At 42.0% G+C, this 57,671-nt stretch carries 52 protein-coding genes (2 of these 52 running past the window's edge); 7 read left to right on the forward strand and 45 right to left on the reverse strand.

Annotated features, from left to right (window positions below; genetic code table 11):
• The 4 genes from SMIDD28_RS01715 to recJ form a co-directional block, all read right to left on the reverse strand.
• Window positions 1-407 carry the 5' portion of an alpha/beta hydrolase gene (locus SMIDD28_RS01715; protein WP_061424244.1) on the reverse strand. 373 nt of this gene lie to the left of the window's left edge, so only the first 407 of its 780 coding nucleotides appear in the window; it begins with the start codon at window positions 405-407; the stop codon falls past the left edge of the window.
• Window positions 408-474: 67 nt separating this feature from the next.
• The gene (locus tag SMIDD28_RS01720; RefSeq protein WP_000065626.1) at window positions 475-2,136 is read right to left on the reverse strand and encodes a ribonuclease J; all 1,662 of its coding nucleotides are present in this window, start codon (window positions 2,134-2,136) and stop codon (window positions 475-477) included.
• Between the two features lie 94 nt (window positions 2,137-2,230).
• Window positions 2,231-2,356 carry a hypothetical protein gene (locus tag SMIDD28_RS12380; protein WP_269139737.1) on the reverse strand — a complete coding sequence of 42 codons (126 nt, stop codon included), beginning with the start codon at window positions 2,354-2,356 and terminating at the stop codon, window positions 2,231-2,233.
• A 107-nt stretch (window positions 2,357-2,463) separates the two neighbouring features.
• On the reverse strand, window positions 2,464-4,686 hold the full coding sequence (recJ, locus tag SMIDD28_RS01725) for a single-stranded-DNA-specific exonuclease RecJ (RefSeq protein WP_061424246.1): 2,223 nt from the start codon (window positions 4,684-4,686) through the stop codon (window positions 2,464-2,466).
• A 176-nt stretch (window positions 4,687-4,862) separates the two neighbouring features.
• On the opposite strand from recJ, the gene SMIDD28_RS01730 reads away from it, so the two are divergent.
• From SMIDD28_RS01730 to SMIDD28_RS01745, 4 genes are read left to right on the forward strand one after another with little or no spacing between them, the layout of a single operon-like run.
• Window positions 4,863-5,621 (forward strand): amino acid ABC transporter ATP-binding protein, encoded by a 759-nt coding sequence (locus SMIDD28_RS01730; protein WP_061424247.1) that lies wholly within the window; start codon window positions 4,863-4,865, stop codon window positions 5,619-5,621.
• A 10-nt stretch (window positions 5,622-5,631) separates the two neighbouring features.
• Window positions 5,632-6,426, forward strand: a complete 795-nt coding sequence (locus tag SMIDD28_RS01735) for a transporter substrate-binding domain-containing protein (RefSeq protein WP_081103177.1) — start codon at window positions 5,632-5,634, stop codon at window positions 6,424-6,426.
• Between the two features lie 12 nt (window positions 6,427-6,438).
• Window positions 6,439-7,116, forward strand: a complete 678-nt coding sequence (locus SMIDD28_RS01740) for an amino acid ABC transporter permease (protein WP_061424249.1) — start codon at window positions 6,439-6,441, stop codon at window positions 7,114-7,116.
• 9 nt (window positions 7,117-7,125) lie between these two features.
• Window positions 7,126-7,785, forward strand: coding sequence for an amino acid ABC transporter permease (locus SMIDD28_RS01745; protein WP_000443889.1), 660 nt, complete (start codon window positions 7,126-7,128; stop codon window positions 7,783-7,785).
• 199 nt (window positions 7,786-7,984) lie between these two features.
• Here the strand turns inward: SMIDD28_RS01745 and SMIDD28_RS01750 are convergent, their stop codons facing one another.
• The 19 genes from SMIDD28_RS01750 to SMIDD28_RS01840 all read right to left on the reverse strand — a co-directional run bounded on the left by SMIDD28_RS01750 (window position 7,985) and on the right by SMIDD28_RS01840 (window position 31,196).
• Entirely contained in the window at window positions 7,985-9,115 is a 1,131-nt protein-coding gene (locus SMIDD28_RS01750; protein ID WP_061424251.1) for an ABC transporter ATP-binding protein, read from the reverse strand.
• A gap of 112 nt (window positions 9,116-9,227) precedes the next feature.
• Window positions 9,228-10,097 carry a helix-turn-helix domain-containing protein gene (locus SMIDD28_RS01755; protein WP_061424253.1) on the reverse strand — a complete coding sequence of 290 codons (870 nt, stop codon included), beginning with the start codon at window positions 10,095-10,097 and terminating at the stop codon, window positions 9,228-9,230.
• A gap of 3 nt (window positions 10,098-10,100) precedes the next feature.
• Window positions 10,101-10,487, reverse strand: a complete 387-nt coding sequence (locus SMIDD28_RS01760; RefSeq protein ID WP_000567929.1) for a Mini-ribonuclease 3 — start codon at window positions 10,485-10,487, stop codon at window positions 10,101-10,103.
• A complete protein-coding gene (cysS, locus tag SMIDD28_RS01765) occupies window positions 10,480-11,823 on the reverse strand; it encodes a cysteine--tRNA ligase (protein ID WP_061424255.1) in 1,344 nt (447 codons plus the stop codon). Before cysS ends, SMIDD28_RS01760 begins: the two co-directional genes overlap by 8 nt.
• A 234-nt stretch (window positions 11,824-12,057) precedes the next feature.
• The gene (gene cysE / locus SMIDD28_RS01770) at window positions 12,058-12,675 is read right to left on the reverse strand and encodes a serine O-acetyltransferase (protein ID WP_061424257.1); all 618 of its coding nucleotides are present in this window, start codon (window positions 12,673-12,675) and stop codon (window positions 12,058-12,060) included.
• A 15-nt stretch (window positions 12,676-12,690) separates the two neighbouring features.
• Entirely contained in the window at window positions 12,691-14,904 is a 2,214-nt protein-coding gene (gene pnp / locus SMIDD28_RS01775) for a polyribonucleotide nucleotidyltransferase (protein ID WP_061424259.1), read from the reverse strand.
• Window positions 14,905-15,630: 726 nt separating this feature from the next.
• Window positions 15,631-16,497, reverse strand: coding sequence for a methylenetetrahydrofolate reductase [NAD(P)H] (gene metF / locus SMIDD28_RS01780; protein WP_061424261.1), 867 nt, complete (start codon window positions 16,495-16,497; stop codon window positions 15,631-15,633).
• 103 nt (window positions 16,498-16,600) lie between these two features.
• Entirely contained in the window at window positions 16,601-18,850 is a 2,250-nt protein-coding gene (metE, locus tag SMIDD28_RS01785) for a 5-methyltetrahydropteroyltriglutamate--homocysteine S-methyltransferase (RefSeq protein WP_061424263.1), read from the reverse strand.
• A gap of 351 nt (window positions 18,851-19,201) precedes the next feature.
• Window positions 19,202-19,495, reverse strand: coding sequence for a helix-turn-helix domain-containing protein (locus SMIDD28_RS01790; protein WP_061424265.1), 294 nt, complete (start codon window positions 19,493-19,495; stop codon window positions 19,202-19,204).
• A gap of 189 nt (window positions 19,496-19,684) precedes the next feature.
• Window positions 19,685-20,050 (reverse strand): TIGR02328 family protein, encoded by a 366-nt coding sequence (locus tag SMIDD28_RS01795; protein WP_061424267.1) that lies wholly within the window; start codon window positions 20,048-20,050, stop codon window positions 19,685-19,687.
• Window positions 20,034-20,438, reverse strand: a complete 405-nt coding sequence (locus tag SMIDD28_RS01800) for a YbgA family protein (RefSeq protein ID WP_061424269.1) — start codon at window positions 20,436-20,438, stop codon at window positions 20,034-20,036. Before SMIDD28_RS01800 ends, SMIDD28_RS01795 begins: the two co-directional genes overlap by 17 nt.
• A gap of 134 nt (window positions 20,439-20,572) precedes the next feature.
• Window positions 20,573-23,617, reverse strand: coding sequence for a type I restriction endonuclease subunit R (locus SMIDD28_RS01805; RefSeq protein WP_061424271.1), 3,045 nt, complete (start codon window positions 23,615-23,617; stop codon window positions 20,573-20,575).
• Between the two features lie 56 nt (window positions 23,618-23,673).
• A complete protein-coding gene (locus SMIDD28_RS01810) occupies window positions 23,674-24,216 on the reverse strand; it encodes a restriction endonuclease subunit S (protein WP_080351997.1) in 543 nt (180 codons plus the stop codon).
• A 74-nt stretch (window positions 24,217-24,290) separates the two neighbouring features.
• Entirely contained in the window at window positions 24,291-25,535 is a 1,245-nt protein-coding gene (locus tag SMIDD28_RS01815) for a restriction endonuclease subunit S (RefSeq protein WP_061424273.1), read from the reverse strand.
• Window positions 25,535-26,530 carry a virulence RhuM family protein gene (locus SMIDD28_RS01820; protein WP_061424275.1) on the reverse strand — a complete coding sequence of 332 codons (996 nt, stop codon included), beginning with the start codon at window positions 26,528-26,530 and terminating at the stop codon, window positions 25,535-25,537. Before SMIDD28_RS01820 ends, SMIDD28_RS01815 begins: the two co-directional genes overlap by 1 nt.
• On the reverse strand, window positions 26,520-28,091 hold the full coding sequence (locus SMIDD28_RS01825; protein WP_061424277.1) for a type I restriction-modification system subunit M: 1,572 nt from the start codon (window positions 28,089-28,091) through the stop codon (window positions 26,520-26,522). Before SMIDD28_RS01825 ends, SMIDD28_RS01820 begins: the two co-directional genes overlap by 11 nt.
• Before the next feature lie 126 nt (window positions 28,092-28,217).
• A complete protein-coding gene (locus tag SMIDD28_RS01830) occupies window positions 28,218-30,086 on the reverse strand; it encodes a P-loop NTPase fold protein (protein ID WP_061424279.1) in 1,869 nt (622 codons plus the stop codon).
• 107 nt (window positions 30,087-30,193) lie between these two features.
• Complete coding sequence (locus SMIDD28_RS11800; protein ID WP_061424281.1) at window positions 30,194-30,955, reverse strand: DUF6261 family protein; 762 nt, start codon at window positions 30,953-30,955, stop codon at window positions 30,194-30,196.
• 25 nt (window positions 30,956-30,980) lie between these two features.
• Window positions 30,981-31,196 (reverse strand): hypothetical protein, encoded by a 216-nt coding sequence (locus SMIDD28_RS01840; RefSeq protein ID WP_061424283.1) that lies wholly within the window; start codon window positions 31,194-31,196, stop codon window positions 30,981-30,983.
• 480 nt (window positions 31,197-31,676) lie between these two features.
• Here SMIDD28_RS01840 and SMIDD28_RS01845 point away from each other — a divergent pair, with 480 nt between their 5' ends.
• Complete coding sequence (locus SMIDD28_RS01845) at window positions 31,677-32,294, forward strand: TVP38/TMEM64 family protein (protein WP_000076168.1); 618 nt, start codon at window positions 31,677-31,679, stop codon at window positions 32,292-32,294.
• 42 nt (window positions 32,295-32,336) lie between these two features.
• Here SMIDD28_RS01845 and scrK read toward each other — a convergent pair whose 3' ends face one another.
• Window positions 32,337-33,224: a fructokinase ScrK gene (gene scrK / locus SMIDD28_RS01850; RefSeq protein ID WP_061424284.1), complete on the reverse strand. Its 888-nt coding sequence runs from the start codon at window positions 33,222-33,224 to the stop codon at window positions 32,337-32,339.
• A gap of 149 nt (window positions 33,225-33,373) precedes the next feature.
• The gene (locus SMIDD28_RS01855; RefSeq protein ID WP_061424285.1) at window positions 33,374-35,257 is read right to left on the reverse strand and encodes a sucrose-specific PTS transporter subunit IIBC; all 1,884 of its coding nucleotides are present in this window, start codon (window positions 35,255-35,257) and stop codon (window positions 33,374-33,376) included.
• Between the two features lie 380 nt (window positions 35,258-35,637).
• Between SMIDD28_RS01855 and SMIDD28_RS01860 the strand changes: the two genes are divergently transcribed.
• Together SMIDD28_RS01860 and SMIDD28_RS01865 are read left to right on the forward strand one after the other, a co-directional pair.
• Complete coding sequence (locus SMIDD28_RS01860) at window positions 35,638-37,092, forward strand: sucrose-6-phosphate hydrolase (RefSeq protein WP_061424286.1); 1,455 nt, start codon at window positions 35,638-35,640, stop codon at window positions 37,090-37,092.
• Complete coding sequence (locus SMIDD28_RS01865; RefSeq protein ID WP_061424287.1) at window positions 37,073-38,038, forward strand: LacI family DNA-binding transcriptional regulator; 966 nt, start codon at window positions 37,073-37,075, stop codon at window positions 38,036-38,038. The genes SMIDD28_RS01860 and SMIDD28_RS01865 overlap by 20 nt, the downstream gene beginning before the upstream one ends.
• 35 nt (window positions 38,039-38,073) lie before the next feature.
• Here SMIDD28_RS01865 and SMIDD28_RS01870 read toward each other — a convergent pair whose 3' ends face one another.
• From SMIDD28_RS01870 to yqeH, 20 genes are all read right to left on the reverse strand, one after another.
• Entirely contained in the window at window positions 38,074-39,348 is a 1,275-nt protein-coding gene (locus SMIDD28_RS01870) for a hydroxymethylglutaryl-CoA reductase, degradative (protein ID WP_061424289.1), read from the reverse strand.
• Window positions 39,348-40,520, reverse strand: a complete 1,173-nt coding sequence (locus SMIDD28_RS01875) for a hydroxymethylglutaryl-CoA synthase (RefSeq protein ID WP_061424291.1) — start codon at window positions 40,518-40,520, stop codon at window positions 39,348-39,350. Before SMIDD28_RS01875 ends, SMIDD28_RS01870 begins: the two co-directional genes overlap by 1 nt.
• 112 nt (window positions 40,521-40,632) lie before the next feature.
• Window positions 40,633-41,082, reverse strand: coding sequence for a threonine/serine exporter family protein (locus SMIDD28_RS01880; RefSeq protein WP_000176928.1), 450 nt, complete (start codon window positions 41,080-41,082; stop codon window positions 40,633-40,635).
• 1 nt (window position 41,083) lies between these two features.
• Window positions 41,084-41,842, reverse strand: coding sequence for a threonine/serine exporter family protein (locus SMIDD28_RS01885; protein WP_033680612.1), 759 nt, complete (start codon window positions 41,840-41,842; stop codon window positions 41,084-41,086).
• Between the two features lie 88 nt (window positions 41,843-41,930).
• On the reverse strand, window positions 41,931-43,832 hold the full coding sequence (gene pknB, locus SMIDD28_RS01890) for a Stk1 family PASTA domain-containing Ser/Thr kinase (protein ID WP_061424294.1): 1,902 nt from the start codon (window positions 43,830-43,832) through the stop codon (window positions 41,931-41,933).
• A complete protein-coding gene (locus SMIDD28_RS01895; protein WP_000406237.1) occupies window positions 43,829-44,569 on the reverse strand; it encodes a Stp1/IreP family PP2C-type Ser/Thr phosphatase in 741 nt (246 codons plus the stop codon). The genes pknB and SMIDD28_RS01895 overlap by 4 nt, the downstream gene beginning before the upstream one ends.
• A gap of 14 nt (window positions 44,570-44,583) precedes the next feature.
• Window positions 44,584-45,897 (reverse strand): 16S rRNA (cytosine(967)-C(5))-methyltransferase RsmB, encoded by a 1,314-nt coding sequence (gene rsmB, locus SMIDD28_RS01900; protein ID WP_061424582.1) that lies wholly within the window; start codon window positions 45,895-45,897, stop codon window positions 44,584-44,586.
• Entirely contained in the window at window positions 45,890-46,825 is a 936-nt protein-coding gene (fmt, locus tag SMIDD28_RS01905) for a methionyl-tRNA formyltransferase (protein WP_061424296.1), read from the reverse strand. The genes rsmB and fmt overlap by 8 nt, the downstream gene beginning before the upstream one ends.
• A 12-nt stretch (window positions 46,826-46,837) precedes the next feature.
• Window positions 46,838-49,234, reverse strand: a complete 2,397-nt coding sequence (locus SMIDD28_RS01910; RefSeq protein ID WP_061424298.1) for a primosomal protein N' — start codon at window positions 49,232-49,234, stop codon at window positions 46,838-46,840.
• Between the two features lie 65 nt (window positions 49,235-49,299).
• Window positions 49,300-49,614 (reverse strand): DNA-directed RNA polymerase subunit omega, encoded by a 315-nt coding sequence (gene rpoZ / locus SMIDD28_RS01915; protein ID WP_000979235.1) that lies wholly within the window; start codon window positions 49,612-49,614, stop codon window positions 49,300-49,302.
• Between the two features lie 24 nt (window positions 49,615-49,638).
• Window positions 49,639-50,265 carry a guanylate kinase gene (gmk, locus tag SMIDD28_RS01920; protein ID WP_000775041.1) on the reverse strand — a complete coding sequence of 209 codons (627 nt, stop codon included), beginning with the start codon at window positions 50,263-50,265 and terminating at the stop codon, window positions 49,639-49,641.
• 138 nt (window positions 50,266-50,403) lie between these two features.
• Complete coding sequence (locus SMIDD28_RS01925) at window positions 50,404-52,017, reverse strand: ribonuclease Y (protein ID WP_000404936.1); 1,614 nt, start codon at window positions 52,015-52,017, stop codon at window positions 50,404-50,406.
• A gap of 190 nt (window positions 52,018-52,207) precedes the next feature.
• Window positions 52,208-53,305, reverse strand: coding sequence for a nucleotidyltransferase (locus SMIDD28_RS01930; protein ID WP_061424300.1), 1,098 nt, complete (start codon window positions 53,303-53,305; stop codon window positions 52,208-52,210).
• A 9-nt stretch (window positions 53,306-53,314) separates the two neighbouring features.
• Window positions 53,315-54,055, reverse strand: coding sequence for a class I SAM-dependent DNA methyltransferase (locus SMIDD28_RS01935; RefSeq protein ID WP_061424302.1), 741 nt, complete (start codon window positions 54,053-54,055; stop codon window positions 53,315-53,317).
• Window positions 54,056-54,376: 321 nt separating this feature from the next.
• The gene (gene rsfS, locus SMIDD28_RS01940) at window positions 54,377-54,730 is read right to left on the reverse strand and encodes a ribosome silencing factor (protein ID WP_001003002.1); all 354 of its coding nucleotides are present in this window, start codon (window positions 54,728-54,730) and stop codon (window positions 54,377-54,379) included.
• Window positions 54,731-54,741: 11 nt separating this feature from the next.
• Entirely contained in the window at window positions 54,742-55,242 is a 501-nt protein-coding gene (locus SMIDD28_RS01945) for a cysteine hydrolase family protein (RefSeq protein ID WP_061424304.1), read from the reverse strand.
• Window positions 55,243-55,836, reverse strand: coding sequence for a bis(5'-nucleosyl)-tetraphosphatase (symmetrical) YqeK (gene yqeK / locus SMIDD28_RS01950; protein ID WP_061424305.1), 594 nt, complete (start codon window positions 55,834-55,836; stop codon window positions 55,243-55,245).
• Complete coding sequence (locus SMIDD28_RS01955) at window positions 55,836-56,465, reverse strand: nicotinate-nucleotide adenylyltransferase (protein WP_061424306.1); 630 nt, start codon at window positions 56,463-56,465, stop codon at window positions 55,836-55,838. The genes yqeK and SMIDD28_RS01955 overlap by 1 nt, the downstream gene beginning before the upstream one ends.
• A 51-nt stretch (window positions 56,466-56,516) precedes the next feature.
• The gene (yhbY, locus tag SMIDD28_RS01960; protein WP_061424307.1) at window positions 56,517-56,828 is read right to left on the reverse strand and encodes a ribosome assembly RNA-binding protein YhbY; all 312 of its coding nucleotides are present in this window, start codon (window positions 56,826-56,828) and stop codon (window positions 56,517-56,519) included.
• 214 nt (window positions 56,829-57,042) lie between these two features.
• A protein-coding gene (yqeH, locus tag SMIDD28_RS01965; protein ID WP_061424309.1) for a ribosome biogenesis GTPase YqeH crosses the window boundary here: on the reverse strand, window positions 57,043-57,671 show its 3' portion. 478 nt of this gene lie beyond the right edge of the window; only the last 629 of its 1,107 coding nucleotides appear in the window; its start codon lies beyond the right edge, outside the window — the gene reads right to left on this strand; it ends in the stop codon at window positions 57,043-57,045.

The raw sequence follows: 57,671 nt of genomic DNA on the forward strand, positions 1-57,671 counted from the left end.
CGATTTGTAGCAAGAGCCAGTTTAAAGCAGCCGTAGCCTCCCATAGAGAGGCCAGCGATAAAGGTCTTTTCACGCTTACTAGTCATATTAGGGAAGAATCGTTTCAGAACCTGTGGCAATTCCTCTGCTAGAGCTGTGTAATAGTCAAAACCATACTGGGTATCGGTATACCAACCATTGCTGGTATTGGGCATGACAACGATGAGATTAGTCCCCCGAAGCAAGCGTTCTACATTGGTCCGCTTGAGCCAACTATTATGATTGCCAGACATCCCGTGCAAGAGGTACAAGACGGGAATGTCTTTACACTCTGGTTCTTCCACTCGAGTGGCATCTGGGTAAAGAACATTCACTCCCCACTCCATATCCAAGACTTGTGAGTAATACTCGATTTTCATTACTGCCATAATTTTTTCCTCTATTTTTCTATAAGAAAAAGCCGAAATTTGACTTTCTCTCTATTTATTTCAACAATTATTTTGCTTCCATGACTACTGGTAAAATAGCTGGACGACGCTTAGTTTGATCAAAGAGATACTTGGTCAGATTATCACGAACCTTCCCTTTGAGATCTGCCCAGTCAAAGTCATCTCCTTGAAGATAGTCTTCTACCGTTTGGTTAATCAATTCTGAACTTTCACGGAGAATATCGCGACTCTTCTTGAGATAAACAAATCCACGCGTGTGCACACGAGCCTTGGCCACAATTTTCTTCTCACGACGGTTAACGGTGATTGCAACGATGAAAATGCCATCCTCTGACAAGACCTTACGGTCACGAAGGACTACATTACCAACATCACCGATGGCATTTCCGTCAATCAAGACATCCCCTGCCGAAACCGCTCCAGCTGGAACAAAGTCCCCATTCTCATAAGCCATGCTGGTTCCCTTTTTAGGGATGAAAATGCGTTCTGGCAACATCCCAACTGCCATAGCAGCCTTAGCATGGGCATCCAACTCACGGTATTCACCTTGAATCGGGAAGAGATACTTAGGTTGCAAGAGATTGATCATCAACTGCAAATCACGCGCATTTCCGTGCCCTGATACATGTAAACTTTGGGTAATCAATTTGACAACCCCTCCTGCCTGATAAATCATATTTTCCACACGCGCAACGAAGGCTTCTTTAGCAATAGACGGAGCCGTAGCAATATAGACCAGGTCCCCATCCTTGATTTCTACATAACGATGGCGACCAATCGACATCTTACGAAGTCCATTGATAGGTTCACCCATACGACCTGTCTCAAGAATAATCAACTCATGGTCTTCAAAGCGAGACATATCTTTCGGCTTAATCAAGAGAATTTCGTTGGCTAAAGACAACTTCTTGAGACGAATCGCTGTGCGGACGATATTTTCAATATCAAATCCTGTCAAGACGATACGTCGACCTGTTTTATCCGCAGCGTCAAAAATCTGCTGGATACGAGAAAGGTTACTGGAAACAGCTGCAACGATGATACGACCTTCCCAGTCAGCAATGGTTTGGGTAATTTCATCTCTAACTTCACTTTCACTAGCCACCTGAATATTGCTGTCCGCATTGGCCGAATCACTGAGGAGAGCCAGGACGCCGTCACGACCGATTTCTGCCAAACGAGCGAAGTCTGTCGCATAGGATTCACTAGCTGTCTGGTCAAATTTGAAGTCACCTGTATAAACGATGCTCCCTTCAGCTGTCTTCAAGACAATTCCCAGGCTCTCTGGAACGGAGTAAGTCGTAGGGAAGAAGGAAACCACTGTCCCACCAAAATCAATCTCCGTATCTTCATCAATAACATGAAAATCATTAAATTTCTTGACTGCGTCATTTCCTTTGACAAAGAGTTTTGCCAACTCAATGGTCAACTCAGAGCCAAATACAGGTACCTTGGCTTCAGCCAAGAGATAAGGCAGAGCACCAATAGCATCTGCATGTCCGTGAGTTAAAAATACCCCAGCAATTCGATCTTTATTTTCAAAAAGGTAGTCCATCTTTGGAATCACCACATCGACCCCTAATTGTTCATTTTCGGGATATTTTAACCCTGCATTCAAAACAAAAATGGACTCTCCAATTTCAGCAATGTACATATTTTTCCCATTTTCACGTACACCACCAAGTGTTGTTAAACTAATATTACTCATTTTTCCTCCAAAATCTTAGTTTATCTTGATTATAGGGTTGCTTACCCTCTTATTCTAAAAGCACTATTACTTTTATACTCTTCGAAAATCAGATTCAAACCACGTCAGCTTCGACTTGGATTATATATATGTGACTGACTTCGTCAGTCTTATCTACAACCTCAAAGCAGTGCTTTGAGCAACCTGCGGCTAGCTTCCTAGTTTGCTCTCTGATTTTCATTGAGTATTAGCCGAATCTTTTCCTACCATTATACCATTTTTTTGATGATTTTCAAAATGAAGATTTGTTTTCAAAAAAGAGCTGGTTGCCCAACTCTTTTCTATCTGCTATTCTTTTTTCATTAAAAAGTCATAAATTTCTTGCACAGTACCCAGCGCCATCATTTCTTGGTCTTTGACAGTCTGCTTGAGATTTTGGTAAATTTGACTTTCTCCTATCTCCCGCTTTGGCGCCTCTTTATTGACTGTCATGACCCCATCTTTGATCGTCACAAAGCCTAGTTCTTCAAATACTTGAATCATCTTGACCAGCAAGATTCGTTGGATATTGAGATAAGCCGCCAAATCCTTCAGCTTGTAGCGAATATCAAACTCTGGAAACTGGTAGATGGTTTTGTACAATTTTGCAAACTGCTCTCTAGTCCCATAACCTGTCAGATAGTAGGCCTTGTCAATATCATTTTTGAAATAAACAGCAGAAAAATTCTGTTCCTGAAAAATGGTCTTCAGCAGAGTAATATCCTCAGGAATGGTTTTTACGACAACAGCTTCACTAGTCGCTAAATCTGGCACTTCTCCAGCAAAATCCAAGACTGGAACCCCTTCTGGCAAGACTGCATTCTTCCCACGGATGTTAAAGAGTTGAACACCCTCCACACGCGCATCCACCATCATCAACTGGAGGGCAGTTTGACCATTCCATTGGTTGACAGACAATTTGACTGCCAGCTCTAGATTCTTGGTTTGAGCAAATTCTGTTGCCCATCTACCTTGTCCAAAGGCTACCACTTCAAAACTCGCCTCACCTTTGGAAATTTTCAACTTGAGATGAGCATTGCCTGCCCCCATAGTACGGGCACTTTCGACCTGAAAATTCTTGATATAAAAGACAGGTTTCTGATTGTCCATTCCAAAAGGTGCCAAGCGCTCAAAGTTCTTGACTGTTTCAAGACTCAAAGTCTCCAAATCCAACTCTTCATCTAGGTTTAACTTATTCTTGCCACCAGCATCTGCGCCTTTTTCACGGACATAATCTTCCAAAACCTGAGATAAATCTGAAAGTTTCTCAACTTCCAGCGTCATTCCTGCAGCGCCAGCATGACCTCCAAAGGCGATGAAGAGGTCTCGATGAGGATCCAGAGCCTCAAAAATATCGACCGCTTCCACACTACGAGCACTGCCCTTAGCACGACCGTCTTCTATATTAAGAACAATAACTGTCTGTCCCAATTCTTCCAACAAACGACCAGCCACGATTCCTAGAACCCCAGGATTCCAGCCTTCCTTGGCCAAGACTTGGACCTTCTTCTCAGGGTCCACCATGGTCTTAGCTTCTTCATAGATAGACTGGACGATTTCCTTGCGCTCTTCGTTTTTCTGATGAATCATAAGGGCAATCTCGTGAGCTTCCTCGTCGTCAAATCCAGTCAACAAATCAATAGCGGGATTAGGATCATCTAGACGTCCCAAGGCATTCAAACGAGGGGCAATCTGGAAACCAACTGTCTCTTCTGTCACTTCGTTGGCGGCAATCCCAGCCATATCCATCATTTCTTGTAGACCAATGCGCTGAGTGTGCCCCAACATTTCTAGACCATACTGAACTAAAATACGGTTTTCATCCGTCAGACTCACCATATCCGCAATAGTTCCGATAGCGACCAAATCAAGCAGTTCCACTTGTACTTCTTCTAAAAGGGCACAAGCCAGCTTGAAAGCAACTCCACAACCAGCCAAATATTTGAAAGGATAGTTCGCATCCGGATGTTCAGGATGGACAATGGCATAGGCATCTGGCAGGGTTTCAGGCATAGAATGGTGGTCAGTCACAATGACATCCACTCCCATAGACTGAGCCAATTCAATAGCCTCGTGACCTGCAACCCCATTATCCACCGTCACAATCAAGGAAATTCCTTCTTGCTCGATAAAATATTTGTAAACACTGGCATTAGGTCCATAACCATCAGTAAAACGATTGGGCAAGTAAACACGGCACTCAGCACCAAGCTGTTCCAAACTTTCCTTCACAATCGAAGCCGAAGTCATACCATCCGCATCGTAGTCTCCATAAACGAGAATATTTTCCCCCTCTTCAATGGCCTGACGAATCCGTTCCACTGCCTTGTCCATATCATGGAGCAGATAAGGGTCATGCAAGTCCTCCAAAGAAGGTTCTAAAAATTTCTTCAGACTTTCTTGGTCCTGAATCCCTCTCTCAAACAATAACCGAGCCACTTCGGGACCCAACCCAGCCTTCTTGGCTATCTTTGTAAAATCCGCATCTTCAACCTGCGGGGCAAACTGCCATTCATAAGTAGGTGTTATCAAAAAGACATCCACTCTTTCTAAGAATTCTATCGCTTCATTATAACATGATTTAGGCTTTTTCTCTATCCAGATTGCTTTTTTATAAAATTTTAGTGAATTTTTTCAGATATGATTTGACAAGACAAATTTTTTGGTGTAGAATCGTGTTATAAAATCTAACACAAAGGAGATTCCTTATGGCTTTAGTAGAATTTGAACACGTCGAAAAATATTACGGGGACTACCACGCGCTCCGCGACATCAATCTCCGTTTTGAAAAAGGGCAAGTCGTTGTCCTACTCGGACCATCTGGTTCTGGAAAATCCACTCTTATCCGCACCATCAATGGTTTGGAAGCTGTCGACAAGGGAAGCCTTCTAGTAAATGGTCGCCAAGTTGCTGGTGCCAGCCAGAAAGATTTGGTACCTCTTCGCAAGGAAGTCGGCATGGTTTTCCAACATTTTAACCTCTATCCGCACAAAACAGTGTTAGAAAACGTAACACTTGCACCTATAAAAGTTCTAGGAATTGAAAAAAAAGAAGCTGAAAAAACAGCCCAAAAATATCTGGAATTTGTAAATATGTGGGACAAGAAAGATTCATATCCAGCCATGCTGTCTGGTGGACAAAAGCAACGGGTTGCCATTGCACGTGGACTCGCTATGCATCCGGAACTCCTCCTCTTCGATGAACCAACATCTGCCCTTGACCCTGAAACCATCGGTGATGTTCTGGCAGTTATGCAAAAATTGGCCCACGATGGTATGAATATGATTGTCGTTACCCATGAAATGGGCTTTGCCCGTGAAGTTGCTGACCGCATCATCTTTATGGCTGACGGAGAAGTTTTGGTGGATACGACAGATGTTGATGACTTTTTCGACAATCCAAGCGAACCTCGTGCTCAACAATTCCTCAGCAAAATCATCAACCACGAAAGTGACAAAGTAAAATAAGGAGGCGTCTATGAAAAAGAAATTCTTTTTATCAGCATTATTGATTAGCCTTTTGGGCCTTACTGCTACAAAACCAGTTCAGGCTGACACCAGTGTCGCAGACATTCAAAAGAGAGGCGAGCTAGTTGTCGGTGTGAAACAAGACGTTCCCAATTTTGGTTATAAGAATCCCAAGACAGGGACCTTTTCTGGTATCGAAACGGACTTGGCCAAAATGGTAGCAGATGAGCTCAAGGTCAAAGTTCGCTATGTGCCTGTTACCGCGCAAACTCGTGGACCTCTCCTAGACAATGAACAGGTCGATATGGATATCGCGACCTTTACCATCACAGACGAACGCAAAAAACTCTACAACTTTACCAGCCCTTACTACACAGATGCTTCTGGCTTTTTGGTCAATAAATCTGCCAAAATCAAAAAGATTGAGGACCTAAACGGCAAAACCATCGGAGTCGCCCAAGGTTCCATCACCCAACGCCTGATTACTGAACTGGGTAAAAAGAAAGGTCTGAAGTTTAAATTCGTCGAACTTGGTTCCTACCCAGAATTGATTACGTCCCTACACGCTCATCGTATCGATGCCTTTTCCGTTGACCGCTCGATTCTATCTGGCTATATCAGTAAACGAACAGAACTACTAGATGATAGTTTCAAGCCATCTGACTACGGTATTGTTACCAAGAAATCAAATACCGAGCTTAACGACTATCTTGATAACTTGGTCACTAAATGGAGCAAGGATGGTAGTTTGCAGAAACTTTATGACCGTTACAAGCTCAAACCATCTAGCCATTCCGCAGAATAAGGAGGACACCCCATGACAGATTTATCATCTTGGACTGCCTATTTTCAGGATTTTGGACAATTTTTCAATGGTTTCCTCTTCACCCTTGCCCTAGCAATCGGATCCTTTATCCTAGCCATGGTTTTGGGCATCTTCTTCGGAGCCATGTCAACCAGCAAACGTCCGATTTTGCGCATTTTATCTCGCATCTTTGTTGAATTTTACCAAAACACTCCCCTCTTGGTGCAGTTTGTCATCGTTTTTTATGGCCTACCTCTTATCAGTGACCATATCATCATGATTCCAATTTATTGGACAGCTGTACTCTGCGTGGGACTCTATCACGGCGCCTATATCGCTGAGGTTATTCGCTCAGGGATTCAGTCTATTCCTAGCGGTCAAATGGAGGCAGCCTTGTCACAAGGGTTTACCTATATCAGTGCCATGCGCTTGATTATCTTGCCTCAGGCCTTTCGTATCATTCTCCCTCCTTTGACCAACCAAATCGTCAACCTCATCAAGAACACCTCAACAGTCGCTATCATCTCTGGAGTAGATTTGATGTTTGTGACCAAGTCTTGGTCAGCCCTCAACGGAAACTACATTCCAGCATTTTTAGGCGCTGCTCTACTATACTTTTCTCTTTGCTTTCCTGTTGCCCAGTTTGGTCGCAAGATGGAGCAAGCCAACAAAAAAGCCTATTCACTTTAGGAGGTTACTATGGAATCCATTTTAGAAGTTTTGACCCCAGATAACCTAGTCTTTATCTTTAAAGGATTTGGCTTGACCCTCTACATTTCTCTGATTGCCATCGTCCTCTCTACCCTTATCGGTACGGTACTAGCTGTCATGAGAAATGGGAAAAATCCTGTCTTACGCATTATCTCCAGCATTTATATCGAGTTTGTGCGTAACGTTCCCAATCTCCTCTGGATTTTCACTATCTTTTTAGTTTTTAAGATGAAGTCCACTCCAGCAGGAATCACTGCCTTCACTCTCTTTACCTCAGCAGCTCTAGCTGAGATTATTCGAGGCGGTCTCAATGCCGTAGACAAGGGACAGTACGAAGCAGGAATGTCACAAGGATTTACTTCAGCCCAAATCCTCTACCACATCATTCTCCCACAAGCCATTCGCAAAATGTTGCCAGCCATCATTTCTCAGTTTGTAACCGTGATTAAGGATACCAGCCTCCTCTACTCTGTTATCGCCCTACAAGAACTCTTTGGAGCTAGCCAAATTCTCATGGGCCGTTATTTCGAACCAGAGCAGGTCTTCAGTCTTTATATCCTGATTGCCCTCATCTACTTCAGCTTTAACCTAGCAATTTCTAGCCTGTCACATATGCTAGCCAAACGTTGGCAACAAGCTGCAGAATAATACTCTTCGAAAATCAAATTCAAACCACGTCAGCTTCACCTTGCCGTACTCAAGTACAGCCTGCGGCTAGCTTCCTAGTTTGCTCTTTGATTTTCATTGAGTATAAACAGCCACTCTCCAGTTAAATTGGAGAGTCTTTCTACGCAATCTCAAAAAAACACTGCCAGATTCCTCTAGCAGTGTTTTGAGTTTCATTTGCTTAGTAAATTGTTCTTTCAGTTTCTACATCGAAGAAGTGTGCTTTGTTCAAGTCAAATCCAAGTTCAACTGTTGCACCTGTTTGCAAGTAGTCACGAGCATCAACTTTAGCAACAAATTCATCTTTACCAACTTGGCAGTAAAGGTGAGATTCTGAACCAAGCAATTCTGATACAGAGATAGTCGCTTTTACAACACAGTCTGGGAATGTTTCAAGGAAAGCAGGTTCTGCATTCACGTCTTCTGGACGGATACCGAAGATCAATTCTTTACCTTCGTAGCCTTTTTCACGAAGAACTTTCAATGCTCCTTCTGGCACTTTCAAACGGAAACCGTCAGAAACAATTTCGCTACCAACCAATTTCACATTGATGAAGTTCATAGCTGGGCTTCCGATGAATCCTGCAACAAATTTATTAACTGGGTTTTTGTAAACTTCTTGAGGAGTACCGATTTGTTCAACACGTCCGATAGTACCTGTACCAGCAGGGTTCTTAGTTGCTGACATAATAACGATACGGTCCGCAAGTGTCATCGCTTCTGTTTGGTCGTGAGTTACGTAGATAGTTGTAGCTCCGATACGACGGTGGATTTTTGCGATTTCAGCACGCATTGATACACGAAGTTTGGCATCCAAGTTTGACAAAGGTTCGTCCATCAAGAATACTTTTGCATCACGGACGATGGCACGACCCATGGCAACACGTTGACGTTGACCACCTGAAAGGTCAGCTGGTTTACGATCCAAGAATTCTTTCAAACCAAGGATTGCAGCTGCTTCTTGCACACGTTTGTCGATGTCTTCCTTGCTGTATTTACGCAATTTCAAACCGAAAGCCATGTTGTCATAAACAGTCATGTGTGGGTAAAGAGCGTAGTTTTGGAATACCATGGCGATGTCACGGTCTTTTGGAGCTACGTCGTTGACAACCACGCCATCGATAGATGCAGTACCTTCTGTGATGTCTTCAAGACCAGCAATCATACGAAGAGTTGTTGATTTACCACATCCTGAAGGACCTACGAAAACGATAAATTCTTTGTCTTTGATGTCCAAGTTGAAGTCTTCAACTGAGTAGTGTTCGCTGTTTGGATATTTTTTGTAAATATTTTTAAGATTCAATTCTACCATGAGGTAAACTCCTTTTGTCTTTTGATAGTTTTATTATAGATGAAAACGCTTTACATTTCTATGGCAAGATGACCAAAAAAACAAAAAAGTTCTGTGCAACTTGCACAAAACTTTAGAGAATATCTGGTAAAATCAACTGATAACACAAGGTCAGGTCAGTCAATTCCTTCAACTGAAGCCCTGTCAATTCTTCCCATTTATCAATCTTGTATTGGAGAGAATTGCGGTGCAGATAGAGTTGCTGGGCTGTTTTAGTGAGAACAGCACTATTTTCCCAAAGGGAGAGAATGATTTCCTGAATCTGATCCTGGTCCAAAATCATCTGGTGCAGGCATTCCTTGATTGCCTTCAAGTCCACGAGTCTTTCTCCCATACTCCAAAGATAGAGTTGTGAAAAGGTATGAACACCTTGGTGACCCTGACGCCACCAAGTCTTAAACAAATCGCGCTCCGATTTGATCAAATCGGATAGGGCTTGGTGCCCCGTCTGAGACCAAACCTGTCCTAACATGATAGATAGACGCAATCCAAAGTCATACTCAACCGCTTCAATCGTATCACTTAAAATAGCTCTTACAGAAGTGTATTTGTCTTGTTGAAGCACGAAGACATAATCCTGTACTCCGACTTGAAGCACTGTCTGACAGTTAGGAAATAGGGTCCGCATCATATCTAGCCAAGAAGCTAGATTTTCCTGCTGAAAATAGGAAAGATGGCAATAAACCAACTGAATCTTTTTAAAAGTTTTCGGTGCCTGTCCCTTGCCCTCAACCAGATAGGAATACCAAGGATTGAGCGAACGAGCCTGCTCCCGCTGGGTTAAAAGGGCAACCAACTGCTGTTCACGCTCGCTGAGCCCAGCTTCCTCCAGCAAAATCCACTGCTGAGAAGCTAAAGGGAGGGTGAGATAGCCCTCTTTCTCTACTGGTTGGTCTGAAATCCGAGCTTCAGGAAACCAGTCTTGTAGTTCTTTTGCCCTCATGTTCTAGCCCTCCACTTTTTGGATGCACCAAGAAATTAAGGTTTCGAGGCGCTCCATATTTTCAGTCATATGGAGATAGCCCATGACTGCTTCAAAACCTGTGGACATACGGTAAGTTACCACATCAGCATTTTTAGCCTTAGTGTGACTATTGGTATTACGACCACGTTTATAGATTTCTTCTTCTTTTTCCGTTAGGACTTGCTCCTCTAACATAAGGGAAATCAGGCGAGCCTGAGCCTTGGCTGAGACATACTTGGTCGCTTCTTGGTGGAGTTTATTGGGCTTAGTCATGCCTTTGAGGATGAGGTGACGGCGAATATACATGGAATATACCGCATCCCCTTCAAAGGCTAGAGCAATCCCGTTAATGAGATTGACATCAATCACGTGTCCACCTCACTCCATCCTTGGTGTCAAGGAGCTTAATTCCCTGAGCAGCCAATTGGTCACGAATTTGGTCTGCTGTGGCAAAATCACGATTGGCACGCGCTTCTTGGCGTTTTTGGATCAAGTCTTCAATCTCTGCATCCAAAACTTCCTCAATAAAAACAATTCCAAAGACATCTAACATAGCCGCAAGAGCTTCCTTAACACTTGAATCATAGTTACCTGAGTTAATCCATTTGGCCATTTCAAAGACGACTGTAATACCGTTGGCAGCGTTAAAATCTTCATCCATAGCTGCTACAAACTTATCTTTAAAGGTTTGTAACTCTTGAGCATCTACAGTTCCAGTAAATGGTTGCTCATAAGTGTTTTTCAGATACTTGAGATTGGTCTCAGCGTCTCGCACTGCCTTTTCCGTAAAGTTGATAGGCTTGCGGTAATGCTGAGTCGCAAAGAAGAAACGAAGCACTTGTCCATCGAGGGTTTTAAGGGCATCATGTACAGTAATAAAGTTGCCCAAGGACTTGGACATCTTGACATTGTCGATATTGACAAAGCCATTATGCATCCAATAGTTGGCAAAGATCTTGCCTGTTTTTGCTTCTGACTGGGCAATTTCATTGGTGTGATGCGGAAACTCAAGGTCGGCTCCACCACCGTGAATATCAATGGTATCACCCAAAATCTCTGTTGACATGACCGAACACTCAATATGCCAGCCCGGACGACCAGGTCCCCAAGGACTATCCCAAGAAATCTCGCCTGGTTTGGCAGATTTCCAGAGGGCAAAGTCTACAGGATTTTCCTTACGAGCCGTTTCTTCATCGGTACGACCTGAAGCACCTAGCTCCAAGTCTTCCAAGGTTTTATTAGCCAGCTTAGCATAGTTGTGAGATTTTTCCACACGGAAATAGACATCTCCTTGGCTCTCATAAGCAAAACCTTTTCCAATCAAGTCTTCCACAAAGCGGATGATGTCAGCCATAAATTCCACCACACGCGGATGGCGGGTCGCAGATTTGACGCCCAAGGCCGTCACATCCTCACGAAAGGCAGCGATGTACTTGTCCGCCACCTCCTGAGGCGTGATACCTTCTTCCTTGGCACGGTTGATAATCTTATCATCCACATCCGTAAAATTGGAAATATAGGCAACCTCATAACCACGGTACTCAAAATAGCGACGAATGGTATCAAAAGCCACTGTTGAGCGGGCATTCCCCACGTGGATATAGTTGTACACGGTTGGCCCACAAACATACATCTTGACCTTACCGTCCTCAATCGGGACAAATTCTCGCAAATCACGAGACATGGTGTCATAGATTTTAATCATAAATCATAGTCAGGAAATCCAAAATCCCAGAACTGTTAGTTTCATCACTAAGAGTTCAATTAAATTTCAGTCCGAATATCTCTACACTTCGGAATCCCTTGCTCCTTTCTAAAAAGTAAAAGAAGAATCAAATAAATGCAAGAAAAGGGCTGACAGTCGCCCTTTTGCTTTACGACCTACTCAGTCGAATATCGTCTTTTAAAAAATGTTAATAGATAAAAGAATCATCATAAATTATAACCCAGACGATCTGTGACTGGCATCTTTAGCCTGCTCGAGTTTATTGACGTAGTACTCTCGTTTTTCTTCGACTTCGTGAATGACCGGCTCATCCTTTTTACCATGTACACGGACAATCTTAGCTGGAATACCGACAACCGTCACATCACTTGGTACGTCTGCCACAACAACTGCTGCTGCACCGACCTTAGCATTTTCGCCGATTTCCACTGGTCCGATAACTTGGGCATGGGCTGATATGAGAGCTCCCTTTCGCACGGTCGGATGGCGTTTACCAACATCCTTCCCTGTTCCACCAAGAGTCACTCCATGATAAAGGAGAACACCTTTTTCAACGATTGCTGTTTCCCCAATCACCAAGCCAGAACCGTGGTCGATAAAGACACCTGAATCAATCTGGGCACCTGGATGAATCTCAATCTGAGTCCAAAAGCGCCAAAACTGACTGTGCATACGAGCCAGGAGTTTGAAGCCATGCTTCCAGAGAAAATGCGAAAGACGGTGGGCCGCCAAGGCCTTGACACCTGGATAAGTCAGCAAAACCTCCAAAGTGGTGCGGGCCGCTGGATCATTTTCTTTTACGATATCAATGGTTTCGCGCCACCATCCCATACATTTCTCCTTTTCTTATTCTGAATCTTTTGGTGTTTCTGTAAATTCTTTCTTAGGTTTGTGGTCCTTGTGATGACGTGGGCGGTGAGGACGCTCTGATTTTTCACCTTTTTCATCACGTTCAGGTTTTGGAGGACGAGGAAGAAGAGCCTTCATAGAAGCATCCACACGTCCTTTTTCATCAATCTTGATAACCTTAACATCAACTTCATCCCCGATTGCTACCAAGTCTTCGACATTATTGGTACGCGTCCAAGCCATCTCAGAGATATGAACAAGGGCATCTGTCTTATCAAAGAGGTTAACAAAGGCACCAAATTTCTCGATACGAACGACTTTAGCACGGTAAACTTCATCCACTTTGGCTTCACGAACCAAACCTGCAATGATTTCTTTGGCACGGTTAATAGCATCTTGGTCGCTAGAGTAGATAGACACATTTCCTTCTTCGTCGATATCAATCTTAACGCCTGTTTCAGCGATAATCTTGTCGATGGTTTCTCCACCCTTACCGATGACAATCTTAATCTTGTCCACATCAATCTTAATCGTATCAATTTTCGGAGCAGTTGGAGCCAATTCTGGACGAACTTCTGGAATCGTTGCTTCAATCACATCAAGAATTTCAAAACGGGCTTTCTTGGCTTGGACAAGGGCTTCTGTCAAGATTTCTGCAGTGATTCCTTGAATCTTGATATCCATTTGAAGGGCTGTAATCCCGTCACGAGTACCAGCAACCTTAAAGTCCATATCTCCAAAGTGATCTTCCAAACCTTGGATATCTGTCAAGACTGTGTAGTTATTTCCATCTGAGATGAGACCCATGGCAATCCCTGCTACTGGCGCCTTGATTGGCACACCACCAGCCATAAGGGCAAGCGTTCCCGCACAGATAGAAGCTTGAGATGAAGAACCATTTGATTCTAAAACTTCTGCTACTAGACGGATAGCGTATGGGAATTCTTCCAAGCTTGGCAAGACTTGAGCAAGAGCACGCTCACCAAGGGCACCGTGACCGATTTCACGACGACCTGGCGCACCGTAACGACCTGTTTCCCCTACAGAATATTGAGGGAAGTTATAGTGGTGCATAAAGCGTTTCTTGTACTCTGGATCCAAACCATCAATGATTTGAGTTTCGCCCATCGGAGCCAAGGTCAAGACTGAAAGGGCTTGAGTTTGCCCACGAGTAAAGAGACCTGAACCGTGCACACGAGGAAGGAAGTCAACAACCGCATCCAAAGGACGGATTTCATCAACCTTACGACCGTCAGGACGCACCTTGTCTTCTGTGATCAGACGGCGCACTTCAGCGTGTTCCATTTGTTCCAAGATTTCAGCCACATCACGCATGATGCGGTCAAATTCTTCGTGATCCGCATATTTTTCTTCGTAAACAGCAGTCACTTGGTCTTTGACTGCTTGAGTTGCAGCTTCACGAGCCAATTTTTCTTCTACTTGAACCGCTTTTTGGAGGTCGCTGTTGTAGGCTGCGATGATTTCAGCCTGCAATTCAGCGTCTACGTGAAGTAATTCTACTTCAGCCTTTTCCTTACCGACAGCCGCAACGATTTCTTCTTGGAAGGCAATCAATTCTTTGACAGCTTCGTGCCCTTTCAGAAGGGCTTCCAACATGATTTCTTCTGATAATTCTTTTGCACCAGACTCTACCATGTTGATGGCGTGCTTGGTACCAGCTACTGTCAATTCAAGGAGCGATTGCTCTGCTTGCTCTTGACTTGGATTGATGATGATTTGACCATCTACATAGCCCACTTGCACCCCAGCGATTGGTCCGTCGAATGGAATATCCGAGATAGAAAGTGCCAAGGATGAACCAAACATAGCTGCCATCGGTGCAGAAGCATTTTCATCATAAGAAAGCACGGTGTTAATCACCTGTACTTCATTACGGAAACCTTCCGCAAACATTGGACGGATTGGACGGTCAATCAAACGCGCTGTCAAAGTCGCATCCGTTGAAGGACGTCCTTCACGTTTCATAAAGCCACCCGGAAACTTCCCAGCTGCATACATTTTTTCTTCGTAGTTGACTTGAAGAGGGAAGAAATCCCCAGTTGCCATTTTCTTAGACATAACGGCCGCAGTCAAGACAGTTGACTCACCGTAACGCACGACAACAGAGCCATTTGCTTGCTTAGCAACCTGACCAGTCTCTACAATTAACTCACGACCCGCAAAAGTCGTTTGAAACACTTGTTTTGTCATTTTAATCCCCTTTGGATTGATGAAATTATACGCCTTGCCTACAAAGATCAAGATACTAAGCCGTCAAGCAACTCAAAGGAAAATAGGAAATCTAACGACAGAGCGACTGCTCCTAGGCAGATTTATCTTTTTCCACAGAGTTGTAGGCATGTTCAATTAATCAAGATATTTTGGACGGTTCGGCTTGCCGAACATTTCTGTAGAAAAATAGGAAGGTGACGCCACACTCGATGAGTGCTAGGAAGCTTATCTTTTTTCCTAAAAAATGAGGCCAAAATTCAATTAAGTATCTTTTTGATATTTCCCTGAAATAGTGCGGTCGGGAGGTAAAATTATCCAGTGGATGATTTTAGAAATCCAATGGAATTTCAATGGTAATTTTTAATTACTTCGCCTTTTCATTTCTATGCTCAGGCTAAAATAGTTTCCCGAACTATTTTACTCTCAAAAATCCCGTCTTAGATAATAATATTGTTATCATCTAGGATACCACGATAGCGTGAAATATCTTTTAAATACTCACTCCGTTCGTGTTTTTTGAGACACACATTATCAGATTTTGTTTAAAAAATAATCAACTTTAACCAAACTTCTACAACTTAAATACCCTCATCTTTGTATCAAGTACGTACAGAGTCTATTTTATCATATTTTTCTTAAAAAGTACGGTCTTTACCATTAAAAAGGAACCATTCCCCTCACCTGAGAAGAATGGTTTGCTTTTTATTACCCTAAGGACTGATGATTAAACAAGGCATGTGTTGCTTGGTGGATGTATTTTGCTGTTTCAGCATTGTTCATGGTGTAGAGATGCACACCGGCAACATCCTGAGTTACCAAGTCCACAATTTGGTCCACTGCATAGGCAAGTCCTGCTGCTCTGAGCGACTCAGGGTCATGCTCATACTTGTCTAAGATGGCTTTAAATTTGCGTGGAAGGTGAATATTCTCACAAGTCTTCAAGAGGCGAAGAGCCTGATTTCGATTCAGAATTGGCATAATCCCTGCATGAATGGGAACATCAATCCCAGCCAAGATGCACTTGTCTTGGAAATCATAGAAGCGCTCATTGTCAAAGAAAAGCTGAGTTACAAGGCTCGAACAGCCTGCATCCACTTTCTTCTTAAGATTTTGAATATCTGAAATCTGATTTGATGAATCTGGATGGCCTTCTGGATAACAAGCACCAACAATATCAAAGTGAGGGGCTTGTTCCTTGATGAACTCGATCAAGTCAGTTGCGTAGCGGAAATCCTTTTGTGGTTCCACATCAGGAATAATATCCCCACGAAGAGCCAAGATTTTCTGCACCCCAACCTTGTCCAAGTCTGCAATAGTTTCAGCAACTTTATCCTTGGTCAAATAGATGGCTGGCAAGTGAGCAATAGTAGGAATCGCCAAGTCATTTTGAATAAAGTCAGCCAAACGAACCGTCGTTTCCTTGATATTAAATTTATTATTGCTGGCAGTTACACTGATAAAGTGGGGAGCCAACTCCTGCATATCTTGAAGAGCAGAAATAATTTTATCATTACCCACGGCTGGGTTGGGAGGGAACACTTCAAATGAGAGTGACGGTGTTTGGCGTGACATAGTCATTATCCTTTTCTAGTTGATTTTTTTCGTTAGCTGGACTCTTAGAACCCAAGTGAAACAGGCAGAATGACCAAACAGCGCTTCTTGAGAAATCCTTATCTTACAATTTCTCACGCGCAGCTTTAGCTGCTTCCACAAGGCGGATCAAGCTTTCTTTTGTTTCTGGAATACCGCGTGTTTTCAAACCACAGTCAGGGTTGATCCAAACTTTCTTGCTTGGCACTTTAGCAAGGATGGCTTCTATTGTATTGTCGATTTCGCCTTCATTTGGCACACGAGGTGAGTGGATATCGTAAACCCCAGGTCCCACTTCTGTTTGGAAGTTTTTCGCTTTGAGTTCGTCCAAGATTTCAAGGTTTGAACGGCTAGCTTCAAAGGAAATAACATCTGCATCCATGTTGTCGATAGCTGGGATGATATCTGTAAATTCTGAGTAACACATGTGAGTGTGGATTTGTGTGTCTGGCGCTACTGTTGAGTGTACCAAGCGGAAGGCAGGAATTGCCCAGTCAAGGTAGTCTTCGTACCAGTCGCTACGACGGAGCGGCAATTTCTCACGAAGAGCTGCCTCGTCGATTTGGATGATTTTCACACCAGCAGCTTCAAGGTCAAGCACTTCATCCTTGATAGCAAGGGCGATTTGAAGAGTAGAATCCTTGATAGAGATGTCTTCACGTGGGAATGACCAGTTGAGGATGGTAACAGGTCCAGTCAACATACCTTTAACAGGTTTGTTTGTACGACTTTGTGCATAGCTAGACCATTTAACAGTGATTGGGTTAAGACGAGTGACATCACCCCAGATGATTGGTGGTTTAACTCCACGCATACCGTATGATTGTACCCAACCATTTTTAGAGAAGAGGTAACCTGACAAGTTTTGACCGAAGTACTCAACCATGTCATTACGCTCAAATTCACCGTGAACAAGGACATCAAAGTCGATATCTTCTTGCCATTTAATCCATTCATCGATCGTTTCAGCAAGGAAAGCGTCGTACTCTTCTTGAGACAATTCACCTTTACGGTAAGCCAAACGCTTCGCACGAACTTCTTTTGTTTGAGGGAATGAACCGATAGTTGTTGTTGGAAGAGCTGGAAGTTTGAAAGCTTCTTCTTGGATGGCTTCACGTTCTGCAAAGGCTGGCAAACGAGTGTAGTCAGCATCTGTCAATCCAGCGATACGCGCACGAAGTTCCGCATTTTCACCAACACGCTCAGTCGCAAAAAGTTCTTTGTTAGCTGCAAGAGCTTCTTCACCTTGACCATTGCGGATAGCATCCAAATCACGAATCTCATCTAATTTTTCAACTGCAAAGGCAAAGTGGTTCAAGATAGCTGGTTCAAATTCTTCATTAGCTGTTGTAAATGGCACATGAAGAAGTGAGCATGAGCTTGTCAATACAATATTTTCGGCTGGGATTTGTTCAAGAATAGCCAAGCTCTTTTCGTAGTTGTTACGCCAGATGTTTTTACCATTGACAATACCTGCGTAGAGAGTCTTGTCAGCTGGGAAACCACCTTTAACAAGTTCAAGAGTTTTCTTACCTTCAACGAAATCCAAACCGATGGCATCAACAGGCAAGTTTACAAGGTCAGAGTATACATCACGAACGTCTCCGAAGTAAGTTTGAAGCAAGACTTCAAGACCTTTTTTGTCAGCCAAAAGTTTGTTGTAGAGGTTCAAGAAGAGAGCTTTTTCTTCAGCTGTCAAGTCTTTAACAAGAGCAGCTTCGTCGAGTTGAATACGAGTCGCACCAAGTTCTGCCAATTTTGCAAAAACTTCTTGGTAAGCAGCTACTAAGCTGTCTACGAAGTCTTCTGCTTTCACGCCTTCTTCAAAATCTGACAATTGAAGGAAAGTGAATGGACCTACAAGAACTGGACGAGTGTTCAATCCAAGCTCTTTGGCTTCTTGGAACTCATCGAAAATTTTGTGACCTGCAAGTTTAACTTGAGTATCTTTTTCAAATTTAGGAACGATGTAATGGTAATTAGTGTTGAACCATTTCTTCATTGGAAGGGCGCGAACATCCCCTTTTTCTCCTTGGTAACCACGACCCAAAGCGAAGTAGCGCTCAAGGTCAGACAAGTCCAAGTTTTGAACTGAAGCAGGTACCACGTTGAAAAGGAAAGCCGCATCTAGGAAGTTGTCATAGTGAGAAAAGTCATTTGATGGAATTTCAGTAATGCCTTTTTCTTTGACAATGTTCCAGTGTTTAGCACGCAAGTCTTTTGCGGCTGCAAGGAGTTCTTCTTCTGAGATTTCTTTTCTAAAGTATTTTTCAGTTGTAAATTTTAATTCGCGGAATTCGCCCAAACGAGGGAAACCGATGATTGTAGTTGACATGATGTGTCCTCCAAAATTTGTTGTTGAAACTATCTTAACAGAAAAGAAAGCGTCTGTATAATTGTAAAAAATTAGGCTTTGATATAGTTTGAAACTATATCTCTGTTTTAAACAAAAGAAAAAGACCTGAGAAAAATGCCTCAAATCCTTTGTATAGCTTGTTTTATAGCTTTATTTCAGTTAGACGGTTCAAACGCGTTATTAGTAATTCTTATAAGTGACTATGGCTTGTTATTAGAAAAGACTATAGGTTAGTTTTCTTTTGTAATTCTGATATTTCCCTGAAAAGTGCGGACGGGAGGTAAAATTATCCAGTGGATGATTTTAGCCAACCAAGTAATTTCATCCCTATCAACTCTTTCTCTGTTCAAGTGGGACGACTGCTAGTGTCTTTCCTAAACTGGCTAGGACTTTTAAGACTGTGTCCAACCGAGGACTTGTCTTTCCTGTTTCCATCCTAGCTATGACAGGCTGGCTTACTCCACTGAGTTCTTCTAGCTTTTTCTGACTGATTCCTTGTTCATGCCTAGCTTCAATCAGCTCACTCATAATAGCCACTCGCATATCACTTTCAAGGATTTCCTCCTTGCTAAAGATCTCAGACCGGACATCCTTCCAGTTACTTCCAATAGCACTATTCTTCATCACTTAACCCTCTTTCTTTTAAGTCCTTCAGTTCACGCTTGGCTTTTTCAATGATTATAACTCAAAAGTTATTAGAAGTAAATCCTAACATTTATAAAAAAGAAGACCTTAGAAAAATTGCAAAGGTCTCATCTTTATTATTCGAAAAAAATTACGGGAAGAGTTATAACTTGAAGACAATCCTTACTATTATTCCAGCTCTATCCCCTTATCTCGGAGATTATCCAGACACTCCTTATAATAGGCATCGTCATGTTCGCTATAGATAGGACTAGTCAACTTTTCCTCTGCTAAATATTGATAAGGAGGGCAAGTCTTACCTCGGTAGTTCTTGTCCAGCCACTCTGAACTAACATTGTAGCCACGTTCAGCCATCTCCTCCATTATCAAGCGATGATAGGCATAGAGACGATAGGGCGAGTGGGTAAAGACATAGTCAACCGTCGCATGCTTTCTGCCCCAGCCATTGCCACGCAGGGCGCAACACTCTCGATGTTGCCCCAAGAGTTGAGGACGGGGAAGTTGTGAAATCAAAGCCTCATGCCAAAGTCTCACGGGAGTCTCCTTTCAGTAATGTCGAATGTTGCAAGTAGGTATTTGGATAGCGTTCAAGCAAATCTCGAGTCTTGGCGACCAAGTCTTCCTTGGAAGCATGACCATAGCGGTAGCAATCCAGCAAGAGCATATAGTCCTTGCGCTCGGCATCTGTCGCTTTCTTTTTAAAATAGCCCCAAATATGCTGAAAGGCATTGCAAACCTGACCTCTGTGTTCTGGAATCTGGCAGGCACGATCAATCATCTCTTGAACCTGACTCACTTCCACCTGTTCATTCTTCAAGTGTTGGCGAATCTCATTGTAAATATTGCTGGAATGGCTCAAAACAAGGTATTTATTTTCCGCCCAGAGTCGCTGACAAAGGGCACGTTGGTTGTTATTTTCCATATTTCTCCTTACTTTCTACTAGTTCCCCGGAAATATGGAATCAAAGTTATATCTTAAAAATGAGCGAATTATGAGCGAATAAATAGTATTTTTTGTAGAGCCTGATTTTTCTAATAAATATTAGTCAACAATCCTTAAATACCTGAATAAGTCTCTACTAACAACTGAATCTTACGTAAAACTTCTTGCTTTTTCCGTTCACGCGCTCCCTGTCTACGAGAAGTGGGTGGAATAATAGAATCTAAATCAGTCCCACTGTTTTCAGCATAACCTCGTTGAATTGATTTGTCTATGAATAATTGGTAATCAGCTACAAGTTTCTCAGAATCAGCTAGGTCATGGATTGCGATTTTCTTGCGCTCCTTGCCATATTCATAGAAAGCATTGATAATCCCATCATGGTCTTTCAATTTTTGCAAATCAGTGTCATTGATAAACCCGATAACCAACTCTTCTTTGGCACGAATATCGATACTAGAACGAATTACACGACTAACTTCTGCTTTCATTACTTCTTTAGACTCAGAATTCTTCGATTTTTCAACAATCAATGCAAGAATGTAGTCCAGGTTAATCTCATCTGTTTTTAGGAGTTCAATCTCAAATTCGACATCTGAAAGATCAATATCCAAGTCCTTGGCCTTTTCATAGTTCTTAAGATTCAAAAATTCATCTCGAATTTCCACATAAGTGCTTCTTAAATCCTGAAGATAACCTTCTGAAATAGGTTTGTCGATTTCTTGAAATTCGTCATAATTTCGAAGAACATTATCAAGCTTCAACAACTCACCAAATAACTTAACAAACTCCTTCTTATCATGCTCTGTTTCAATTTCTTGCGGATTCGGGAATCTTTCCAGAATTTCCTGACAAACCGCAGTATATCCTTTGACCTCGATACCCGTTACTTGATCCACGAAACCATCCATATATTCGCTAAAGCTTTTTTCTAAGATGATTTCAAGCTTATTGGTGTCTCCAAAAGTCTTAATAGCTTCTTGCGTAGCCTTTTCTAAATCACGGAAACAAACAATATTCCCAAAAGGTTTAACCTTGTTAAAAATCCGATTGGTTCTCGAGAAGGCCTGAATCAAACCATGATAACGTAGATTTTTATCGACAAAGAGTGTATTCATAGTCGGGGCATCAAATCCCGTTAAGAACATACCGACCACAATCAGCAAATCCACTTCCTTGGATTTAACGCGTTTGGAAAGGTCACGATAGTAATTTTGAAACTCCTTCCCATCAGCTGAGAAGTTGGTCTTAAACATGTGATTATAATCATCAATCGCTCTAGAAAGAAACTCTTTAGAAGATAGAGGCATGGCTGTATCTTGAGGTTCTATCTCTTCATCTTGAATTTCTCCATAAGCTGACTGTTCTTCGTTAGGTGCAAAGCTAAAGATAGTCGCAACTTTTAAACGCTTAGCCTCTGGTAAAGCTGCTTGCTGTCGCTGGAGTTCTTCATAGTATAATTTTGCTGCTTCAATACTTTGTACAGCTAGCATAGCATTAAATCCAGACAATTGTTTTTGTTTATGAGTATAGTGTTGATTTCGGTGTGTTTTTGTATTATACACACGAAGTAAGTATTCTGTGATGGTTGCTATCCGTTCTGGATGTAAAAGTAGCTCCTTCTCCATCTTTTTGAGTTTCTTCTCATCAATCTCTCGGCCAACTGCTTTTTCAGCTTCTCTATACTTATTGATTTCAGGCTTGATATAGTTGTAATCAACCTTGAACTTCAAGACTTTTTTATCTCGAATAGCATCCGTGATAACGTAGTTATGAAGTTGCTCTCCAAAAACTTCTTGCGTTGTTTCACCCGTCAAGCTATTTTCTGGGAAAATCGGTGTCCCTGTAAAACCAAATAGAGCGTACTGTTTAAATGCCTTCTTAATGCGCTTTTGAGCCTTCCCAAACTGAGAACGATGACACTCGTCAAAAATCAAGACACATTTCTTAGCATAGACTTCATGATTAGGATTCGCAGTGATAAACTTATTTAACTTTTGAATAGTTGTGACAACGATTCGATCATCATTTTCTTCGATACTGCGTTGTAGTTCTTTTGTATTGTTACTACCATTGACTGAATTTGGTTGGAATTTTTGATATTCCTTCATAGTTTGATAGTCTAAGTCTTTTCTATCTACAACGAATATCACTTTGTCAATGTAGTCCAACTCTGTCGCTAGGCGCGCAGTCTTAAAACTGGTCAAGGTTTTCCCTGACCCTGTCGTATGCCAGATATAACCACAAGCATTGATGGTTCCAAAATTCTTCATTTCATTGGAAGAATGAATCTTGCGCAATATACTTTCAGTTGCTGCTATCTGATAAGGACGCATGATGAGCAAGGTATTATCCACATCAAAAACACAATACTTGGTCAAAACTTCCAAGAGGACACGCTTGCTTAAGAAAGTAACAGTAAAATCTTCCAATTCGTGAATAGTCTTGTTCTTACGGTCTGCCCACTCACAGGTAAACTCATAGTGATTTTTATTCTGAGCTGTTGTATTTGCAAAGTAGCGTGTATAAGTGCCATTCGAAATCACAAAAATCTGAACATACTTATACAAAGAATTTTCGCTGTTAAAGCTTTCCTTACTATAACGGTGAACCTGATTAAAGGCTTCTTGTAGACTAACTCCACGCTTCTTCAATTCAATCTGAACTAGCGGAAGTCCATTGACTAAAATGGTCACATCATAACGGTTTGTATGACTCCCCACTTGCGTCACTTGGTTGATGACCTGCATACTGTTGTTGTGAATGTTTTTCTTGTCAAGGATGAAAATATTTTTAATCCGTCCATCATCAAAAACAAAGTCATAGATATGATTTTCTTGGATTTTTCGTGTTTTTTCAATCAAACCTTCATTGGGACAATCTAAATACTCGACTACAAAACGTTGCCATTCAGCATCCGTAAACGTAACCTTATTAAGCTTTTCAATTTGGACCTTTGCGTTCGCTAAAAGCTTCGCAGGTGTATGGATATCCAATCGTTCATAATTGAGACCATTGACTAAATCCATAAGCAATTGTCTTTCCAAATCTGCCTCAGACTGAAATTCTCTATCTGTGCGATACTCTGGTTGATACTCAGCCAAGAGAATCCCTTCATTTGTTTCCGCAATTACTTCATGTACTTTTGAATAATCAACCATAGTATGCTTCCTTTTATTGTATTAATTGAGATTCTTTCTCAAAATGATTCAAGAATTTATCTAGTAAAGTTTAATAATTGTTCTCTCCAGTATTCATACTGTTTCTGTCTTAGTTCGATTTCTTTTGGAAGACCTTCAGAAAGAGAGTTGGTTAGGGTGTTAAAATTGTCAAGAATGGAGACGATTCTCTCTTGCTCGGAAAGGGATGGGAGAATAAAGCTATACTGCATAATCGCTGCTTTATCTCCACGAGGCATCTTTGAACCTTTTGCATACTGCATATCATAGGAAAAGAAACGATCGTCTGATAAAACATAATAAAGATACTGACTTTCCAAACAAGAAGGAAATAAATTTTGAATAACCAGCACATCTCCATTGGTTCCACCAGATTGATTAGCATACCATATTTTCTTAAGGTAAGGTCTAATATTCCCAATCAAAATATCATCTTGGTCATAACCTGTAAAACTTCCTTGCTCAGGTAAATAAGTGGCGACTGTTTTCCCATTTCTATCTTGCAACAAATTATCCACCCCAACATAATTCTCCGAAGTCAATTTCGTAGCCTCTATCCTAGCTTTGCTATAACGTGCCATAGCACCCAACTTCACTCGAATTGAACCAAATACCCACTGTAAAAGCTTGATAATAGCGGAGTTGTCCCACTCCTCTACTCTACTCTACTCTCAGTGTACTCGCCTTCGGCGACGAATGTCAAGAGTTTTTCTCGAAAATATTCGTACTGTTTTTGGCGTAGTTCAATCTCCTTGGGAAGTCCGATGTTGAGGTCATTACAAACCTTGTCAAAGTTGTCCAAAACTTGAACAATACGTGACTGGATTTCAAGGGAAGGGACGGGAATTTTATACTTCTTTACCAAAGCATCAGAAATTGCTGGATAACTTGCTCCACTCTGATTTTCTTCCAAGTATTTATAAAAATCACTTGATGAAAATATATGATATACGTAGTTAGGTAAAACCTCACCATTTGTTCTAAAAACATAAAATCCTGTACTACAAATCTGGTCATTGTAGTCATCTGTAATTTTAGTAAAACGTTTCAAAGTTGGCCTTGTCGTACCTAAGATAATATCATTTGATTTGACAATCTTTTGAGCTCTACTTGGAGCAGTTGATTTAGTTATTGATGTAGTCTCAGTAATCTTATTAGAAACTCTATCTACTGACGATAAATCTATATATTTAAATTTTTCATCATCTCCAATTTTATTCCAAGAAATATTACTTGTTCTTTCAGAAACTGCATCAAGTGTCTTCCACTCAACCTGATAAACCTCATCCTCAAATGATAACAGTTTATCTCTATAAAAAGAATATTGCTTTTTACGTGAGGTCAATTCTGTAACATAATCCGTGAATTTGTCAAGTGTTTGCACTATTTTTTCTTGAATTTCCAGAGGAGGGATGGGGATTTTGATTTTTTTCATTTCAGCCATTGAAACACTTTTAACTGTTCCTCCTGCTTTTCGTCCTTCTATATCCTTTCTAATCTTTTCGGACTCAAACAAATACATCAAAAATTTAGAACATATCTGCTCTTTTTTAGGTTTAATAGCATAGACTCCTTCTTTTATATTCCAATTAGTTGGAGTTTTTTCAATTATGGCAACATTTCCTATTGTCCCAGTACCCGTAAAAAGAACATCTCCAATTTCAAGATTAGATCGATTCTGACATAACATCAATCCATCATTATTTATTAAATCTGTTTTTTCAGATGGAACAATTTTATGTCCTCTTATTTCTCGTACAGTAATATAATAATTCGAAGCGTCAGAAGTATTTAATTGAAAAAATTTACGAGGATTTAAACCTGTTTTTATGGAATGTGCCACTTTCCCCAACTCTTTCCACTCAACGGGACAGTTCTGGATTTCTTCTAGGATATTCATCAGTTACCTCCTTCCTTGGCTAGATTTTCAATGTTTTTAATTTCCTTGAGGTAATCTTTTTCAACTTGACTGAGGGTCTTGGTTTGATAGCTCTTATATTCCTTATCTACCTTCTGCTTCATATGTTCACGAGAGATAGAACCACTATTGTCCAGCAAGTCTTCTCCAGTAGCCTGAAGGATACGATCTACGTGTGTTACCCAGTCAGCCATAGTCATGACTTCTTCTCGCTCTGCCTGTCTTTCAGCAAAGTCTAGGTATCCTGATACAAGCTGATTAAGTCCACGGAGTTCCTTTTCTGTCAGATAGTTCTTGGCAACTTTTGCTTCGGATAAAGTAGGAAGGTCTCCCTTAAAAGTAGTCAAGCCCATAAACTCCTTTTCACTATCAACACGATTGTAGATGAGTTCGCTCGCAGTATTGTGGTGAATGGCATAATGCATCTTGTTTTGAACCGTCGCAAAGAATTTCTTTGCCTCTGTTGAATTTGCATTGTAGTCACTAGATGTTGCGAAAAGATCTAAAACCTGACGGTAAAAGACTTTTTCACTTGAGCGGATATCTCGGATTCTTTCAAGAAGTTCTTTAAAGTAAGAGCCTCCACCCAAGTTTTTCAGACGCTCATCATCCATGGCAAAGCCCTTAATCAGATACTCTTTCAAGACTGTCGAAGCGTAGAGTCTGAACTGAATGCCACGAGGAGATCGAACTCGATAACCAATCGCCAAAATCATATCGAGATTATAGTAGGCGACATTTCGCTGAACACTTCTATTCCCCTCATTTTGAACTGTCAACTTATAGTTGACAGTTGCCTCTTCCGATAATTCTCCATCTTCAAAAATAGCCTTGATATGTTTACTAATATTTTGCTTGGAAGTTTGAAAGAGCTCAGCTAGTTCTTGTTGGGTCAGCCAAACCGTTCCATTATCCAAGTGGAGTTCAATAGCAGACTCCCCGTCATCAGTTCTATAGAGAATTACATCATTTGCCATGGCTCAATTCCTCTACAATCTTGTCTATTTCTACACGCAAATGGTCAATCTTAGCTACAGTTTCTGCAATTTCTTGATTGAGCACATCTATATCAATCTTCTCACGTGTATCTTCTTGTTCGACATAGGTTGAAACAGATAGGTTATAATCCTGCTCTGAACCAATCACATCATTATCAACAAGAGCAGATTTATAGTCAACATTTTGATAATTAGAGAATAATTCAACTATATGTTCGATATTGCTATCCGTCAAAACATTGTTGTTAGTCTCTTTTTTGAATTCTTTACTTGCATCAATAAAGAGTGTTTTATTTTCAAGTTTATTCTTCGCCAGAACTAAAATTGTAGTTGCGATAGAAGTTCCAAAGAAGAGATTGTCTGGAAGGGAAATAACCGCTTCAACAAAGTTGTTATCTACTAGATACTGACGAATGGTCTTTTCAGCTCCTCCACGATAGAAAATACCTGGAAAACATACAATAGCTGCTCGACCTTTATTGGACAAGTGATTGAGACTATGCATGATAAAGGCAAAGTCAGCTTTTGACTTAGGAGCTAGCTTACCAGCTGGCGCAAAACGGTCATCATTTATCAGAGTTGGGTCTCCATCTCCCACCCATTTGACAGAATACGGAGGGTTAGAAACGATAGCATCAAATGGCTTTTCTTCTAAATGCTGAGGATTTAAAAGGGTATCTCCTCGCTTAATATCAAAGTTATTGTAGTTGATATTGTGCAAGAACATATTCATACGAGCCAAGTTATAGTTGGTCATGTTAATTTCTTGACCAAAGAATCCATCCTCTAGAATATGGTCTTCATATTGTTTTTTCATTTGAAGAAGGAGTGACCCTGAGCCACATGTCGGGTCATAAACCTTGTTAATCTTGTCCTTGCCGACCATCACTAGGCGAGCTAGTAGTTTAGAGACTGTCTGAGGTGTGAAAAATTCACCCCCACTTTTTCCTGCATTACTTGCATAGTTGGAAATCAAAAACTCATAAGCATCGCCAAAGGCATCGATGTCATTTTCCTCAAAGTTACCAAAGTTAATGCTATTGATACCATTTAGAATGTCAGAAAGTCGTTTATTTTTTTCTGGAACAGTTCCACCAAGGATATTACTTCGTGTATCCAAGTTATCAAACAAACCTTTGATATCATCCTCTGATTTGAACCCAATCGCTGACTTCTCAATAGCTTGAAAAATGTTGGCCAAGTCTTCGTTTAAGTTTTCATTTTGCGAGGCATTCTCAATAACGTTTTCAAATAGTTGACTCGGAAGGATAAAAAATCCCTTATCCTCAACTGTCCCTGGTTTGAAATCTTGCTCAGCTTCTTGGTCGCTCAATTCAGCATAACGAAATTCTAAGTCGCCAGCTTCATGCTCAGCGCGGTCAAAATAATCGGCCATATGCTCTGAAATAAAGCGATAGAAAAGGATACCTAGGATATATTGCTTAAAATCCCAACCATCTACAGCACCACGAACATCGTCCGCAATCGCCCAAATTTTACGATGCAGCTCCTTGCGTTCTGTATTTTCTTTGCTTGCCATTTTTACTTTCCTTATTAAATAAATGTATTATCTCTTTATTTTATCATATTTTCACTACTAAAAATTAACTTTAGTATAACAGTTAAAATAAGCAATGAATTAGAAAAATTCCCAAATTTTAAAATCCTAATCTCTACGTCTATGTTCCCCATCTATTTTTTCTACAAACGTAAAGCCTTTTGATTTCAGCTGTTCAAGTTTTGGACGAATCTTTTCAATAACATCCTCCATATAATTTTCCAATTTATGTGGGGGTTCAAATTCATATCTAGCAATCCAAAGAATATAGGTCTTATTTGATGAAACAATATCAAAATCAAAATAATTATCATCACTAGAAAGAATGCTTTGAAATTTCCAAAATGACAAAAATTCTTTATCTCCAAAACAATCTATTGCATGCCATATACTACTATCCCAAGTCTTAAATTTCCCAAATTTATTAACCGCACTTAGATACGTCAATAGGAAGAAATCTTTTCTATTTAGCTTAGCAAAATTTTCATTATGAATCTCTAGTTTTGTATAGTGAAGTCCCAAATCATAGAAGCTAAGTACTCTATGCTTTTCCATAAAATAAATAATTTCAGATTTATCTAGACCCTCATTTTTAAGAATACTTTCCCAAAAATCTACAATTCTAACTATCGTTTCCTTACTTAACGGAGAATTTCTCTCATAACTAGGAATCTCTTCACTCAATTTTTCTTCGACAATATAGTTCATCGCTGGGCTATTAAACGATTTCATAGACTCTTGTATGGTAAGACGTAACAATCGTTCTTTTAGAGAATCTGAAAGAGACTTATATTCACTTGAGAGATATTGATAAAAATCTGTGTTGTAATTTGCCTCTCTTAACTCTCTTGATAACTCATCACCATTTATTTCAAGTAATGTATCAAATTCCTCTTTTGTACGATTTAGAGATTCTTCATAGAGGAAATAGGCTAATCTATTCTTCTTATAGCTTGGTGGATATTGGTTAAAATCTGACTGCTGAATATCGCACAATATTTCTTGTATGCTTCGCCCAAACTTGAACATCCATATAAAACTAGTTTTTTCATCATCCTTAACTTTTATTTCTTCATTCTTTAATAGTTGTTGGTATAATTCAGGATAAAAAAGATACGCATAGATAATCCAAAGTTGCTGTTCCTCTTGGACATGTCCCAACTTACCCCTTGAAAAAAATTCTTGATTAACATAATCATTAAAATGATTGCGATCTCGCAAGTTTCTGTTTTCAAAGCTAAACCTTCTCCAAAAATCATCTGACAAGCTCATATTGAGTTTCTTACTTAACAACTCAAAATAATCTTGCCAAATATTTGATGGATGAAGAACAAATGGTAGTTCTATCCGTCTATCAATAATTTTTGAAAGGAAATTATTGTCGTTAAGATGCATTTTCTCAATATCTCCAACAAAAATAATTGGAAGTTTGCCATTAAGCAAACTAAAAACTTTATAACTCTCCTCTTGTTGGTTGTTAGACATTCGATCAAAATCATCAATAACTAGAACGTTTCGAGTTATTGAAAAATACTTAAATGTTAGCAAATAACTGTAAAATCCATCAGATTTGATTTTGAAAAATTGATATATTGCTACTAGTAAGATAATACTACCAACTATTAATTTAACACCAAAAAATTCAAAAAAAGAACTTAAACCCAAATCAACTACATTTGTCATTAGGATTGATAATGCAACACATAAAACTATGAAAAACCTTAAAAACTTGTATTTCCACGGATGTAATTTTGAAAAAATAATTTCAATTGTTGAGCGGTTATCACTTAATCTCCAAAAGTCTATCGTAACTAATTTTTTATTAGTATTCTTACCAACTTCAACTAGAAATTCTGTTTTTCCAGAACCCCAGTTCCCATTTAGGAAATAAGTTTTATTTTCCTCAAGCAATTTAGCGACATTTTTAGCTGCTACAGAGGTATCAATGTGCTTTAATGTAATAAATCTATCATCCATAGTATCTCTTTCTAAAAATAAATTATTTTATAACCTTAAACGTTTACCAAAATTATACCACGAAACCACAAAAATCCCCTTAGAAATCCGCTTCTAAGGGGTTGTCTTTATCCTGCTGCTTGGGCTGGTTCTGCTGGTTTGGTCTTTTTATCTTTCTTGCTACTAGTAATAAGACGTCGCTTGCTATCTCGGATGCTATTGAGTTCCTTGAGAAGTTGAGTCAGGTGTTCCTTTTCAGGGTAAGCTTCTGCACTGGCTGCGGTATAGCGCATAAAGAGGTCGTAGCTGGTTGAAAGTTCGGTACGGAGTTGTCTAGTCTTGCCAACTTCCTTGGCAGACTTAGAAGCACGCGCCTTACTTTCCACTTGGTCATATTCCTCTTGAGCATTGATCACCGCCGTCAGCATAGGTGTCAGTCCTAGGCTGGTCACTGCCTCATGATAGGGAGTTTCACTAAGCGTTTTGAGCAAGCTCTTGATTTCTGCCGTCTGTACATCATTGCTGTGCTTGGTGATGTCCTTGTACTTGGCAAAGACTGGTTTCAGAGTTTCATGAGCTTCTTTGAGTTTGGCATCCTTAATCTTAGCAAATCCTCTATGAAGGGTAAAGAGACCGACCAAGGCACTATCACGATTGCGATCAACTTCTGTCAGATTACTAGATTCTTTCGTTTCCACCGCCGCAAGTTGAGCTTGAAAATCATCTAGCTTGGTCTTGAAGAGTTCCAAATGTTTGGCATACATAGCTTCATCCTTGTTTGCCTTAGAAAAAGTTGCCAAACTTTGATGAGTATCCATCATCAGGCTTTCAAATTCACGGTTGGTAAAGTTGCTGTAACTAAGTGGGCGAATAGCGTATATTTTTGTCATGATGATATCCTTTCTATTTAACGAATCATTTATTATCTTCTTGATCAAACAAAGACTGGATTAGTTCTGGAAGATAGACCTGTTTTTGATCTGTTTTTACAATGCTTCCTTGTCTACCATGTTGAATCAAAGGTCTATCCTTAAATACAAAGACTTGAAACAATGCACAGACCAAAAATAGAAGCCCCCATAAAGGAAGTGTCGATAGCATACTCTCCTCATCATCTCTAACTTTCTTCATCAATTTTTTCCTTTAAGTTGATACATCCATTCTAACAGTTCTCCAAACCATTTCGACTCCCATCCGCTCAACTGTCATTATTTCCATCTAAAATGTACTTTTCAGGACAAATCAGACATTTCCAAATTAAAAAATCTCTATCTGACTAGACATACATACCGTCCATCAGATAGAGACTCTTACTATTTTTAGATTTTAACTTTTCTAACTTTAGAATACATATAAACTTTAGGGAAGACGACTATTCGAAAGCTAGAAGATCTTAAAACTCTCTCAGATAAGCTATTCGAAACGTAGATTGCTTTTAAATTTATGGAATGACGATTGTTCTAAAGTTAGAATACATGTAAACTTTAGGAAAGAGACCTGTTCTAAGTCTCGAAGGCCTATTCACTATCCATTCCTCATCAAAAACACTCTTTCCCCCTTTCTCCTCCAAAATATGGTATAGTAGAAATATACTATCTATGAGGAGTTTACATGTCACAGGATAAACAAATGAAAGCTGTTTCTCCCCTTCTGCAGCAAGTTATCAATATCTCATCGATTGTCGGTGGGGTTGGAAGTTTGATTTTCTGTATTTGGGCTTATCAGGCTGGAATTTTACAGTCTAAGGAAACCCTCTCTGCCTTTATCCAGCAGGCAGGTATCTGGGGGCCACCTCTCTTTATCTTTTTACAGATTTTACAGACTGTCGTCCCTATCATTCCTGGGGCCTTGACCTCGGTGGCTGGGGTCTTTATCTACGGCCATATCATCGGGACTATCTACAACTATATTGGTATCGTGATTGGCTGTGCCATTATCTTTTATCTGGTGCGCCTCTATGGGGCTGCCTTTGTCCAGTCTGTCGTCAGCAAGCGCACCTATGACAAGTATATCGGTTGGTTAGATAAGGGCAATCGTTTTGACCGTTTCTTTATTTTTATGATGATTTGGCCCATTAGTCCAGCTGACTTTCTCTGTATGCTGGCTGCCCTGACCAAGATGAGTTTCAAGCGCTATATGACCATCATCATTCTGACCAAACCCTTTACCCTCGTGGTTTATACCTACGGTCTGACCTATATTATCGACTTCTTCTGGCAAATGCTTTGACACATAAAAAATCCGTTTGGTTTCCCAAGCGGATTTTGTGCTTTATTTTGAAACTTCTTTTGCAAGGACAAAGTTTCCAAGAGTAGCAGAACCATTTCCTGCGACTGCTGGAGTCACGATATATTCACGCACATCAGGTACTGGTAGGTAGCCATTAAGAAGAGATGTAAATTTCTCACGGACACGATCCAGCATGTGTTGTTGAGCCATGACCCCTCCACCAAAGACAATCACATCTGGTCGGAAAGTCACTGTCGCATTAACCGCAGCTTGAGCGATATAGTAGGCTTGAACATCCCAAACAGGGTTATTGAGTTCAATGTTTTCCCCACGAACACCTGTACGAGCTTCCAAACTTGGACCAGCTGCATAGCCTTCCAAACAGCCTTTGTGGAATGGACAAACACCGTTGAATTCTTTTTCAATATCCATTGGGTGTCTAGCAACATAATAATGACCCATCTCAGGATGACCCACACCACCGATAAACTCACCACGTTGGATGACACCTGCGCCGATACCTGTACCGATTGTGTAGTAAACCAAGTTTTCGATACGGCCACCAGCATTGTTACGGGCAACCACTTCACCATAAGCAGAGCTGTTTACGTCTGTAGTGAAGTACATTGGCACGTTTAGGGCGCGACGAAGGGCACCAAGCAAGTCCACATTTGCCCAGTTTGGTTTTGGAGTCGTTGTGATAAAGCCATAATTTTTTGAGTTTTTATCAATATCAATCGGCCCAAATGAACCAACTGCAAGACCAGCAAGGTTGTCGAATTTTGAGAAGAACTCAATGGTTTTATCGATTGTTTCGATTGGAGTTGTTGTTGGAAATTGTGTTTTTTCTACAACGTTAAAGTTTTCATCACCGACAGCACAGACAAACTTTGTACCGCCCGCTTCCAAGCTTCCATATAATTTTGTCATGATAAACCTCTTGTTTTTATTTTCTTTATTATAGCATATTTCGAAAGTCTAAATTTCTCTATTTTTTAGATTTTCCTCTGTAAATCTTACCATTCAAGCAAAAACGAACAAACATGTCATTTGTTCGTTTTCACATTAGAGAGGATTGATTAGATTTTCACTTCGATTACAGCATCCCCCTTCGCAACTGAACCTGTTGCGACTGGAGCTACTGAAGCGTAGTCAGCTGTATTTGTAACGATAACCATTGTTGTATCATCAAGTCCAGCTGCAGCGATTTTGTTTGAGTCAAATGTTCCAAGAACATCGCCCGCTTTAACCTTATCACCTTGAGCAACTTTTGCTTCAAAACCTTCACCATTCATAGATACAGTGTCAATACCAACGTGGATCAAAACTTCAGTACCATCAGTTGTTTTCAAACCAAAAGCGTGTCCTGTTGGAAAGGCAATTGAAACTTCAGCATCAGCTGGTGCATATACCACACCTTGGCTAGGTTTTACAGCGATACCTTGTCCCATAGCTCCACTTGAGAAGACTGGGTCATTGACATCAGCAAGAGCGACAACATCACCAACGATAGGAGTAACAAGTGTTTCATTTTGAAGAGCTGCTGGCGCAACTTCTTCTTTTGCTTCAGCAACTTCAGCTTGTTTTGCAGATGGAGTTGCATCTACTTCATCTTCGTAACCAAACATGTAAGTTAGGGCAAAACCTAGACCGAATGATACAGCTACCATAAGAAGGTATAGTGGAAGTTGTCCATTACCAGCATAAAGCATTGTACCAGGGATGATAGTGATACCACTACCAGTACCAGCAAGTCCAAGGATTGAAGCCAATCCACCACCGATTGCACCAGCAATCAATGAAAGGAAGAATGGTTTACGGAAGCGCAAGTTCACCCCGAAGATAGCAGGCTCTGTAATACCTAGGAAGGCAGAAAGAGCTGCTGGGAAAGCAAGTGTTTTCAGTTTTGGATTTTTAGTTTTGACACCAACCGCAACAGTCGCAGCACCTTGAGCTGTCATAGCTGCAGTGATGATAGCGTTGAATGGGTTAGCATGGTCAGCAGCAAGCAATTGCACTTCAAGCAAGTTGAAGATGTGGTGCACACCTGAGACGACAATCAATTGGTGAACCCCACCAATCAAGAAACCACCAAGACCAAATGGCAAGCCAAGGATTGCTTTTGTAGCGATAAGGATGTAGTTTTCAACGACGTGGAAAACTGGTCCGATGACAAAGAGTCCAAGGATAGACATGACCAAAAGTGTCACGAATGGCGTTACCAAGAGGTCAATGACATCTGGAACAACCTTGCGGACAGCTTTTTCAAATTTAGCTCCGACAACCCCGATGATGAAGGCTGGAAGAACGGAACCTTGCAAACCAACAACAGGGATGAAACCAAAGAAGTTCATAGCTGTTACTTCACCACCTGAAGCAACCGCCCAAGCGTTTGGAAGTGAGCCAGAAACAAGCATCATACCAAGAACGATACCAACGGCAGGATTTCCACCGAATACACGGAAGGTTGACCACACAACCAAACCTGGCAAGATGATGAAGGCTGTATCTGTCAAGATTTGTGTGTAAATTGCAAAGTCACCTGGAAGTGGCATTTCAAGAGCGTTGAAAAGGCCACGCACACCCATGAAGAGACCTGTCGCTACAATAACTGGGATGATTGGAACGAAAACGTCACCGAAAGTACGGATAGCACGTTGGAACCAGTTCCCTTGTTTCGCAGCTTCTGCTTTCATGTCATCTTTAGATGATGTTGGCAAACCAAGTGCAACAACTTCATCGTACATTTTGTTTACTGTACCAGTACCAAAGATGATTTGGTATTGACCTGAGTTAAAGAAAGCACCTTGAACTTTTTCCAAGTTCTCAATCACTTCTTTATTGATTTTTCCTTCATCTTTGACCATGACACGAAGACGAGTCGCACAGTGGGCAACACTGTTGACATTTTCACGTCCGCCCAAGGCATCGATGACTTTTTTTGCAATTTCCTGATTGTTCATTTGCAAAAATCTCCTTATATAAAATTTTGTTCTTGTTTGAAAGCGATTTTATTCGCCCTACGACTTTTATTTTATCATGTTTCAAAAATATGTCAAGCGTTTTGCAGAAAAAATATTTGTTTCTTAGAGTAAGGTCTTTTGTTTTGATAGATTGTGAGAGTTTTATGAAAGTATTCTTTAAAAAAAATAGTTTAAAATCTGAGTTAAAAAGGATTTTGTTTCACTTTCTTTCAATTTTCTGTAGATAGATGATTGATTTCCTGCTTTTATTTTATGATAAACGTTTGACAGTTTTTTCTCTTTTTTAACATAAAAGGCTTGCATTTTTTACCGAAAACGGTTACTATTAAAAGTGATAAGATTTTCGGAGGAATGAATGAATGGAATGGACAACTGAGCGTCGTTACAGACTTTATCAAGATTGGACGCAAGAAGAAATTCAACATATAAAAGAAAATATGGCACAATCTCCATGGCATACTCATTACCATGTTGAGCCAAAAACAGGACTTCTCAACGACCCGAATGGCTTTTCTTACTTTGATGGAAAGTGGATTGTTTTTTATCAGAACTTCCCTTTTGGTGCAGCCCACGGCTTAAAATCTTGGGTTCAGCTTGAAAGTGATGATTTGGTTCACTTTAGAGAAACTGGAGTCAAAGTCTTGCCTGATACTCCGTTAGATAGCCACGGTGCCTACTCTGGTTCTGCCATGCAGTTTGGCGATAACTTATTCCTATTTTATACAGGAAATGTTCGTGATGAAAACTGGATCCGTCACCCTTACCAAATTGGGGCTTTGATGGATAAAGATGGCAAGATTACCAAGATTGACAAGATTTTGATTGACCAGCCAGCAGACTCTACTGACCACTTCCGTGACCCACAAATTTTTTACTTTAAGGGTCAATATTATGCTATCGTCGGTGGTCAGGACTTGGAGAAAAAAGGATTCGTCCGTCTCTATAAGGCTGTAGACAACGACTACACAAACTGGCAAGAGGTTGGCGACCTTGACTTTGCTAACGACCGTACAGCCTACATGATGGAATGTCCAAATCTGGTCTTTGTCGGGGAGCAACCTGTCCTTCTCTACTGCCCACAAGGATTGGATAAGAAAGTTCTAGACTACGACAATATCTATCCAAATATGTACAAAATTGGGGCTTCCTTTGACCCTGAAAACGCCAAAATGGTAGATGTATCTCAACTTCAAAACATGGATTATGGTTTCGAAGCCTATGCAACTCAAGCCTTCAACGCTCCTGATGGACGTGCTCTAGCAGTTAGCTGGCTTGGTTTGCCAGATGTTTCTTACCCATCTGACCGTTTTGACCACCAAGGAACCTTCTCATTGGTCAAAGAACTGACTATCAAAGACGGCAAACTCTACCAATACCCAGTCGCAGCTATCAAGGACCTTCGTGCTTCTGAAGAAGTCTTCTCAAACCGTGCTCAAACCAATAACACCTACGAACTCGAGCTCAACTTGGAAGCTAATAGCCAGAGCGAGATTGTCTTACTTGCTGACAAAGAAGGCAAGGGACTTTCCATCAACTTTGACCTTGTAAATGGTCAAGTGACAGTGGATCGTAGCCAGGCTGGTGAACAGTATGCCCAAGAATTTGGAACAACTCGCTCTTGCCCTATCGATCATCAGGCTACTACTGCTACAATCTTCATCGATAACTCTGTCTTTGAAATTTTCATCAATAAAGGAGAAAAAGTATTTTCTGGTCGTGTCTTCCCACATGCGGACCAAAATGGTATCCTCATCAAATCTGGAAATCCAACTGGAACTTACTATGAATTAGATTATGGTCGCAAAACTAACTGATGTCGCCAAACTTGCAGGCGTCAGTCCTACTACCGTTTCTCGGGTTATCAATAAAAAAGGGTATCTATCTGAAAAAACCATTCAAAAGGTTAATGAAGCCATGCGAGAACTGGGCTATAAACCCAACAACCTAGCTCGCAGTCTACAAGGAAAATCAGCTAAGTTAATCGGCTTGATTTTCCCCAATATTTCTAACGTTTTCTATGCAGAATTGATTGATAAATTGGAACACCAACTCTTCAAAAATGGTTACAAGACCATCATCTGCAACAGTGAGCATGACTCTGAAAAGGAACGCGAGTACATCGAAATGCTCGAAGCCAATCAGGTGGACGGCATCATTTCTGGTAGTCACAACTTGGGAATCGAAGACTACAATCGTGTGACCGCGCCAATTATTTCCTTTGACCGCAATCTGTCACCAGACATTCCTGTCGTCTCCTCTGATAACTATGCTGGTGGAGTTCTTGCTGCCCAGACCTTGGTTAAGACAGGTGCCCAATCTATCATCATGATTACAGGGAATGACAATTCTAATTCACCAACTGGACTACGCCACGCTGGTTTTGCATCTGTACTCCCCCAAGCTCCTATTATCAATGTTTCCAGTGACTTTTCTCCCGTCAGAAAAGAAATGGAAATCAAGAATATCTTAACTCGACAAGAGCCAGATGCCATCTTTGCTTCAGATGATTTGACAGCTATTCTGGTCATTAAAATCGCTCAAGAATTGGGCATTTCTGTCCCTGAAGAGCTCAAGGTCATCGGCTATGATGGGACCTACTTTATCGAGAATTACTACCCTCAATTGGCTACTATCAAGCAACCCTTGAAAGAGATTGCCCAACTCACTGTTGACCTTCTCTTACAGAAGATCGAAGGCAAGGAAGTCGCAACAACTGGTTACTTTTTACCAGTTACATTATTACCAGGAAAAAGTATTTAAACACAAAAAAACTCGACCAATTCGTCTGAGTTTTTTTATGATCTTAAATTTTCTAGATAACGCTGGGCAGTCTCTAGATTAAAGGTTTTATCTGCGATGAGGTGCTCAACTAGGGGAGCTACCTCGGATTCACTGGCTCCTGCTAGGAGAGCTAAGGATTTAGCCTGCAATTTCATGTGACCTTGCTGAATCCCTGTACTCACCAAGGCTTTCAGGGCTGCAAAGTTTTGGGCAAGCCCGATAGACACGATAATCTGGGCTAATTCTTTGGCAGAAGGATTTCCCAGTAGTTCATGACTAAGGGCTACACGAGGATTGAGGCCGATAGAGCCACCCTTGGTTGCCACAGGCATGGGCAGGGTCATCTCACCGACCAATTCTTCTCGTTCAAGGTCCAGCGTCCATTGACTAAGACCTTGGTAATGTCCATCTCGACTGGCAAAGGCATGGGCCCCGGCTTCTATGGCACGCCAATCATTACCAGTGGCAATTAAAATGGCATCAATACCATTAAAAATCCCTTTATTGTGAGTAGCAGCTCGATAAGGATCAGCCTGCGCAAACTGGCTAGCCAAAGCTATTTTCTCCGCAATCTCTCGTCCTTGCTCCTTTTGGCGACTCAAGTAGCGAAAGGCGATGCGACAGCTTGCAGTCACCAGAGAATCGGTCGCGTAGTTGGACAGGATTCCCATAAGACTCTGTCCCTGGCTGAGTTCTTCTAAGACTGGTTTCAAGGCTTCCAGCATGGTGTTGAGCATATTGGCACCCATGGCTTCCTGGGTATCGACATGGAGATAAACAACGAGAAAGTCTGTTTCGCCTTTGATCTGCTCTACATGTAAATCACGCGCCCCACCCCCGCGTTTAACAATGGAAGGATAGGCTTGATTAGCAAGCTCCAAGAGTTCTGCCTTCTTGCTGGCAATCTTCTCTAGCGCTTGTTCAGGATCAGCAACTTGATAAAGGGCTACCTGCCCAATCATCTGGCGCTGATGAACCTGAGCAGTAAAGCCACCTGCTCGCTTGATGATTTTGCTGGCATAGCTGGCCGCAGCAACCACTGAGGGCTCTTCTGTCACATAGGGAACTGTGTATTCCTGACCGTTAACGAGAACCTCTGGGACCAGCGAATAAGGCAGAGAAAAAGTTCCCACCACATTCTCACTCAGCTGGTCTGCAACAGTCACACTCATCTGTTCATCCTGCTCCAGACTCGCTTGTCTCTCAGGACTAAGGAGCGCCTGAGCTTGCAACAACTCAAGGCGCTCATGGTATGATTTTTTAGAAAATCCATTCCAACTTATCTTCATTATTTTTCAACCTTGCTATAACGGCGTTGGTGGTCCACAATTTCAACCAAGGCAAAATCTTGATTTTCATAGCCAGCAAACTGGGCAGAATTTGTTTCATCTAAGTCTACTTCCTCAAAGAAGACTTTTTCATAGTCTGCAACGGATAGGGCAGTTCGTTGGTTGAGCTTATTCAAACGATCTTTATCCAAATAAGCTTCATATCCTTCAACCAATTCACCACTGAAGAACTCAGCCACAGCACCACTTCCGTAACTATAAAGGGCAATTTTATCACCAGCCTTCAAGCTATCTGTATTTTCCAAGAGAGACAGAAGCCCAAGGAAGAGAGAACCTGTATAGATATTCCCCACCTTCTGACTGTAGAGAATAGACTGGTCAAAATGCTTTTGCAAGAGGTCTTTTTTCTCTTGAGGCAAGTTCTTATCCATGATTTTTTTCAAGCCTTTTAGCGCTAATTTAGGATAAGGCAAGTGGAAGCAAACAGCTGCAAAATCATCCAAAGTAAGCTGGTAGCGTTTTTGGTATTCAAGCCAAGTCGTTTTCAAACTATCTAGGTATTGTTGGGTAGAATAGACACCATTTACATAAGGAGTTGTTGAGTAATTTGGACGCCAGAAATCCATGATGTCACGAGTTTGAGCCACATTGTCATTATTAAAGGCCATCATGCGTGGATTCTGTGTAATCAACATAGCCACACTTCCGGCACCCTGAGTGGGTTCTCCTGGAGTTTCAATACCGTATTTGGCAATATCGCTAGCAATAACCAAGACCTTGGACTCTGGAGAATTTTCCACATGCAGTTTTGCATAATGAAGGGCCGCTGTCGCCCCATAGCAAGCTTCTTTAATCTCGAAACTACGAGCAAAGGGCTGAATGCCCAGCAAGCCATGCACAAAGACCGCCGCAGCCTTACTCTGGTCAATTCCTGACTCGGTAGCCACAATGACCATATCGATTTCTTGTCTTTCTTGCTCAGTTAAAATAGAGTCACTAGCACTGGCGGCCAAGGTCACGATATCCTCAGTTAGAGGCGCAATACTTAATTCCTTGAGTAAGAGTCCTTTGCTTAATTTTTCAGGGTCAATTCCCCTCGCTTCTGCTAAGTCTTGTAATTTCAAGACATATTGACTGGTCGCAAAACCAATCTTATCAATACCGATTGTCATATTTACCTCTGTTTTATCATTCATGTAAAAAATCGTTCAGTACTATTTTATCACAAATGGCAATAAAAGAGAGAAAAAAGACTTGATTCACCAAATCAAGCCTCTTATGAATCTAACTTTTATGCTGTTTTCGTAAGTAAGAATAAAGTCTGAGAATCACTGTTCCGCTAGCCATTCCAATGGAAATGACCAGAGCCAGCATGACAACCAAGGTCGCACTTGCCAGCGCTTTATTATAGTCCCCTGTCACAAAAAAGGCAGTTGTCCGATAGGAGAGATAACCCGGAACCAAGGGTGCCAAGATGGCTAAGATAAAGACTACAGCAGGAGTCTTATAAAGAATACTCAAAATCTGGCTGACACAAGAACCGATAATGGCCGCAATGAAGGTAGCAACAATGACATTGGTCGGTTCCTTGAGCAAGAGATAAATTAGCCAGACAGCCATGCCCAAAATCCCTCCAGGTAAGAGCATAGAGCGTTGCACATTGAGTACGATTAAAAAAGTGATAATGGCAAGAAGACTTGCCACTGCTTGTAATAAAAAGGTTGTTAGTGTCATATTAGTTCATCAATACCAAGGCGACAGAAGTTCCTGCCCCTAAAGCAAGGGTAATGAGCAGGGATTCAAACATCTTGCTCATACCAGAGTTTATGTGGTTAGTCATAATATCACGAACCGCATTAGTCAAGGCAATCCCTGGTACAAAAGGCATGACCGCACCAGCTATAATCAAGTCTGCCGTTGAAGGAAAGCCTGTGTAGCGAGCCCAAAACTGGGCAATCATCCCAAAGACAAAGGCTCCAGCAAAGGCTGTTACAAAAGGAATTCGGATAAACTTCTCCACATAGAGGGAAAAGGCAAAACCAAATAAGGTCGCTACTCCTGCCCCAAGTGCGTCGTAGATATTTCCACTAAACATAACTGAAAAGAAAGGAGCACTAAAGGTCGCAGCCAGAGTTACCTGCAACTTAGTATAGGGAAGGGGTTGAGCTTGCAAGGCCTTCAATTGTTTGAAGGCTGTCTCTAAATCAATCTGCCCTCCAACCAGCTGACGAGAAATCTGATTCACATCGCAGACTTTTTCAATGTTATAAGAAGAGGAGGTTACACGCTTCATTCGCGAAATATTGGTATTTTCAATGGAGAAAAAGATAGCGGCAGGCATGGCAAGAACATTGCAATCCACAATCCCCTGCGAATGCGCAATCCGAATCATGGTATCTTCTACGCGATGAATCTCTGAACCACTTTTGAGAAGAATGGTTCCAGCTAACATAATCACATCGATGACGGCATTTAATTCTCTTGATTCTTCCATGCTTTCCTCCTTTTATCAACTCCTTCTATTTTATCACAAATCTGGAGTCAAAAAAAATCTTTGTCATGAAATCATGACAAAGATTCGTTTAATCACGTGAATTTTCGCGGTTGCCTTCACTACTTGATTGAGTCGTAGCAGATGCATTCCCTCGTTGATTTCCTTGTTGGTTCCCCTGACTTGGTGTTGTAGTAGAACCTTGGTTTCCACGTTGGGATGGTGCTGATGATGACGTTGACGGCGGTGTTTTTGGTTTGTAGATTGAAATCTTGACACGCGTCTTCGTCAAATCAACCTTTTCGCCTGCTTTTGGACTTTGCTCTACAACAGTCCCCTCAGCAGTTCCATCAGGAGCTGTCGACACTTCTACAACTTCAATATTGGCTTCCTTAATCCCAACAATTTGAACGAGATTGTTTTTAGTAAATTCGAGACTAGATCCTATATAACTTGGCATAGCAACGCTGGTTACTTTCTTAGCAACAGTTAAGGTAATCGTTGAGGCCTTGCTCAAATCATAGGTTGTTCCGGCAGCTGGACTCTGTCTGAGAATAGTTCCTGCTTCACTCTCACTTGATTCCTCTTCCTCAATTTTAATGAGATTTTCAGGAACCTTCTTCTGCTTGAGTTCTGCAATAACATCTGTAGATTTACGGCCGATATAATTGCTCAATTGGAAGGATTGTTTGCCTGATGAGACAACCAAATTGATTTTCGAACCTTCTTTTCGACCAGTTCCAGCGCCAGGATCTGTACGGATAATCCGCCCCTCTTCCACCTTTTCACTAGCCTCTGTCTTCTCCTCACCAATCTCAAAATTGGCTTTCTTGAGCGTTTCCTTGGCCTCCGCAACTGTCTGACCTGCCACATCTGGAATGGCAATGGTTGCAGGAGTTCTGGATAGTATCCAAATAAGAGAAGCTGCCACCAATACAATGCTGGCCAACAAAATCATATAGCGAACTCTAAATTTCCTTTTCTTAACAGGCTTGGTTACGTAATTGTCTTCTGAAACCTGCTGACTAGGCTTCGCAGTCTGTGGCTTCGGACTTTGTGTTTGCACTTTAGGAATCGAAGTCAAGGTACTCTGGGATACTTTTGGTAGAGTCTTGGTGTCCGCCTTAGTCGCATCGTCAAAGACCAGCTTTGGTTCATTACGACGATTATAAGACAAACTACTAGACAAGTCCACATACATTTCAGCTACTGATTTGTAGCGATCTGTCAATTTCTTAGCAGTTGCCTTGATAACAACATTTTCCAAAGCCTGAGGCACAGATGGATTTTCATCAATAACTGACGGCAGTGGTTTCTGGAAATGCTGAAGGGCAATGGTCACCGCACTATCTCCATCGTAAGGAATATGACCTGTCAGCATCTCATAGAAAATAATCCCCATGGCATAGATATCACTCTGTACAGTAGCCTTAGAACCACGCGCCTGCTCTGGTGACAAGTAATGAACTGAGCCCAGCATCGAGTTAGTCTGAGTCAGACTCGTCTCTGCAAAGGCTACCGCAATCCCAAAGTCTGTGACCTTGGCAGTCCCATCTGGGGTCAAGAGGATATTTTGAGGTTTCAAGTCCCTGTGAACAATTCCTCTGGTATGTGCCAAACGCATAGCCAAGAGAATTTGTCCCATGATACGGACTGCTTCTTCATTAGAAAGAGGATAGTGTTCCTTGATATAGCGTTTGAGGTCTAGTCCAGCAACATACTCCATTGCAAGATACTGTTGACCGTCTTCCTCACCAATATCTGTTATCCGAACGATATGAGGATGGTCTAGATCTGCCATAGCTCTCGCTTCACGCTGAAAACGAGCTACAGCTATCGGGTCCGTCTGGTAGTTGGTTCTCAGAACCTTCACTGCCACTTCTTCCCCATCTAAGATTAAGTCTTTGGCTAGGTAGACATCCGCCATGCCTCCTCGACCAATCTGTTTGACAATCCGATAGCGTCCGGCAAAAATCTTGCCGATTTGGATCATTCTGCATCCTCCTCGTTCATAGAAACAAGGGCAACCGTAATGTTGTCTAAACCTCCTGCATTGTTAGCAAAACGAACAAGTGTCTCCGTTTTATCTGCTAAAGGAATATCACTGGTTACAATATCACGAATCTCACTGCCTGAAATCATGTTGGTCAAGCCGTCACTATTGAGCAAGAGATAGTCACCTGACTCAAGGATAACTGTCCCAAAATCAGGTTGAATTTCATCTTTTTGCCCAATAGACTGGGTGATAATATTTTTTTGCGGGTGAGCTTCTGCCTCTTCTGGTGTCAATTGACCAGCCTTGAGCAACTCATTGACCAAGGAATGATCGCTCGTCAACTGATGGTATTCTTCTCCACGAATCAAGCCGATACGCGAATCACCAATATGAGCATAGATAGCCTGATTATCAATAATAGCAAGGACTTCCAAAGTAGTTCCCATGCCTCTGTAAGCTTCATCCTGACCAAGCTGGTGAATCTTTTGATTTTCAATTTCTAGGTAATGGGCGAACCATTCACGCACTTCATTGACTGTATCGATTTGGGTATCGACCCAAGCTATACCTAGGTCTGTTACCGCCATTTCACTAGCGATATTCCCTGCGCGATGACCTCCCATCCCATCAGCTAAAATAATCATGGTACGTCCAGCTCTATTGACATAGTGGTTGACATAGTCTTGGTTATTTGTCCGTTTCTGACCAACATCTGTTAATAATGAAATTTCCATGTGTCAGTTCCTTCCTAATCCGATATCTTGCGAAATTGACTGATGAAGAATCCATCACTTCCATACAATTCAGGTGTAATGAGGATACAGCCGTCTTTCATGATATCCTTACATTCATGTTCTAGCTTTACCTGCTCGAACTCAGGATGACTTTCTAAAAACGCTTCAACGACTTGAAAATTCTCCTCTGAGACAATAGTACAGGTACTATAAGTTATTATACCACCTTTGCCTAGTGTTTGACAAACACTACCTAATATTTCTAGTTGAATTTCCTGTAAGGACGCGAAATCTGCCGTTTCTTTATTGTATTTGATATCTGGTTTTCGGCGCAAAAGACCGATTCCTGAACAGGGAGCATCCACCAAAATCTTATCAAATGAATCCTGCCCAAAAAACTCATGCACCTTTCTGGCATCCAATTTTTGCCTTTGAACCCGATCTGCAACTCCCAGACGTTGGGCATTTTCTTGAATCAAGTCCAACTTGTGGTCATACAAGTCCAGAGCAGTAACCTGACCTGTCGTAAGATAAGAGGCTATATGGGCTGTTTTCCCACCTGGAGCAGCACAGGCATCAAGCACTCGCTCATCTCCCTGCAAATTCAAAGTTGGCGCAACCAATTGACTGGACTCGTCTTGAATGGTAATAGCCCCTTCTGCGAACAAATCAAGGCCTGCAAAGTGGCCTTGCTCCTTAACCAGACCAGAAGGAGACAAGGATGAATCACTGGCCTCCAACAAGACTTGGATTTCTTCTTTTCGTCCTAGATCTGTTACACGAATGCTGGCCTTGTTGCGCACCAAGAGGCTTTCAAAAATAGCCAGCGCTCGCTCTTCTCCGTATTCTTCCTTGAGCTTGGCAACTAGCCAAACTGGGAGAGAATAGGCAATGGAATCACGCTTGTTTTTTCGTTTGATGCTAGCAATATCTGGCCAGCCTTCACGCAAGATACGGCGAAGGACAGCGTTGACCAATTTTTCACTGCCTTTTTTACGGATTTTGGCTAGTTCTACTGCTTCATTGACCACAGCATGGTCTGGAATCTTATCCAGATAGCGGAGTTGGTAGGCACTCATGAGGAGAAGGACGTAGAGCCAGCTGTCTAACTGATCTCTGTCTTCGATAAAGTGGGATAGGTACCATTCCAGAGTCAGCTTACGGGCTACCGTTCCATAGACAATCTCCGTCACCAAGCCCTTGTCTGGTGCTGAGAGTTGACTCCCCTTGAGGTGTTTGTTTAAGGCAATATTGGAGTATGCTTGGTTGATAAAAACATCCTCTAGCACTGCTAGGGCTAAACTTCTAGCCGTTTCTACTTTAGTCACCAAATCGTTCTCCTACAGTCAATGTCCGTCCAACTCCGTTGAGGAAGGAAGCAATGTCCATCTTAGGCTTACCTGCTGGCTGCACTTGCTTGAGGGATAGAGCTCCTTCTGCCGTTGCGACAATCAATTCTTTCTTGCCGATAGAGAGAATCTCACCTGGATTTCCCTGACCATCTACTGGTAGGGCTTCATAAATCTTAAAGCGGTCACCCTTAAGGAAAGTATGGGCAACAGGCCAAGGGTTCATCCCACGGATTTGGTTAAAGAGTTGACGATTGCTTTTATTCCAGTCCAGTTTTTCTTCCTCTGGCTTGATGTTTGGCGAGAAGGTAACCTGACTTGGATCCTGCGGTTCAGGTTTGATGTCACCAGCAATGTAGGCAGGCAAAGTGTCCAAAAGCAAATCACGACCAACTAGCGCCAATTTCTCAAACAAGGTGCCGACATTGTCCTCATCCGTAATCGGAATACTACGACGAGAAATCATATCCCCTGCATCCATTTCCTTAACCATTTCCATAATGGTCACACCAACTTCCTCATCCCCTTGAATCAAGGCATAATGGATTGGCGCTCCACCACGGTGTTTAGGAAGAAGAGAAGCGTGAACATTGACCGCAAAATCCATGCTATCAAGGAGTTTACTTGGGAGAAACTGGCCAAAAGCAGCAGTCACAATTCCATCTGCTCCTAGCTTCATAATAGCTTCCATCTCTGGACCTCCAGATAGTTTTTCAGGTTGGTAGATAGGAAGGCCTGCTTCCTTGGCAGCTTGTTTAACTGGGGTTTCCTGGATCACTTTTTTACGTCCGACAGCACGGTCTGGCTGGGTCACAACGGCTAGAATTTCGTAACGGTCATCTGTCAAAAGTCCTTTTAAGACTGTTGCTGAAAAGTCGGGCGTCCCCATAAAGATTAATTTTGTCATATCTTCTCCTTCTTATAAAAATTGCTGTGGCTCATGGTCAATGCTGAGACGGAGCTCACTATTTTCCCGTTCTTGAGTCAAGGCCAGAACCTGATTTAGAGTCGGCCCCAGCTCATCTTCTAAACGGTATTTAATTAAAATCTGGTAATGATAGAGGTTGTGGGTACGGGCAATCGGTTTTGGCGTTGGCCCAAGGATGTGACTGGTCTCTGATAAACCTGACCTCAAAATGTTCATGACTTCATAGGCACGTTTGACTACCTCTTCTTCTTTCTTGTGAGAAAGGGTAATGCCAATGGTGAAATAGTAAGGCGGATAACCTAGTTGTCGTCTAATGCCCATTTCATAGGCATAAAATCCTTCGTAGTCCTGATCCTTAGCAAATCGGATAGCGTAGTGCTGAGGATTGTAAGACTGGATCAAGACCTGCCCAGCTTTTTCAGCTCGTCCTGCACGACCTGCCACCTGAGTCAAAAGCTGGAAGGTTCTCTCAGAAGAACGGAAATCAGGCAAATTCAAGGCTGTATCTGCATTAAGAACTCCTACTAGGGTCACATTTGGAAAATCCAAACCCTTGGCAATCATCTGAGTTCCCAGCAAGATATCCGCTTCTCCTCGCCCAAACTGGTCAAGCAGAGCTTGATGACTCCCTTTCTTGCGAGTCGTATCCACATCCATGCGCAAAATACGGGCCTGCGGAAAGAGTTCTGCTAGCTCGTCATAAGCCTTCTGAGTTCCCGTCCCGTAGTAACGAATGCTACGGCTCTTACAGTTAGGACAGGCTTGAGGAATGTCTTTCGAAAAAGCACAATAATGGCAGTTCATGGTCTTGGTATCCATGTGCAATGTTAGAGAAATATCACAGTTGGGACAAGTATCCACCGTCCCACACTCCCGACACATGACAAAGCTAGAATAACCACGGCGATTGAGCATGAGAACCACCTGCTCTTTTTTAGCCAGACGGTCTTGGATAGCCTCTAGTAAAGGAGGCGTAAAGTTTGACGTCTCATTTTGTCCGATATAGTCTCGAAAGTCAATCACTTGAACCTCAGGGATCCTAGCTAAAGGATTGGCTCGTTGGGTCAGACGTAAATGTTGATAAACGCCTTTTCCAGCCCGCGCACGGCTTTCCAAACTAGGAGTTGCTGAACCAAGTACCAGGGCAGCTTGATTGTACTGGGCCCGTAAAATAGCCACCTCTCTAGCATGATAACGGGGATTGCTGTCCTGCTTATAAGTCGCTTCATGCTCCTCATCGATAATCATGACACCTAGATTTTTCAGCGGAGCAAAGATGGCTGATCTGGCTCCAACCACAACTTGAGCATGACCTCTCTCCACCTTGCGCCATTCATCATACTTTTCACCATTGGACAAGCCTGAGTGAAGAATGGCCACCTTGTCCCCAAAACGTGCTATAAAACGCTCCGTCATTTGCGGCGTCAGGGAAATCTCAGGCACCAGCAAAATAGCTGTCTTGCCCTTGTCCAAAGCCCCTTGGATAATCTGCAAGTAAACCTCGGTCTTCCCACTCCCTGTAATTCCTTGAAGGAGGAAGGGAGGCTGGTGACTACCAATCGCACTCACAACCGCATCACGCGCCTGTCTTTGCTCTGGATTCAACTCCAAAGGCCGACTTGCCTCAATGCCTTCAAAATAAGCAGCCGAGCGTTGAACTTCCTTTTGGACTATAGTAACAGCACCTTGTTCCACAAAGAAGTTGACTTGCTCCCGCGAGTAGGACTCTAACAAACTAGCCAAGGAAGCACTCTCTGGATGAGACAGTAAATAGTCTCTCAATTCCAACTTTTTCTTGGCACGTGCAGAAATCTCTACACTTTCTAATTGAGCAAGGTCTACCTCATACCAAGACTGGGTCTTGACTTTCTTTTGATCGACTGCCTGATATTCCAGACCAAGCAGGCCTTTCCTAGTCAAACGCATCATTTCTGCTTGCTTACCTAAATCTAGAGAAGAAAAGGCAAGCGAATCTTCTGAACCAAACAAGCGCTCTCGGTCTTCCTGACTCAGACCTGCCAGAGGATAGAGAATCTTGTCATAGCTGGAGTTCAGAAATCCTGGTAACATAGCCTTGAGGATAGAGATTTTATAGGAAAAGACGGACTTGCGGAGCTCTTCAGCTAGCCAGAGTTGTTCTTGCGTGAGAACAGGAGAAAAATCCAGCACCTCAGCAATATCTTTTAAATCTTGCTCCATCTCTTCCTCATCTGATTGAGAATCCAAACCAAGAACAATCCCTTGAATCAGGCGATTTCCCTTACCAAAAGGCACATGAACCCGCATCCCAACTTCCAGCATTCCCTCGAATTCCTTAGGAATCCTGTAACTATAGGGCTGGTCCGTCTGCATCAAGGGCACATCTACGATAATCTTAGCTATGACCATCTTCTCACCTCCTCCTTGTCAGTACATTCTTGCAATAGAAAAAATAAGATTGAGTCCCCCCAACCTTAAATTTTTTCACCATCTTCTTTTTCTTTAGCGATTTGCTCTTTGATTTTCTTTTCTTCTTCTTCTTTGCGGCGTTTTTCTTCTTCGATACGGCGACGCACTGCTTCACGTTTTCCTTCTGGATCTGGGTGAATTGTAACGTTTCCTGATTCGATTTCTTCTAAAGCGCGAAGAGTTGATTTTTCAGACTTGAAACCTTGAGTTGCTGGCGCACCTGCTTCCAATTCGTGGGCACGTTTTGCTTCCAAGATTACGAGTGAATATTTTGAAGGAACCTTGTCGAGCAAGGTATCAATAGAGGGTTTTAACATCATTTGCTTGTACCTATTTTCTAAATTTTATCGGGTAGTTGGAGATTTTGGTAACATCTCCTGATAGTGACCAATGACACGATCCACACGGAAGTGCTCTGCTTCGATCACACGTTTGACACGCTCAGCAGCTAGGGGCACCTGATCGTTGACAATCGCATAATCATACTCACGCATGAGGGCAATTTCTTCCTTGGCTTTTTCGATTCGTTGGGCAATCACTTCTGCGCTGTCTGTTCCACGACCTACCAAACGATCTTGCAATTCATCCAAATCTGGTGGTGTCAGGAAGATAAAGACAGCATCTGGAACCTTTTTCTTGACCTGAAGAGCACCTTGAACCTCAATTTCAAGGAAAACATCGATTCCCTTGTCCAAGGTTTCGTTGACATAGGTCAGAGGAGTCCCATAGTAGTTGCCGACATATTCTGCGTATTCCAACATCTGTCCTTGACGAATCAGCTCTTCAAACTCTTCACGAGTACGGAAGAAATAGTCAACACCGTCCACTTCTCCAGGACGTTGTGCGCGTGTCGTCATCGATACAGAGTATTGAAATTGGTTTTCAGAACTCTCAAAAATCTCTCTTCTAACCGTTCCTTTTCCAACCCCTGAAGGACCAGAAAAAACGATTAGTAAGCCTCGGTCTGCCATTGTGTCTCCTTTTAGTCAGTCTGTGAAAATAAAATAAAATTCCCCTTCAGATAGTAGCAGTTTGCGCAAACTATCCTTCTACAGCCTTTCTATCTAGTGTAACAAAAAAGCAGTAATTTTTCAACTGCTCTTTCTTATTTATTTAGCATAATCTACTGCACGTAGCTCGCGAATCACGGTTACCTTGATATTTCCTGGGTAATCGAGATTATTTTCAATTTTCTCACGAACTTTGTGAGCCAAGATTGTGACTTTGTCGTCCTTGATTTGTCCTGGATTGACCATGATACGGATCTCACGTCCTGCTTGAAGGGCAAAGCTAGTTTGCACTCCCTCAAAGCCGTTAGCAATTTCTTCCAAATCATGAAGACGCTTGATGTAGCTTTCAAGAGACTCACTACGAGCACCTGGACGGGCTGCGCTCAAGGCATCTGCCGCAGCGACGATAACTGCGATCACGCTTTCAGCTTCGACATCACCGTGGTGACTAGCAATCGTATTGACCACAACTGGATGTTCCTTGTACTTACGTGCCAATTCCATACCGATTTCAACGTGGCTTCCTTCAACCTCGCGGTCAATGGCTTTCCCGATATCGTGAAGGAATCCAGCACGACGGGCAAGAGCCGCATTTTCACCAAGTTCGCTGGCCATAATACCAGCCAGCTTAGCAACTTCAATCGAATGGCGCAAGACATTTTGTCCATATGAAGTACGGAACTGCAAACGTCCCATAATCTTCATCAAGTCTGGATGAAGGTTTGGCGCACCAATCTCATAGGCAGCGGCCTCACCGTATTCACGGATTTTATTGTCGATCTCTTGACGGTTTTTCTCAACCAACTCTTCGATACGAGCTGGGTGGATACGACCATCTTTGAGCAACATTTCCATAGTCATACGGGCAATCTCACGACGAATCGGGTCAAATCCTGACAAGGTCACCACTTCTGGTGTATCGTCGATAATCACATCGACCCCTGTCAAACTTTCAAAGGTACGAATGTTACGACCTTCACGACCAATAATGCGTCCCTTCATAGTATCGTCTGGTAGATGAACTGTTGAGTTTGTTGACTCCGCTACATATTCACCAGCGATACGTTGCATAGCTTGAACCAGGATATCTTTGGCCATTTTATCAGAACGTTCCTTGACCTCTTGCTCAGCTTCACGAATACGGCTAGCAATCTCCTTGGTCAAGTTTTCCTCTGTCTGTGCCAAGATAATATCTCGTGCTTCTGCCTGAGACAGGGCACCAATACGCTCTAACTCTGCTTCTTTTTGTCTTTCGACTTCCTCTAATTGCTCTTCACGCGCATCAAGGTTTTTCGCTCTATCAGAAATACTTTGTTCTTTTTGTTCAAGTGTTTGTTCTTTACTCGTCAAATTGTCGTCCTTACGGTCGAGGCTAGTAGCTCTCTCTGTCAAACGACTTTCGATTTGTTTGAGTTCTTGACGTTCTGATTTGAATTCAGCGTCCACTTCTTCACGGTATTTTCTGGCTTCTTCTTTGGCCTCCAATAGTGCTTCTTTTTTAAGAGACTTGCTTTCACGTTTGGCTTCATTAACAAGTAAATCGGCTTCACGTTCAGCTTGTCCACGTAAATTAGTTGCTTCTTGTTCAGCATTTAAAAGCATCAACTCTGCAGCTTCCTGAGATGATTTCATCTTAGCTGAGATGCTGACATATCCAATGACTAAACCAATGATGACGGCAAAAACAGCAATCGCAAGCGACATGATTTCCATGTTTTTACCTCATTTTATTGTTATTCCGAATGACATACATTCTTTTACATTCTACCATAAAAAAGTGATTTTCACAAACCTAAAATAGAATATGTTTTGAGGAAATTGGAATACATTTGCTAAAATAAACTTGTTGTTTGGAAATAGTAGTTTAGTAGAGACTTAAGAAAAAGCCTACTTCGCAGTAGACTTAGTTTGTTTCTATTCTAATCGGCACTCTTCCAAAATTCTGCTCTGCTATACTTGGATTTCCAAATTGATAAATCTGGTCTGCCTTTTGAGTCATGGCATCCCAAGGTTCTTTGCCAATTCGGCTGACTAGACTGACCTGCCCTTTCAGAGATTTAAGATGTTGCCTGCCTTTTTCGGTAAAGCCAAGGACATGAATGCCTTCTGGCAAGTCACTTTCTCTAGCCTGTACCAGGATATAGGTCAAGAGGCGTCTGACACGCGCCTTAGTGTAACGTTTGGTCGCAACCGCTTCGACCAATTCTTCTACCGATTGGGCTGTCTTAATGGTATCCTTAATACGCACTGCCATTTCTTGATTGACCTGATAGATAGTGGTTAGGTCTGGATTGGACAAAATCTGATAGCGAAGCAAGGGAAAATAGTCATCCCAGCTCACCTTACTGGCCTGCTCAAAAAGGGTAACAGAAGGCATAAAGCGTTCTAGGAAATCTTGGTCCTTCTGGTGTTGACGAAGGGCTGTCGCCGAGGCAAAGTCCACATCCTTGTCCACAGAATGGTAATCCGCCCCCTGACGCTGAATTGGCTCAAGCTTGATGTTTCGTCCTGCAACTGCCTTGACATAGGCCAGAGCAAGGACATGATTGGGCGTATTTCCTGAAAAATCAAGACCTGCAAATTCCTTCCACATGGCTTGGGTTTTCTGTGGATAGGAAAGAGAATCAGGCAGATTATCCACAAAATTATCCATCTCAGAACCTTTCTCTGTGTATAAGTCAGCGATTTTCTGGTAATCTAAAACTTCCTCTGTCCCAAAAGCTAAAGTATCAATGCCCAAGCGAGCCAAGATATCCACAGCTCCTTGTCCAAAGAAATCTGCCGCCTGAACACTGACTAAAAAGGGCAATTCCACTACCAAGTCTGCGCCATTTTCCAGTGCCATCTGGGCCCGTGTCCACTTATCCACAATAGCAGGCTCACCACGTTGCATGAAATTTCCAGACATGGCAACGATTTTCAGTCCCTCAGCCTGCTCCAGCAGGTATTTATGCCCATTATGAAAAGGATTGAACTCCGCGATAATACCTGTTATGGTCATGATGTTCTCCTACTTCTGCGCGACAAAAAACCAACGAGCGCTAGTTTCTGTAGGCTCTTTGTCCTCAAAGTCCGCATAGAGTTTGAAGGACTTAAAACCGGCCTGTTCCAGCAAAATATCATAGGTCAAGACCTCATAAGTCCGCTCCTCATGCACTTCATCGTGGCGACTAAAGGACCCATCCTCTTCCTTGATAAAGAAAGTCAACTCATGAACGATGGAGTGAGGCGCCGCATCCTCATAGGTATCCCATAGCATGGCGAAATCTTCCGCATTTTCATGGTAGGAATAGCCTGGAAAAATTTCATCCGTCTGGTAAGTCGAATGCACGTCAAAGATGAAAACTCCGTCTTCGTTGAGGACATTATAGACTTCCTTAAAGACGTCCCCGACTTCCACCTCATCCTGCATGTAGCAGATTGAGTCCGAATAACAAGTAACAAAGTCATATTGACCTGCCTTGGACAGATCCAGCATATTGCCTTCTATAAAAGCAATTTTTTGCTTGGCGGAAGCAGCCCTCTTTTCGGCAATTTTCAACATATCTGCGCTCAAGTCCAGTCCAGTCACATCAAAACCAGCCTGAGAGAAGCGCACTGATTGAATTCCTGTCCCGCAAGCCAATTCCAAGAGTTTCTTTCTCTCCTTGGTCTTAGGCAAGTGACGCAGAGAAAAATCCGTCCATTTGTCGTATAAACTATCGTCCATGACTGCATCATAGACCGCCGCAAAGGTTTCATAAGTTGCCATAATCATGATACCAAGTCCGCCCGTAATTCGATAGAAAATTAGGAGCCTGACGATGGAGCCGAGCTCCAAGGAAGGCTGTCTATTTTCCGAGAATTACAGGACGGGTTCAAATCCTTTCTAAGATACAAAGAGCCTTAAAAGCAAAGAGAACATAGGAAACTTTCTGCCCTATCATCAGATACAAATTAAGTTACTCTTTTTCCCTCAGCTTTTAGCTCGTGTTCAGTTTCAACATCAACCAGACACGACGCCCTATACCTTTCTATCCTTTTTTTCTAAAATAAGCAAAGAAACCCAGTTGACTACAACTGAGTTTATCTCCTATGCTAAGGCTTCTGAAATATCTACAGAATCCGCCTCATGCCATAGTTTTTCTAGGTTATAGTGAGCACGCATTTCTTCTGAAAAGACATGCACAACGACAGCACCGAGGTCCAGCAAGACCCAGCCTCCAGCTGCATCGCCTTCGACATGGCTACCTTTAAAGCCTGCATCAGCTACTTTTTCACGGATGTTATCAGCGATAGCGTCCAACTGACGGCTATTCATTGAACTAGTAATAACAAAGTAATCCGTCACACTAGTCAAATCTTGTACGTCAAGTGCGAGGATATCCTCCGCACGTTTCTCATCAGCCGCTTTCACGACTAGTTCTAGTAATTCTTTTTCGTTCATTTAGTCCTCTTTTAAAAAATATTTTTATAATCTAGGACATCTGCAAAGCGATCCTCCCAAATGTCCTCATAAAATTCATTTATCGTTTCTGCTGGAATGTCATCCCCATCAAAGGTTGTGACAGCACCTTCTGGAATAATAAGCTGATAGCCATATTCAAAGGCAACCTTGACAGAGGTATCCACACAATATTCTGTCTGCATACCACATAAAACTAATTTTTCAATCCCCTGTTTATCCAAGTATTCTTTTAAGCCAGTTTCTTTGAAAATACTGTTATACTTCTTCTGAAAGACCTTTTCATCAGGTTTTCGACTTAAAAGCTCAGATAACTGCCAATCTTCTGATGTTTGAGCTTCAGCGTTCTCAATATGTTGAACATAAATAATTTCGATATTCTTGCTTCTAGCTTGGTTTTGTAAATAAGAAATTTTTTCCAATAGTCTCTCTGTCTTAAAACCTGTTTCCACTAAAATATTTTGTACATCAATGATGATAAAAGCCGTCTTCATTTAGTCCTCTTTCAAATAGTGCACAAAGGCGTTATAGGTTTCAAGAGTTTGGGGATAGATGGGAAATCCCTGATGAGCTAGATGCTCCACGGTACGAGCTGTTTCGTAGGCTACAGCCTTATTAAGCGACAAACTTGCAATCTCACGCGCCTCATCCACTCCTGGAAAGGCTCGATTGTGCTCGATATAGTCTGCTACATAGACAACCTTATCTAAGTCCGTCATATGACCAGCTCCGACTGTATGGATTTCAATGGCTCGCAGGATTTCTGGATCATGCAAATCCAAATCTTCCTGAATTTTGTAAATCCCAACCATCCCATGCCAGACATTATTGCCCCAGTTTTTGAGGTTAGGGTCTAGCTGATAACGGTCAATCAAATTCAGAAATTCCTGATCTGACAACTTTTTAGCATAGTCATGAAGAAGGCCTGCTAGACCAGCTTTCTCAGTATCCACACCGAATCGCTGGGCTAGTTCTATGGCTGCACGCTCCACACCCAAGCAATGGGTTAAACGTTTTTCAGGTAGAAGCTCTGCCATTTTTTCCAACAAAGCCTCACGGGAGCAGTTGATATAGTCTTGATAGGCCATCAGTAGAGCCCCTCCTTCTCGATGTAATCTAGCACAGGCTGAGGTAGGAGAAAGTTGGGTTTCCGACCTTGAGCAATGAAGTCACGCACCATGCTGGATGAGATATCCATGAGAGGCACATCCACCCAGATAACGGGATAGGAAGTTCCAGCCTTGTAGCGCGGGCGCTGAACTCCCACAAACTGGACCATGTCAACCAGCTCATCAATTCGATACCACTTAGGCAGATAGTCCACCATGTCGGCACCGATGATAAAGTAATAATCCGTATCTGGATTCTTCTCAGTTAGAAGCTTCATGGTGTCGTAGGTATAGGAAATGCCCTTGCGCTCCAACTCAATAGTTTCAATGTCCAGACCTTCAATCTCCTCAATCGCCAACTCAAGCATCTTGAGACGATGGTGTTCAGGGATTGTTTCCTTTTTATCTACATGAGGAGGTTGGTATTCAGGCATGAGCAGAACTTGATCCAGTCCCAACTGTTGCCGTACTTGATCCGCAACGATGAGATGGGCATTATGAACAGGGTTAAAATTCCCCCCTAAAATCCCAACTTGTTTGCGTTTTTTCTCCTTGATTTCTGGCTCCAACTTTACCTTGGTAAAGGGAGTCAATAATTCGATTGCCATAGGCTAGTCTCCTTTATTTCTCTGTAAAAACAGTTGTTTGGAGTTTCAGTCTTAGATTTCTTTGACTTTCTTAGAAATCTTGCGATTTTCTTTCTTGCTGGATTGTTTAAACAAGATTAAGATGCGTCCGATTTTTTGGACCGTATCCACACCGATTTCTTCTTTCAAAATTTCAGCTACTTCGTGGATATTTTCATCTGTGTTTTGCAAGAGCGTTACCTTAATCAATTCTCGAGCGTCAAGAGCTTGGCGGACGCTAGTTTTGATTTGGTCGTTGAGACCATTTTTCCCGATTTGGATGATGGGTTTGAGGGTGTGTGCCTGGCTGTTGAGGAAGGCACGTTGTTTTGATGTTAATGACATAATTTTCTTCCTTGTTTTTTCGATAGTTATTTTAGGTGGTGAGGGACGGTCGGAACTAATTTTCCAAAGATTTCATCTTTGAAAAATGGATTTCCTGACCTCACAATTGAGCCTTGGTCTCAATTGTGCCCCTTGCCAATCTATCGATTGGCAATCACACCACGGCAATAACTATCTTTTTATGAGCTCACTTTGTTCGCTCAGCGATTTTATTTTAAATTATTGCTTTTCGTGTGACGACGGCGACGCCTTCGGGTGCCCAGACGGCGACTTTTGCGGTGCCTGTTACGCGGATCCAGCCTAGGCCTGAGATGACTAGGTCTGTCTTGTCCTTGATGTTAAATACATGCTGGACTAATTTTGGAAAATCTTCTTTTTCCTTGCTATTTGGTGGTGTCAAAAGGGTTCCGACATGCTTGTCGTAAAAGGCACTAGCGCCTTCTAACTTGGTACGGTGGAGTTTGAGTTCATTGTCAAAGAAGGCTGTGAAACCTTGCTTCTCACCCGCAATGAAGTCAAAGCGTCCTAGACCGCCTAGAAACAGGGTTTGTTCAGGATTGAGCTGATAGGTCTTAGGCTTGATTTCCTTTTTAGGGCTGACATACTTGAGGTTTTTGGCCGTCAAGTAGTGGGCCATCTGGTGGCGGTGGATAATCCCCGGCGTATCGTAAATATAAGATCCGTCGTCAAGCGGAATCTCAATCTTATCCAAGGTTGTCCCTGGGAAACGCGAAGTCGTAATGACATTCTGATCACCCGTGATTTCTTGGATAATGGCATTGATTAGAGTTGATTTTCCAACGTTGGTCACACCGACCACATAGACATCGCGTCCCTTACGGT

Source organism: Streptococcus mitis (genome assembly GCF_001579045.1).
Lineage (GTDB): Bacteria > Bacillota > Bacilli > Lactobacillales > Streptococcaceae > Streptococcus > Streptococcus mitis_D.

Excerpts from the sequence above, each read along its gene's own strand:
- rpoZ (WP_000979235.1), bottom strand. The coding sequence starts at position 49,614 with ATGATGTTAAAACCCTCTATTGATACCTTGCTCGACAAGGTTCCTTCA.
- metE (WP_061424263.1), bottom strand. The coding sequence starts at position 18,850 with ATGTCAACTACAATCATCGGTTTCCCTCGTTTGGGCGAATTCCGCGAA.
- SMIDD28_RS01910 (WP_061424298.1), bottom strand. The coding sequence starts at position 49,234 with ATGGTCATAGCTAAGATTATCGTAGATGTGCCCTTGATGCAGACGGAC.
- SMIDD28_RS01730 (WP_061424247.1), top strand. The coding sequence starts at position 4,863 with ATGGCTTTAGTAGAATTTGAACACGTCGAAAAATATTACGGGGACTAC.
- scrK (WP_061424284.1), bottom strand. The coding sequence starts at position 33,224 with ATGACAAAATTATATGGAAGCTTGGAAGCGGGCGGTACAAAGTTTGTC.
- SMIDD28_RS01820 (WP_061424275.1), bottom strand. The coding sequence starts at position 26,530 with ATGGCAAATGATGTAATTCTCTATAGAACTGATGACGGGGAGTCTGCT.
- SMIDD28_RS01805 (WP_061424271.1), bottom strand. The coding sequence starts at position 23,617 with ATGGTTGATTATTCAAAAGTACATGAAGTAATTGCGGAAACAAATGAA.
- SMIDD28_RS01945 (WP_061424304.1), bottom strand. The coding sequence starts at position 55,242 with ATGAAGACGGCTTTTATCATCATTGATGTACAAAATATTTTAGTGGAA.
- SMIDD28_RS12380 (WP_269139737.1), bottom strand. The coding sequence starts at position 2,356 with ATGAAAATCAGAGAGCAAACTAGGAAGCTAGCCGCAGGTTGCTCAAAG.
- SMIDD28_RS01845 (WP_000076168.1), top strand. The coding sequence starts at position 31,677 with ATGTCACAGGATAAACAAATGAAAGCTGTTTCTCCCCTTCTGCAGCAA.
- SMIDD28_RS01895 (WP_000406237.1), bottom strand. The coding sequence starts at position 44,569 with ATGGAAATTTCATTATTAACAGATGTTGGTCAGAAACGGACAAATAAC.
- SMIDD28_RS01750 (WP_061424251.1), bottom strand. The coding sequence starts at position 9,115 with ATGGTAGAATTGAATCTTAAAAATATTTACAAAAAATATCCAAACAGC.
- yhbY (WP_061424307.1), bottom strand. The coding sequence starts at position 56,828 with ATGTCATTAACATCAAAACAACGTGCCTTCCTCAACAGCCAGGCACAC.
- SMIDD28_RS01755 (WP_061424253.1), bottom strand. The coding sequence starts at position 10,097 with ATGAGGGCAAAAGAACTACAAGACTGGTTTCCTGAAGCTCGGATTTCA.
- metF (WP_061424261.1), bottom strand. The coding sequence starts at position 16,497 with ATGTCACGCCAAACACCGTCACTCTCATTTGAAGTGTTCCCTCCCAAC.
- SMIDD28_RS01800 (WP_061424269.1), bottom strand. The coding sequence starts at position 20,438 with ATGGAAAATAACAACCAACGTGCCCTTTGTCAGCGACTCTGGGCGGAA.
- fmt (WP_061424296.1), bottom strand. The coding sequence starts at position 46,825 with ATGACAAAATTAATCTTTATGGGGACGCCCGACTTTTCAGCAACAGTC.
- SMIDD28_RS01790 (WP_061424265.1), bottom strand. The coding sequence starts at position 19,495 with ATGAAGAATAGTGCTATTGGAAGTAACTGGAAGGATGTCCGGTCTGAG.
- rsfS (WP_001003002.1), bottom strand. The coding sequence starts at position 54,730 with ATGAACGAAAAAGAATTACTAGAACTAGTCGTGAAAGCGGCTGATGAG.
- SMIDD28_RS01815 (WP_061424273.1), bottom strand. The coding sequence starts at position 25,535 with ATGAATATCCTAGAAGAAATCCAGAACTGTCCCGTTGAGTGGAAAGAG.
- SMIDD28_RS11800 (WP_061424281.1), bottom strand. The coding sequence starts at position 30,955 with ATGACAAAAATATACGCTATTCGCCCACTTAGTTACAGCAACTTTACC.
- cysS (WP_061424255.1), bottom strand. The coding sequence starts at position 11,823 with ATGATTAAAATCTATGACACCATGTCTCGTGATTTGCGAGAATTTGTC.
- SMIDD28_RS01830 (WP_061424279.1), bottom strand. The coding sequence starts at position 30,086 with ATGGATGATAGATTTATTACATTAAAGCACATTGATACCTCTGTAGCA.
- SMIDD28_RS01870 (WP_061424289.1), bottom strand. The coding sequence starts at position 39,348 with ATGAAGATAAGTTGGAATGGATTTTCTAAAAAATCATACCATGAGCGC.
- SMIDD28_RS01935 (WP_061424302.1), bottom strand. The coding sequence starts at position 54,055 with ATGGCAACTTATGAAACCTTTGCGGCGGTCTATGATGCAGTCATGGAC.
- SMIDD28_RS01925 (WP_000404936.1), bottom strand. The coding sequence starts at position 52,017 with ATGGAAATCATGTCGCTTGCGATTGCTGTTTTTGCCGTCATCATTGGT.
- SMIDD28_RS01720 (WP_000065626.1), bottom strand. The coding sequence starts at position 2,136 with ATGAGTAATATTAGTTTAACAACACTTGGTGGTGTACGTGAAAATGGG.
- SMIDD28_RS01930 (WP_061424300.1), bottom strand. The coding sequence starts at position 53,305 with ATGACCATAACAGGTATTATCGCGGAGTTCAATCCTTTTCATAATGGG.
- SMIDD28_RS01955 (WP_061424306.1), bottom strand. The coding sequence starts at position 56,465 with ATGGCAATCGAATTATTGACTCCCTTTACCAAGGTAAAGTTGGAGCCA.
- SMIDD28_RS01735 (WP_081103177.1), top strand. The coding sequence starts at position 5,632 with ATGAAAAAGAAATTCTTTTTATCAGCATTATTGATTAGCCTTTTGGGC.
- SMIDD28_RS01860 (WP_061424286.1), top strand. The coding sequence starts at position 35,638 with ATGGAATGGACAACTGAGCGTCGTTACAGACTTTATCAAGATTGGACG.
- SMIDD28_RS01840 (WP_061424283.1), bottom strand. The coding sequence starts at position 31,196 with ATGAAGAAAGTTAGAGATGATGAGGAGAGTATGCTATCGACACTTCCT.
- SMIDD28_RS01875 (WP_061424291.1), bottom strand. The coding sequence starts at position 40,520 with ATGACAATCGGTATTGATAAGATTGGTTTTGCGACCAGTCAATATGTC.
- cysE (WP_061424257.1), bottom strand. The coding sequence starts at position 12,675 with ATGGGATGGTGGCGCGAAACCATTGATATCGTAAAAGAAAATGATCCA.
- SMIDD28_RS01855 (WP_061424285.1), bottom strand. The coding sequence starts at position 35,257 with ATGAACAATCAGGAAATTGCAAAAAAAGTCATCGATGCCTTGGGCGGA.
- SMIDD28_RS01880 (WP_000176928.1), bottom strand. The coding sequence starts at position 41,082 with ATGACACTAACAACCTTTTTATTACAAGCAGTGGCAAGTCTTCTTGCC.
- SMIDD28_RS01745 (WP_000443889.1), top strand. The coding sequence starts at position 7,126 with ATGGAATCCATTTTAGAAGTTTTGACCCCAGATAACCTAGTCTTTATC.
- gmk (WP_000775041.1), bottom strand. The coding sequence starts at position 50,265 with ATGGCAGACCGAGGCTTACTAATCGTTTTTTCTGGTCCTTCAGGGGTT.
- SMIDD28_RS01810 (WP_080351997.1), bottom strand. The coding sequence starts at position 24,216 with ATGGCACGTTATAGCAAAGCTAGGATAGAGGCTACGAAATTGACTTCG.
- SMIDD28_RS01865 (WP_061424287.1), top strand. The coding sequence starts at position 37,073 with ATGGTCGCAAAACTAACTGATGTCGCCAAACTTGCAGGCGTCAGTCCT.
- SMIDD28_RS01885 (WP_033680612.1), bottom strand. The coding sequence starts at position 41,842 with ATGGAAGAATCAAGAGAATTAAATGCCGTCATCGATGTGATTATGTTA.
- pnp (WP_061424259.1), bottom strand. The coding sequence starts at position 14,904 with ATGACAAAACAAGTGTTTCAAACGACTTTTGCGGGTCGTGAGTTAATT.
- SMIDD28_RS01825 (WP_061424277.1), bottom strand. The coding sequence starts at position 28,091 with ATGGCAAGCAAAGAAAATACAGAACGCAAGGAGCTGCATCGTAAAATT.
- SMIDD28_RS01740 (WP_061424249.1), top strand. The coding sequence starts at position 6,439 with ATGACAGATTTATCATCTTGGACTGCCTATTTTCAGGATTTTGGACAA.
- yqeK (WP_061424305.1), bottom strand. The coding sequence starts at position 55,836 with ATGGCCTATCAAGACTATATCAACTGCTCCCGTGAGGCTTTGTTGGAA.
- pknB (WP_061424294.1), bottom strand. The coding sequence starts at position 43,832 with ATGATCCAAATCGGCAAGATTTTTGCCGGACGCTATCGGATTGTCAAA.